A 54,792-nucleotide genomic window follows, 5' to 3' on the forward strand; every position below is an offset into this window, starting at 1 on the left:
TTGGTGAAAATCGAGCTTCTCGAGGATGTGCCCCATCATCGGGTTAATTAAAAGAGGCACGTAAGGGTCGGCTGGCACTTGGGTGCGGGAAAGTCGAGTCAATCGCAAATCCCACCGCACAAAAAAAGCGCAAAGAAACCACAATATAAGAATGATCGATATGAACCAGAATGGATTGCTCAAAAGACGTGGCTTGGACGTGTCGATATTCATTAATTCCCCCACGATGCTGGTGCCGAAATTTACAGAAAATTAACTTCCTTCCGGGCATGCTAGCGCTGTGAGCGCTAGTTTGAGATGCCTCGCTCGGAGTAGACAATCAGATAAATTAGGGAGGCAACGGAGCGACTAACAGCGGGAGTTCTGCAAATTAGTCGGCCGGCAGGTTTTTGTGCCGTACGGGGCGCGCATCACTCATTGCGCCGCGGCGACTTCTACCCGTACGCGCTGCAGCGCGTACAACTGATGCTCTGCAACTGATCGGTGAGCGTCCAGTACGCCCATCTTGAGTTCCCCTCGTTCGCGTAGGAGCCTCGTATCCACTTAACTTAGGTGGATACGTGAACACTATCTCTGGCAATCAAATGGACGGACGCCGCCGTCGGCGGCGGCATGGCGACGAGTTCAAGGCATCGGCCGTGACGGCGTGTATGCAACCTGGCGTCTCGATCGCCGCGGTGGCGATGACCCACGGCATCAACGCCAACTTGCTACGGCGCTGGGTGAACGATGCCGAGATGAAGCCGGTCGCCCGTGCTGGCATTGCGTCGGCCGCGGTGACGACGGATGCGCCGCAGCTGACGCCTTCGTTCGTACCGATGGAAGTCCCGACACCCACGCCTGTGCCTGCACCGACGCCTGCACCCCCGCAAGACATCCACATCGAACTGCGCCGCAACGCGATGACGATCACCGTGACCTGGCCGGCCAGCGCGGCGGGCGAGTGCGCGACGTGGATGCGCGAGATGCTCCGATGATCCGCATCGACGCGATGTGGCTCGCGGCCGAGCCGGTGGACATGCGTGCCGGCGCCGACCGGCTGCTCGCCCGAGTGGTGCAGGTCTTCGGTGCAGCGCAGGCGCATCACGGCTACCTCTTCGCCAACGCCCGCGGCACGCGCGTCAAGCTGCTGGTGCACGACGGCTTCGGCGTCTGGTGCGCGGCGCGTCGGCTCAACGCAGGCAGCTTCACATGGATGGCAACAACCTCGACATCGCCTCTCTCGCTCTCACTGACCCGCGCGCAATTCGATGCGTTGGTCCTCGGCTTGCCGTGGGAGCGGCTGACTGAATTGAGCACCATCACGCGGGCCTGAAGCACTGCAGTAACGGCATCGACGCGGGCGCCGAGCGCGCTGCATCGATGCAATACGTGCTTGCTCGGATGCGGTTGATGCCCTGGTCCTGGCACCATACCGGCATGCTCGGCGCGCACGATCTTCCTCCGCTCAACCTGCAGGCGCTACCGCCGGAAGCGGCGGCCTGGATCGCCCGTTGGCAACATGCCGAACGGCAACTCGCACTGCGCGACCAGGCTCTCGTCGATCGTGACCGCGAGTTGCTTCAGGCGCGCGACCTACTGCAGCGCAAGGACCGTGACATCGCCTGGCGCGACGCCAAGATTGAGAAGATCACCTTCGAGCTGGCACGCCTCAAGCGCTGGAAGTTCGGCGCCAGTTCAGAGGCAATGGATGCCGACCAGCGACGCCTGTTCGAAGAGACGATTGCCGAGGACGAGGCGAGCCTGCGCGCGCAGCTAGAGCAACTGCGTCTGCAAGCAGCGGCCGATGACGCCGGCAAGGCCAAGCCGAAGGAAGCACCTCGTCAGCCGCGCCGTCAGGCTCTGCCCGAGCATCTGCGCCGCGTCGAGCACCGCCACGAGCCCGACAGCACTGACTGCCAAGAGCCCGGCTGCGGCCGCCCGATGACGCGCATCGGCGAGGACATGAGCGAGCGCCTGGACATCGTGCCGGCCGAGTTCTTCGTCCACCGCCACATCTACGGCAAATGGGCCTGCCGCTGCTGCCAGGTCCTCAGGCAGGCGTCCTCCATCCCGGAGCTGATCGAAGGCGGCATGGCCGCGAGCGGCCTCATCGCGCACACGCTCATCAGCCGCTGCGTCGACCATCTTCCGTACTACCGCCAGGAGGCGATCAACGCACGCAGCGGCGTCCATACGCCGCGTTCCACACTGGCTGCCTGGGCTGGCCAGGCCGGCGCTGCGCTGGAGCCGCTCTACGAGGTGCACAAGGCCTTTATCCTCGCCTGCCGCGTGCTGCACGCCGACGAGACGCCCGTCAAGCTGCTCGACCCCGGTGCCGGCAAGACGCGCCGAGCCTACGTCTGGGCCTACGCGCGCAGCTGGCACGACGCCGTGCCGGGCGTGATCTACGAGTTCTGCCTGGGCCGCGGCGCACAGTACCCGAAGACCTTCCTCGCGGGCAATGCACAACAAGGTCGAGGCAGATGGTCTGGAACGCTGCTCACGGACCGCTACGGCGGCTACGACAGCGTGCTCGATCCCCGCATCCATCCCGACCGCATCAGCGCGGCCTGCGTCGCGCACGCACGTCGCAAGTTCGATGAACTGGCGCGCGACGGCACGAGCCCGATCGGCGACGAGGCGATCCGGCGCTATGCGCGGATTTATGCGGTCGAGGCCGAGCTCAAGGACATGAACGATGACGAGCGACAGGCGCAGCGACAGCGACTTGCCAAGCCGCTGTGGGACAACCTGAAGCAATGGCTCGAACTCGAACGCCGGCTGGTTGCGGACGGCGGCGCGGCAGCGGGCGCCATCGACTACACACTCGGCCACTGGAGCACACTGACGCGCTACCTAGACGACGGCGCGGTCGCGATCGACAACAACCACCTCGAACGGCAAATCAAACCGTGGGCAATGGGGCGTCGGGCATGGCTGTTCGCCGGCAGCGAACTCGCCGGTCAGCGCACGGCCATGGTGATGAGCCTGGTGCAGTCGGCCAGGCTCAACGGCCACGATCCGTGGGCCTACCTGCGCGACGTGTTGGCGCGCCTGCCGACGCAACTCAACAGCCGCATTGAGGAACTGCTGCCGCATCGGTGGCAGCCGTCTGCGGTCTGCTGAACAGCAAGACGTGGGGCGACCGAACGTGGGCAGACTGACGATGGAAATGGTGGCGCGGGCGACCATGGAGGTCGATGCACTCGGCCACGACGGCAAGGTGCGCCTGGGCGACGAAGTCTTCGCTGCGCAACCCAACTTGCTCGGGTCGATCCTCGTGCTGGCGCGCATGGGCGTCAACATGCCGGAGGTCGAGATCGGGCTGCAAGTCCTATTCGTTGCGTTCCTGGCGATGAAGCGAAGCCGGCACCGCTGGGACGTGGTGACCATGGACCTGCAAGAGGCCTGCATGGAGCGCATGACCGCGCGGATGCGGTTCAACGACGGGTTGCCTGCCGAACTCGCTGCCAAGCTGGTCACGCAGTTCCACACCGAACACCCCGAGCGCCACCTGCTCGCTTACGTCTACGGCTACCTCGGCGAGCACGACCTGCTGAAGGTTCGCACGCACGCCGAGAAGTCCTTGCTGCTGGCCGTACTCAACCTCGTCGAGTGCATCGCCGCCGTCAACGCAAAGCCGGCAGGGCTATAGCCGCAACTCAGCTGTGCGGCGTCAAGATGGCACGGCTGGACGCTCACACTGATCGGGTGAAAGTACCGGATTTCCGCGCAGCCATTCCGGTGACCTTCCGGTCTTCGGCCCGGCCGTATGAAGTTGCGGACGTTCAGGGTTCAGCTTGCCGCACGCCGCCATCATGTCCGACGATGGCGGCCTTAACCTCCACAAGGAGGATCTCTTTTCATTATCCGAAAAGCAGTGTCCCCGTCCGCTGGCTATTCCGACTGGCTTGAATATGCAGTCGAGCAATTCGACACCCTGGCGACCTAAGCCACGATCGTACGATCCGCTTCGCGCAGGATCGTGACCATTTGCTTTTCTGAGAGTAGAGTTCCGCCAAGACGTTTCGAGAGCGAGTGCAATACGGGCGTGCTGCCCAGAGCGATTGGGGTCCTGCGGTGCAGGGGTAACAGAGCCTCGCCAGGCATGCTTGCATGCCAAGAGAAGGCTCTGCGGGGCCTTCTTCTTTTTCGGCTTGAGCTTCTTCGTAATAGTCCGCTCGAGGCCCTTATTGACGACTGGACGGTTCACGGCGTGATGTTGGTGACGTGTTGAAGCAGAGCGAACGCCATGCGCCATGCACACGGCCGTTGCAGTGAGCCTTTGCTGTGCGTTGGTTGATCCGAACGATTTCTCCGACATGCCGTTTCAAGCCACCTCGTGCTGCAGGACTACCCGCCCAGCCCACTGGCCCGAGCGATGGCGACGATGCCAGTGGGTCACAAGCTGGCATTCGTGCCCTACTTCGTCGTGACCTTTGGGCCTGTTCTTCGTAAGTGGCTAGCTGCTTACCCTATACGAGGCAGAGTCAATGTGTTCGACACGGCATGGTGATCAAGTGCGAAGCGCAGATGGTTCGCTGTGCTCCTACAGGGGCAATTGTGCTTTGTCAGGTGCGACCGACAATCGCAGGAAATGCTTCATGAATGAGGCCGTCAGCTCGAAGATGATTTCGATCTCCGAGGTGATAACGGCGTCGTCGTGCTTGACAAAGGTGTTCTGGTAGCCGGCATAGTAGTCCACCAGCTTCTGGAACATATTGGCCAGTTCCTTGGAGCCTCCCTTCGAGCGGACGAACTGGCCGACCATCGGCACCTGATTCTCCAGCGACTTGCCATTACCAAAAATATCGCGAAGCAGTAACTCCAGCGCCAAGCGCAGATCATCCAAAGTGTTGCGTCGAAAGACGCCATGGTCATGCTTTTGCAGAGCCTCGTCGAACAACTTTCGTACGGCATCGTGACCAGTCAGCCAATGGCGAGTTTCAGTGAGGAGCGTGCGCTCCATATCGGTTTGCTGGTCTTGGTCCGCAAACTCCGCGTACTCAGTCATCAGCTTGACCTTAAGCCGAGTCAGTGCTGCGTTCGACCCGTCGGCATTCAGCCGGTCGCACAGTTCGCGAATGATCTGATACTGCTGCTTGGGGGCAAAGACGATCAGGTTGTCGAGCAGCGCCGTGCGCTTGTTTGGGCAATCGAAGGGATAGCGCGCGTGTTGTATGTCGACGCCAAAGTCAGCGGCGTAGGCGCTTGTGATCTCGACCAGCTTGGACCCCGTTAGGCCGTTCGCCGTCAATTCGGTGGCAGCGTGGGAGATAAAGGCGGTTGGGATGCGTTCGCGCATCCATCAATATTACGATGTGTTCGAGCGCATGGTCATGTCGCCTTGAGGATGGCCGACAGGCTGCTGAGCGCCGGATTGCCCTTAGGCGACAGCGTCGCGGTAGAGCTGGGTCGGATTCAGGAGTGCCTATTCGGTCACGGCCTGCATCCCGCCAAGCGCCTGCACCACTTGGTGCAGCACGATCAGTAGCTCGGCTTGGTCACCATCGGCCAGGATGCCGTTGATGGCTTGGACGATGGTCGGTGCCTCCGTGGTTCGGCGGTGAAGCCCGCATGAAGTCATTCAAGTGCGGCTGCGCAAAACTTTCGCTTTGCAGAGATTTCAGCATGCACCTCGGAGCACCTATCGATTCCCTGAGGCCCCAATAGATCAAGCAGTGCTGGCTCGACCGATTGCAAAGTGACCAGCATCCAAAAGTGAGCGTAAGGGGAACTGGGGTTTGCATCGATCCAGTACACCAGCCAGTCCCGTATCAGGCTGCGCCACGACGCCTCGCTCCCTCCGCCGAGGTTGGCCTTGAAGCGGACCAACAGTACCCCCAGCGCGTCTAGATTCGTAGGCTGACTGAAGCCCTCAAAACTTCGTAGTTCGATCGACTCAATGGAATTCGGGACCAGGTACCTGAGTGGCTCCGGTATGCACCGACCGCCGAGCATGTCCGCGTGAGCGCGCCGATGGCGGCGGTCATGGTTGAAATCGGCCACCTCACATGGACTGTTCCACTTGGCAATGATGTCAAACACGAGATTGCTGTACGCGCACTCGAGTTCGGGATAGCAGCTCAAGGCCCACGCGACTGGACCGCATCCAGTCGCGGCTGACTTCGGAATCTGAAGACCCTTGACGTAGCGCGGAAAGGCATCCGGCTTCCGCGCGCTCTGGCGCGAATGTGCCGCCAGATAGGCCTGTTCCAGGCCACCTGTCGACAAGCCACTCACTTTTCTCAGCATGCCGAAAAAGTAGGCCGTACGCCAAGCGTCCAGCGGCCTGGTCGGCGGTCGCCCTCGACTGCGTTGTGTAGTTTCCATCAGACTCTATACGTCGAGAAATTCCACTTCTTTCGATTTTCATGCCGGGTAGGCAATGCACGTGCGAAGCGAAACAATGTGCTGCATGAACGAAAGTCGTGTTCCACCTTGTGAGGCCTCGGCGCTTGACGAAAGGAGCGTCGCAGTTCAGCCCTTGGGCGGCGGCGACCCATTGCGCACGCTTGACCAGGCCAGGGCCAATTTCGTAAGCGCAGGAATTTCTGTTGCCGAATGGGCCCGTGATCACGGGTTCAGCGAGTCCCTCGTCCGGTCCATCTTGGCCGGCAGGCGAAAGTGTCTTCGTGGGCAGTCACACGCCATTGCAGTGGCCCTCGGGGTCAAGCGAGGCGGATGCACCGCGCCCTGAGACCCCTAGACGAACCAACCCAGGAAGAAAAGGAGTTCACCACAAAAAAGAAAACGCCCCTCACCCTTTCGAATGATTGGCGTCTTCTGCCGCTGAAGAAACTCCAACAGCCTCACAACTGCAGTTTCTTCTGGCAGACCACCCCCTGTCAAGCATCCCACCGGTCTTTTTGAGGGCTGGCGCGGATTTCCTTTGCCTGGAGAAACACCATGGAACCCGATTCACCTGCGCCCGTGCGCAAGGTGGTTTCGCGCTCACCCGTTCGAACCGTGCGCCGGCTGAATCTGCCGAGCATCTTCGATCGACCGGTCGAATGCGAGTCCTCCCTTGAACGCGACTTCGTCCTGCGTGCCGCCCTCTGCCCCGATGTGGCGCGCCTGCAGCACCAACCTTTTCGCCTTGAGTTGCCCTCAGGTCGAAGGTACACGCCCGACTTTCTTGCCACGTATCGCAGCGGCGCGCGCTTGGTCATCGAGGTCAAGCAAGAAGCGCGAACCGAGCGGTTTGCCGAAATCTTCGATCAGGCGCGATCGCTGCTGGCCGCCCGTGGCATCGACTTTCTGTTGCTCACTGAAGTTCAGATACGCCACGAGCGAGCCCATGAGCGCGCGGCCATGGTTCTGCGCTACCGGAAGATGGCAATCGATCCAACGGTGTGCCAGCGCATCCTGGCTCGCCTTGCTGAGCATCCCGAGGGACTGACGCTGCTGGCCCTGCAGGAGCAATGCAACGTGGCACGCACTGACGTGCTGTGCCTGGCCGCAGCCCGGGCCATACGTCTGTCCAGCGTCATCGCTTTGGACGACGACAGCCGCTTCTTTCCCAACATTCCCATGGAGGCCGATCATGAAGTTCGCCTTGAGAGCTGGTTTGATTCTGCGCAGCGGTGAGCGGCACATGGAGTTCGCACGGGAACTGCCCGATGGCGATGTGCAACTGGAAGATGTGTTGACCCGTAGGCCAACGGTGATGAGGCAGTCTGAACTGCTCAAGCGCATCTGGACTGGCCGCCTGGTGCCGGTGACTAGCCTCGCAAAGGGCTCTACCACCCCGGAGCGGCCGGAAGACTGTTGGGCCGACAAGCAGCCGCTGGTCGACCTGTCCCAAATCAAGGCGAGCTGGCAGAGGCAAATCGACTACCGCCTGCGCTACCTGAAAGGGGTGGAAGCTGCACACGTCAGTTTTGGCAACCTTCGGCGTGTAGCAGCCGTCATTCGCACAGTGGCTAAAACAACCGACGACCACAGGGCCCCTTCAGCCTCGACAGTCGCCGCATGGGGGCGCCGATTTCTTCACGCCGAAAGAAACCCGCTGGCACTCGTTGATCGCAACAAGCTGCGGCGAACCCCGCGGCGCCTTTCCGAAGAGGTCGAGAAACTGATTGCGGACGTGCTGCGTACCCGGTACCTCACACGGGAACGCAACTCACTGGTGCATGCGCATGACTGCCTGGTCAAGGAAATGCGAATCGCCGTCCAAAACGGACAGATCCCTGAACAGGCGGCCAAGGTCAGTCTGGCGACGCTCTCTAGGCGCGTCGGTGAGATCGACATTTACCGGCGCATCGCTGCCCGCGAGGGAGACGCGCGGGCGCGCATGGTGACGCGTACGACCATGGACGGAGCGGCTGCAGCCTACCCGCTGCAACGCGCGGAGGTCGATCACACGCCTCTGAACTGGGTCGTGATTTGCGATGACACCGGGTTGCCATTGGGACGTCCTTGGCTAACCGTCGTCATCGATGCATTCTCGGGATATGTCCTAGGTTTCCACCTGAGCTTCTTTGCTCCGGGAGTCAGCAGCGTGGTCGGGGCTCTGCGCAACTCGGTGATCCCCAAGGACGAGCTTTGTGCGCAGATGGGACTATCCAGTCGATGGCTGTCCTATGGCCTCGCAGACGAATGGCTGCTGGACAACGGCCTTGAATTCCACGCATTGGCCTTCTTGCGAGTGATGTGGGCGCTGGGCACGGATGTGACGTACTGCCGGGTCCGCACGCCCTGGCTGAAGCCTCATGTCGAGCGCTTCTTCGCGACCCTGAACTACCTCACACTGGGACGAGGCCGGGTCCACAAGGCCATGGCCAACGTGGTCAACATCGACCCTTACAAAGACGCGACCGTCGGGTTTGGTGATCTGGTCAAGGGCCTGACCATGTTTGTTTCCGAAGAGCATGCGCTGAACATCAACCAGCGCAAGCTTGCACGTCCGCTCGACCTGTTCCAGGAAGGGATCGAGCGTTGTCCGCCAGCCATCTATCCCGGCAGCTGGGATCAGTTGCGTGTGATCTCTGGCTTGTCATGTCACCTGACGGTGGGGCCGGGGGGCCTGGATTTGCACGGGATCCCCTACGGATCGGCCGAGCTGCTTCCATGGCGCAAGGAACTGGGTCAGCGCTTCAAGGCCCTCGTCAAATGGGATCCGGATGACATGGGAGCCTTGTTCGTGCAACACCCAAAGCGCGAGACGGAGTGGATTGAATGCCCGACCCGCTGGGGGGACTATGCGCGAGGTCTCTCCTTCAATCAGCACAAGATGATTCGCAAGTTCGCCCGTGAGCAGTTGAAGACCAACGGTGCCTACGAGCAGCTTTGGGCGGCGCGCATGCGTCTGCACGAGCACTGGGCGGACTGCAGCCGTCCCAGGGATCGCAAGAACTCTCTGCACGCAGCTCGCGCGGCAGGCGTCACCTCCGCTGGGCTTTTTCATCAGCCACGGCTCGATGCGGGGGCAGCCCTTCGCCCCGTTCCGGCAGCGGACGTGATCCAGCTGAATACCGGGAGTGTGGTGGAACCGGAGATTCCCGATTTCGATAGCTTCGTCTTGGGGGCGTGATGGCACACCACGCAAACAACGAGATCCTGCCCCCTGGAGGCCCCGTCAAAAAGGGGAACTCCCGACGCCACGAGATCGAGATGACGGATTTCGATGGTCCGGACGAGGAGGAGCGGCGCATCGAGCAGCGGCGCCTCTTCACCTACTCGCCCCAAGCCATTCGGGCCGCCGTGGCGGTCGACCGCGTCATGGTCAACTACCCGGCCTTCGCCGAAGCGATGGCCGGCGCCGACCGGGTGTTCCAGCTGGGTAGGGAATTGACCGTCCAGCAAGGAATCACCATCACGGGCGAGAGCGGCTCCGGCAAGACAGCGCTGGGCCGCTACTTCATCGGCTCCCAGCCAAAGTCGACGCTGTTCGAGGACGGATTCGGGGCGGTTGCCATCCGATTGCCCGGGCGCCCGACCGTAGGGCATGTCGTCGGCGCGCTGCTGCGCCGGCTGCGCCATCCCTTTCCAAGCATCAGCCCACAAACGCTCGACATCAAGCGGCAGATGTTGATTGACGCTCTGCGCCAGAAAGGGACACGGGTGATCTTCATCGACGAGGCGCATTACCTGCTCATGCAGGCTCGCATGCATGGCCGTGCTCAGATGATGTACGGCAACGTGACGGACGTCATCAGGGAGCTGATGGATGAAACGCCGGTAGCCGTGGTGCTGCTCGGAACCTCCGAGCTGCTGGAACTAGAGGCGGCCGATGCTCATTTGGCCAATCGCGTCAGCGCGCGCTTCGAGCTGCGCGGACTCGAAGTGCCTGTGATCTGGCATGGCTTTGTGCGCAGTTTCGTCAAGCAGGTGCAATCGGTGGACTTGTCCCCACTCGCCGAGAAAGAGGAGGCGCAGCGGCTGCATGTGGCCACCCAGGGCAATCTGCGCTCGTTCAAGCGCCTGGTGACCGAAGCCGCGCTTGTCGCAGTGGATGACCGCGCCCGGGTCGTGAGCCCGCAGCATCTCCAGAAGGCCTTCGAGCGAGCAAACGGCAGGGCGGCCGGCAAGGACAATCCCTATGCTTCCTGAACTGTCCAGCCTTCCTGTGGTGCGCTCCATGAACGACGGAGAGTCCGGACTGGGATTCCTTCTGCGTTGCGCACATGCGAATGGCCTGTCGATGAAACAGCTAATGACGCTGGCGGGCGTGCGGACACCCACATGGCTCCAGCCTGCCGACATCATGCGTCTGGCCTTCTTGGTAGGCATTGCACCCGCTCGACTTGCGCAAACGCTGAGGCAGCGGCGAACGCAACTTGGTCGCCGCGAGTTCGAATTCGCCGGACATCGGTGGACGAGCGCCGCGGCATTTCGAACCCGGGCAGTGCAGATATGTCCGAAATGCCTGCGGGATCAAGGCCATTGTCTGGCCGTCTGGGAACTGGCTGCTTGCCCCGTATGCCCACGGCATCAGTGCGAGCTGATCGACCGCTGCCGGCACTGCGGGACGCTCATCAACTGGACCCGTCCCGCCGTGGATGTGTGCCGATGCGGACTCTATCTGGTGGCGCCTGGTCCGACCGACCGGATTCCTCGCGCCGCTGCCGATTGGTGCCACTGGCTGGAGCACCAGTGTGATGCGCGTTCTGAGCTCGCCATGCTCCTTCCGGACCGGCTGTCGTGGCTTGCTTCCGCCGGACCGGACGGCGCATTCCACATCCTCATGGCCTTTGGCACTCGGCGGGACGTCATGCACAGTCAGTCCACTTCAGACACGGTCCGCATGAGAACTCCCGCGGAGATGATGCAATGCGTGGTGCGTGCTTTTGAACGGATGGCCGGCATTGGCCCGGACTCGGGCCCTTTGCCCAGTGAGCTTGTGGATTTGGTTGATCAGCCTCGCCTGGAACGGCTGGCCTGCTTCGGTGCTTTGGAGTCTGCGCGGCGCGTCGCGCGCCAGCTGCTTCGCCGCATGCGCTGCGAAGCACCGCTGGAGTTGTTGCGCCGGCCATGGCGCACCGCACCGCCTTTCAAAGGCCAGTTGGAGCTGTTCGACGATGGCCGGCCGAGCACCACCTGAGCTAAGGTGTCCGGGGGATCTTGGGCAGTTGACCGGCTTGCCTCGCGCGGAAGCCTTCGAGGCACCGAGTTCCTGGCTGACACGGGCCAGTTTGTCGCAGGGCATCCGGCCAAAGGATCTGCTGGCGTTCATGGGATTCGCGCGCGATGTTCGGCGCCGTGCCGATCCGAACCTCTTGCTCATGTCCGCGGCTGGCCGCAGAGTACTCGACTCTGCGGGCATCCTGGCGACAATGCCGGTCGCCCGAAAGGTCTTCGATACCCTGAAATCAGTGGACCCTAAGGGAGCGGTCTTGTTGCGCGATCCACATGGTCAGCCGTGCTCTCGGTATTGCCCGGAATGCCTTCGCGATCAACGCATGCCGCACTTCGAACTCCACTGGCGCTTTGAGCCATGGAGACATTGCCCGCTGCACCAATGCCTCATGGAAGGGCGTTGCGCGCACTGCCGCCAGCCGGTGCTACTGCCGTTCGATATGGTCAACGGCGGTAAAGCTGGCGTCGCACACTTGCGCGACTGTCAGCATTGCGCACGTCCACTCCACGCGGTGACACCGGTCAGGCTCGAAGGCCTTGGCATGACAGAGCTCGACCAGGTTCGGTTGAGGAACGGGCGGGCGCTGATGGCCGCGCTCTATCACGGTCGGCTGCGTGTCCAGGACGGCACTTGGATGAAGACATCGCGAAGTGAGAAGTACATCAAGGCGATGACTTTTTGGAAGCCAGGTGGCTGGTATTCGCCGGACGATGTGCGGGCCTCAGCGGCCGTCCGCATCTTGTGAGCCACTGACTCGACGGGCTAGGCGGTCCTCGGCCTCGACTTCCTCATATGTGAGGTCGGCGGCGAAGCCTTTAGGTTCGACAGCGGGGAGTCTTGCCAAAGCTCGAAGGTTGTTGAACTGCGCCCAGACCTCGCGCTGCAGCAGGACGCATCTGTCGTGATAGTCGCTGTCGACAACCCTATGCGCCAGCACTCCCGACTCTCGTGCGGCGAACATGGCGATTGCATACTCCAGCCAGCTGTCGTAGCCGCTAGGAAGGGGATCGTCTTGTGCGTACCTAGCCCATAAGGAGGTGGCGGCTTCTGGTGAGGTTGGCCGAAGGGTGTGGGCTTCGGTATGCTCGACGGATGGGGAGTGTTTTGACGTAGTGTTCTTGAGCTCCTGGGCGCACGGTATGTGCGCAGGCTCACACTTTAGCTGTCAGTGGAAGAGGCCGCCATCAGTGCCGGGCAGACCAAGGCCTGAGGTATCGAGCCTTCCTGTCGATTTCCCAATTGCCACGTGCGCGGAGCAGTAGCTTCGGGCAGCCAATGGTTGGAAAATTCAGAACTCAATGAGGAAAACTTCGAGAAATTCAGAACTCAGTGAGACACGGGTTCAGAACTGGGGCGCGCGGTGTACGCTAAGTAGCTGATTGAAAAGAAATTCATGTTCACTTCTCAATGCGGCTCGACACTACCAGCGTATGCCCAGCTTTAGAAACAGCTTCGACAGAACGAACAGCGGGCCGACCCAGAGGTATTGGATGTCTTCGAAGAACGAAGGTTTCTTGCCTTCCAGCTTGTGGCCTACGAACTGGAAGATCCAAGCCACTACAAACATAGCGGCTGAAACCGGCAATACAAGGCCGCCCATCGCATCGACCAGCGCCAGGGCGATGGCGGTCAGCACGGCCATGGTCAGCAGGAAGGCCGGCGCCCGCAGCAGGGCGTAGTACACGAGGCTGGCCGCCACGAACACATACGCCATCCAGGGGTGGATCGCGAACAGCAGCCCGACGATGCTCAGCATGATGGCCGGGATGGCCACGAAATGGATCAGTTCGTTGGTCGGGTTCCGGTGGCTCTCCTCGTAGTGGGCGAGCAGCCGGTCGACCTTGCGGTCGCTCGATTCGAGCGGGGCGGCGGCAGTGTGCGTCATGGCTTGTCTCCGTGGGCGCCGTTCGATGCGGCGGAACTTCAATGGTGCACACGGAAAAGCCCGATGGCAAGAGCGCTTCCGATGTGTATTTGCTATCAAAAAATTAGCTTGAAAGCATTACAGGTACGCGCAAAGCATGACTTTGGGCACTTTCATCGCGCCGTCGCGCCGCTAAGATCAAACGCGTGGCATCCCTTGACACCTCACCCACGCCCTCTCAGCCGGCCGCCGAGGCTGGCACGCCCACCTCCACCCCTCCACCCACCGCGATTCTCGTCGTGGACGACCACGACCTGCTGCGCCTCGGCGTCTGTGCGCTGGTCCAGGCGCAGGCGGCGTCCTCCGGCGCGAACATCGAGGTTTTCGAGGCCGGCAACGTGGCCGACGCGCTGGTGCTCTACGAAACCCACCAGGCGTCCATCGGCCTCGTGCTGCTCGACTTGGCGCTGCCCGACACGCGTGGCCTGAGCGGCCTGGCCGACTTCCGCCAGCGTTTTCCCGACGCGCGCATCGTGGTGCTCTCGGGCACCGGCAACAGCACGCTGGCGCAGGGCGTGCTGGCGCTGGGCGCGGCCGCCTTCCTGCCCAAGTCGGCCGACCTGAAGGAAGTGGTGAGCTTCATCCGCGCCTGCGGCCTGCTCGACCCCTCGGCCCCCGGCGCCGCCGAACCCCCGCCGCCGGCCGTGTCCAGGCCGCTCGCCGGCCATGCCGAATTCGCCCATGCCAGCGCCTGGCAGGAACTCACGCCGCGCCAGATGCAGGTGCTGCAATGGGTGCTCGAAGGCAAGGCGAACAAAGAAATCGCGCAGCTCGCGAACCTGAGCGAAGGCACCGTAAAAAACCATGTCTCTACCATCCTGCTGCTGTTCGGCATGCGTTCGCGCGCCCAGCTGATCAGCACCCTGCACTGAGTTGAGCGCACCGACCGTAGCGCCGAGCGAGCCGTCCGCCGACTACATGCTCGGCCAGCGGGTGCTGCGCGAGAGCATCGCCTCGGTCTACAGCACCTACATCGTCTCGACGCTGACGCACATGGCGTTCGTGCTGGTGTTCGGCGCCATCATCTATTCGCAGCTGAAAGACCCGAGCCTGCTGTTCTGGCTCGCCGCGCTGCTGATCGCCGACGTCTACGTGCTCTTCACGCCACGCTGGACGCCCGAGCGGCCGGCGCGCGAAAGCGCCTACTGGGCGCGCAAGATCTCGCGCATGGTCACGCTGGTGAGCATGGTCACGGCGGTGGTGCCCTGGCTCATCGTGCCGCACGAAAACCTGCCCATGACTTCGCTGCTGATGGCCGTGATCGTCGGCAGCTGCGCGCGCGCTGCGCAGTCGCTCTGGCCGTTGAAGCCGGCGCTGTTCGGCTACACGATGCCGATGTCGCTGGGCATGATCACCGCGCTGGCCTGGCAGGGCGACGGCCTGCACCTGTTCCTGGCGGTGGCCGGCGCGGCCTACCTGCTCCTGACGCTGCACGCGGGCGTCGGCCAGCACAAGCTGCTCACCGAGTCGCTCTTGCTGCGCTTCGAGAACGAGGCGCTCGCCGCGCGGCTGGGCGAGCAGATCGCCGCCACCGAACGCGCCAGCGAAGAGAAGACGCGTTTTCTCGGCGCCGCCAGCCACGACCTGCGCCAGCCGCTGCACGCCATCGCGCTGTTCGGCGCCGCGCTGGAAAACGAACTGCGCGACCGCCCCGAGCGCCGCAATGCCGAGCGCCTGATGCGCGCGGTGAATGCGCTGGGCGCATCGCTCGACACCATGCTCGACGTCTCGCGGCTCGATGCCGGCGTGGTCACGCCGGTGCCGCAGCCGGTGCAGCTCGACGCGCTGTTCCTGCCGCTCAACCACACCTTCGCGGCACGGGCCGAACACAAGCAACTGCAGCTGCGCGTGCTCGCCAGCGGCCTGTGGGTGCACAGCGACCCGCAACTGCTGCACCGCATGCTGTCCAACCTGATGGACAACGCACTGAAATACACAACACGCGGCGGCGTGACCGTGACGGCGCGCGACCGCGGCGAAGCGGTGTGGATCGAGGTGCGCGACAGCGGCATCGGCATCGCGCCCGAACAGTCGAGCCGGATCTTCGAGGAGTTCTATCAGATCAACAATCCGGGCCGAGACCGTTCGCGGGGCCTGGGAATCGGGCTGTCGATCGTGCAGCGGCTGTCGCGGCTGCTCGGCCATCCAGTGCAGATGCATTCGCGGCCGGGGCGGGGCACCTTCTTCCGCGTGGTGGTGCCCGCGGTGAAGGCGCCGGCACGGGCCGCGGCCACATCGGCCTCCGTTGCGGGGACAGCGTCGGCGCGGCGTGGCGGCAACCCCGAGTCCGCGTTGCCCGGGCGCGTGCTGCTGCTCGACGACGAACTGGAAATCCGCGAGGCCATGGTGGGACTGCTGCGCTCACATGCCGTCGATGCGCACGCCGTCGACAGCGAGGAGGCTGCCGCCGAGGCATTGAAGCAGGCCGCCGCCGAAGGCCGTCCGTTCGATCTGCTGCTGTGCGACTACCGGCTGGCCGACGGTGCCGACGGGCTCGACGCGGGTTTGCGCCTGAGCCAGGGCGCAAACCAGGGCACGACGGCCACGCCGCTGCTGCTCATTACCGGCGAAACCTCGCCGGACCGGCTGCAGCGCGTGCGCGAGTCACGCGTGCCGGTGCTGTTCAAGCCGGTGGCTGCTGAATCGTTGCTGCGGGCGATGGCGGAGCTTGTGACAGTTCATTAGTCCGTGGCGATTTCTGAGCCTATTGGTATTAATTGGACGCCAATGTGCTCCGTAGCCAACAGATATCGTGACTTTTGGCACTGGTGAATACCGTGGTGGCGCTTTAACTTAGCGGGGCCCTGGCGCTTCGGACACTCCTCCGATTCTTTGCCAGTGCGCTCACAACACATGGATCCCGGAGGTTTTGAAGTTCAGACTCGCGGCAGTAGCCGCAGCAGTCGCGGCGACGCTTGCCCTCGCGGCTTGCGGTGGCGGCGGCAACGATGGCAACAGCTTTGCGCCCATCGGCGTTCTCCCGCCCCCACCCCCCGCTCCCGCTCCGCCGCCAGCCGAGCCCCCCGCTCCAGCCCCTGCGCCCGCGCCGGCCACCAGCACCTTCCTGTACGAGCAGGTGCCGTATCCGGCGGATGGCGCGGCTTTCCTGAACGACCTCAATACCGAAGGTGCGAAGGGCTTCAGGTTCCTCGGCGCGTTGACGGCGGCCCAATCCGGGGCCGGCGCCAACGTCTACTACAAGACGGGCGACATCACCTATGTCTACGAGACGAAGGCGGCTCCCGCGGACGCGGATGCCTTCCTGGCCCAGGCCAACGAAGCAGGCGGGCGCGGCTATCGCTGGGCCGGCGCGAGCAGCGTGAACAACGTGCCGGTGATGATTTACCGCAAGGACAGCGGTACCGACGCCACCTACACCTACCGCACCGAAGCCGCGGCGGCCAGCAGGTCCGAGTTCATCACCCGTGCCAACGCGCAGGGCGCGGAGGGCTACTTCAATACCGCGCCGGCCTATGGGTTCGGCTCGGCGGTGGTCGCGGTGTTCGAGAAGAGTTCGGTGGGCAATTCCACGTTCGCCTATGAAGTGAAGGACGACGCATCCGACGTCGACGCGACCCTGGCGCAGTTCGAAGAGGCGGGCGCTCGCGGCTTCCGCTTCCGAGGACCGTACAGCTTCGGGAACATCTTCGCCAAGGACCTTTCGCAGTCCAGCACCTTCACCTACCAGGCCCTGGTTCCGAAGGACACGCTGACGGCGGAACTCGAGCAGTCGAACACGCTGGGTGCGACCGGCTTCGCCCTCATCGGTCCGATGATCGTGAATTCGCAGACGCGCAACTACTACTACAAGGCCAGCAATTGCACGGGGCCCGCCCTGTGCATGCCGACATCGCCGTTCGGTCTCTGACCCGGCGAGGGGGAGAAGAGAAGAAGAAAAGAGAAACGGCCCTGGCGCAAGCCGGGGCCGTTTTTTCATTGGGACGCGGGCGGCTCAGCCCAGCAGGGCCTGCGCAAACTCGCGCGCGTCGAAGGTCTCCAGGTCTTCCAGCTTCTCGCCCACGCCGATGAAGTACACCGGGATCGGCCGTTCGCGCGCAATGGCGCACAGCACGCCACCCTTGGCCGTGCCGTCGAGCTTGGTGACGATCAGGCCCGTGAGGCCCAGCGTCTCGTCGAATGCCTTGACCTGCGCGAGCGCGTTCTGGCCGGTGTTGCCGTCGATCACCAGCAGCACCTCGTGCGGCGCCGTGGCGTCGGCCTTGGTGACGACGCGCTTGATCTTCTTGAGCTCGTCCATCAGGTGCAGCTGCGTCGGCAGGCGGCCGGCCGTGTCGACCAGCACCACGTCCTTGCCGCGCGCCTTGCCGGCGTTCACCGCGTCGAAGCTCACGGCAGACGGGTCGCCGCCCTCGTTGCTCACGATCTCGACCGTGTTGCGGTCGGCCCAGACCAGCAACTGCTCGCGTGCCGCAGCCCGGAAGGTGTCGGCGGCGGCCAGCAGCACCGATGCGCCCTCGGTGGCCAGGTGCTTGGTGAGCTTGCCGATGGAAGTGGTCTTGCCCGCGCCGTTGACGCCGGCCACCATGATGACGGTGGGCGTGAACTGGCCGATGACCAGCGGCTTCTCCAGCGGCTTGAGCAGGTCGGCTATCGCCTCGGCCAGCAGCACCTTGACCTGGGCTGCGTCGGTGGCCATCTGGCGCTTGACGCGGCCGCGCAGGTCTTCGAGCAGGTATTCGGTCGCCTTGACGCCGGTGTCTGCCATCAGCAGTGCGGATTCGAGCTCTTCATAGAGCGCGTCGTCGATCTGGGCGTTGACGAAGACGGCCTGGATGCCGGTGCCGGTCTTGCGCAGGCCGGTCTTGAGCTTGTCGAGCCAGCTCTTGCGCTCGGGGACCGCCGGCGCTGAGGCGACTGTTGCGGGTGCGGGTGCCGGGGCTGGCGCGGGAGCTAAGACAGGTGCCGGCGCCGGAGAGGGTGCGGCCACCACCGGGGCTGGCGCCGGCGCTGCGACGACCGGTGGAAGGGCGATCGGTGCTGGTGCCGGAGCAGGCGTTGAAGCAGGGGCCGGCGCAGGCGCAGGCGCGGCAGGCGTTTCCTCCGCGGCAGGCTTCGAGCCGAACCAGCTCGAAGGCGAGAACACCGAGCGCGTGGGCGCAGGCTCAGGGGCAGGCGCTGGCGCGGCCGCCGGAGGGGGGGGCGGCGCGACCGGGGCATCGGCAGGCGGTTTTTTCTTGAAGAAACTGAACATCAGAAGCTTTTTACAATCCGACCCATTCTATGAAACACCTCCCGCCACGCCGTGCTGCGTCTGGTGCGGTGCTGGCGATGGCGCTCGTGGCGCCGTGGGCCATGCCTGCGCAGGCCCAGTCCACTCCGGCCCCCGCCGCTTCATCCGCCGCTACCGCGGCTGCGCCGGGACCCCGGCAATTCACCCTGGCCAACGGCATGACGCTGATCGTCCAGCCCGACCGGCGCTCGCCCACGGCGGTGCAGATGGTCTGGGTCCGGGTAGGCTCCCTCGACGAAGTCGACGGCACATCCGGGGTCGCACATGCGCTCGAACACATGATGTTCAAGGGCACCAAGGACATCAAGCCCGGCGAGTTCTCGCGCCGCGTGGCGGCCCTCGGCGGCCAGGAAAACGCCTTCACCACCCGCGACTACACCGGCTACTACCAGCAGATTCCGGTCGGCAGCCTCGAGCAGGTGATGAAGCTCGAATCCGACCGCTTCGCCAACAACCAATGGCCCGACGACGAGTTCAAGCGCGAGATCGAAGTCGTCAAGGAAGAGCGCCGCCTGCGCACCGAAGACCAGCCGCGCGCCCTGCTCGGCGAGCAGCAGAACGCTGCTGTCTTCATCGCCTCGCCCTACCACCGCCCCGTGGTCGGCTGGATGAGCGACCTCGACGCCATGACCCCGGCCGACGTGCGCGACTTCCACCAGCGCTGGTACATGCCCGCCAACGCCGTGCTGGTGGTGGCCGGCGACGTCGACGTGGCCCAGGTCCGCGCGATGGCCGAGAAGTACTACGGCCGCATTCCGTCGCGCGCCCTGCCTGTGCGCAAGCCGCGCGTGGAGCCGGTGCAGCGCGGCATCCGCCGCCTCGAATTCAAGGCACCCGCCGAGCAGGCCTATGTGTCGCTGGCCTACCGCGTGCCGCAGATCGCGAACATCGACGACCTGAACAGCGACGCCTGGGCGCTGGTGGTGCTGTCCGCGGTGCTCGACGGCTATGCCGGCGCCCGGCTCGACCGCGCGCTCACCCAGGGCCCCGACCGTGTCGCCGATTCGGCCGGCGCCTATGCGGGCTTCATCGGCCGCGGCCCGCAGCTCTTCGTGCTCGAAGGCGTGCCTGCCGCCGGCAAGAGCGCCGAGGCGGTCGAGGCCGCCTTGCGCGCGCAGGTGGCGCGCATCGCCAAGGACGGCGTGGGCGAAGCGGAGCTGGCCCGCGTCAAGACCCAATGGGTGGCGAGCGAAACCTACAAGCGCGACTCGGTGATGGCGCAGGCGCGCGAACTCGGCAGCAACTGGATCCAGGGCCTGCCGCTGGACGCCAGCGAGCGCATCGTCGCCCGGCTGCAATCCGTCACGGCCGCGCAGGTGCAGGCCGTGGCGGCCAAGTACTTCGGCGACGACCAGCTCACGGTCGCCACGCTGCGGCCCCTGCCGCCCGAGGCCAAGCGCGGCCGCGGCTTCGCTGCGCCCGCGGGCGAGCTGCGCTGAAAGGTCCCGATTCCATGACGAAGACCCTCAAGAAAACCGCGCACGCCCTGCTGCTCGCAGGCGTGGTGGCCCTCACGGGCATGACCGGCGCGCATGCCGCGCTGCCCATCCAGCACTGGACGCTCGCCAATGGCGCCAAGATCTATCTGGTGTCGACCAACGCGCTGCCGATCGTCGACATGCAGGTCGACTTCGATGCCGGCAGCCGCCGTGACCCAGCCCCGCAGGCCGGCCTGGCCAGCACCACGGCGGCGATGGTCGAGAAAGGCGTGCGCGCAGGCAAGGGCGGCGAGCCCGCGCTCGACCAGAATGCCCTCGGCGAAGCCTGGGCCGACCTGGGCGCCAGCTTCGACGTCAGCGCCGGCACCGACCGCACCAGCTATTCGCTGCGCACGCTGTCCGACCCGGCGCTGCTGAACAAGGCCGTCACGCTGGCTTCGCGCGAGATCGGCGAGCCGGCCTTCCCCGACGACGTGTGGCAGCGCGAGCGCGAGCGCATCAACGCCGCCATCAAGGAGGCCAACACCAAGCCCGCGACCATTGCGGGCCGCGCGTTCGCGCAGACGGTGTACGGCACGCATCCCTACGGCCAGGAAGTGACCGAGGAAACGCTGGCGCGCATCGACACTGCCGCCATGCGCCAGCGCTACGAGCAGCTGATGGTGCCGTGCCGCGCCAAGCTCAGCATCGTCGGCGCCGTCACGCGCGCCGAGGCCGAGACGCTCGCCAACACGCTGCTGTCGCGCCTGCCCGGACCGGAGGCCTGCACACCGCTGCCGGCCATCGCGCCCGTGGCCGCGCTGACCGCGCCTAGGGAAGAGCACATTCCGTTCGACTCGGCACAGGCCCATGTCTTCATCGGCCAGCCCGGCTATCCGCGCAAGGACCCGGACCACTTCGCGCTCACGCTGGGCAACTACGTGCTCGGCGGCGGCGGTTTCGTGTCGCGCCTGACAGACCAGGTGCGCGAGAAGCGCGGCCTCACCTACAGCATCTACAGCGGTTTCGCGCCGGGGCTCGAGGCGGGCGCGTTCCGCATCGGCTTCCAGACTCGGCCCGACCAGGCCGAGGAAGCGGTGAAGGTGTCGCGCGAAGTGCTCGCGAAGTTCGTGGCCGAAGGCCCGACCGCCAGCGAGCTGAAGGCGGCCAAGGACAACGTGATCGGCGGCTTCCCGCTGCTGCTCGACAGCAACCGCAAGCTGATCGGCAACGTGGCCAACATCGCCTGGCACGACCTGCCGCTGGACTATCTCGACACCTGGACCGCGCGCATGAACGCAGTCACCGCGGCCGACATCAAGGCCGCGTTCCAGCGCAAGCTGCAGCCGGAGCGCATGGTGACGGTGGTGGTGGGCGGCAAGCCCGCCCAGGCCAACGCCAAGGCGCAGCAGTAAGCGACTAGGCCAGGGCGTGCGGCCCCTGGCCGGCGGCTGCGCGAACCGCCGAGCCCAGTCTTTCCAGCAGGCGCGGCGCCGCGCGCGCCTGCTGCCAATAGAGCGGCACCGGCAGCGTCGAACCGGGAACCAGTTCCACCAGCCTGCCTTCCCGAATGGCTTCGGCCACCATGCTGGCCGGATGCATGCCCCAGCCCATGCCAGCACAAGCCGCTTCGACAAAAGCGGTGGGCGAGGGCACCCAGTGCCGCGGCGTCTCGACATTGCGGTGGCAAATGCGCCGCACCCAGCGCGCCTGCAGCCGGTCCTTGCGGTCGAACACCAGGCTCGGCGCGCTCGCCAGCGTGCGCGCACCCACGCCCTTGGCGAAATGGTCGCGCACGAATGCGGGGCTCGCGGCCGCCACGTAGTGCATCGTGCCCAGTGCCTCGCTGTTGCAGCCCGCCACCGGCTTCGCCAGCGCGGTCACTGCCGCCAGCACCGCGCCGCTGCGCAGCCGTTCGGCCGTGTGGTCCTGGTCGTCCACCGTGAGGTCGAGCAGCACCGTCCGTGCCTGCGCCGTGAAGGCTGCCGCGGCATCGATGAACCAGGTCGCCAGGCTGTCGGCGTTGACGGCCACGCGCACCGTCAGCCGCTCGTCGCCGGCTTCGCCGCTGCCCATGCCCAGCGCGGGCAGGGCGTCGCGCAGTTCGTGCTCCAGCATGCCTACGCGCTCGACGTGGCGGCACAGCTGCAGCCCCGCTTCTGTAGCCACGCAGGGCTGGCCGCGCACGAGCAATGCGCCGCCGGTGCGCTCTTCGAGCTGCTTGATGCGTTGCGACACCGCCGACGGCGTGACGTGGAGCGCGCGGGCCGCGCGTTCGAAGCTGCCCTCGCGCACGACGGCTGCAAGGGCGTTCAGGGCGGCATAGTCGAGCATGATGGCGATGAAGTAAAACTGAATTGGTGTTAGAAGGTTTAGTTTGAATTAACCGTGTGCAGGCCGCAAGCTCGGACCATGCAAGCCGTACAAGCCACTCCCGCCTTCGCCAACGGGCTCTTCATGAGCCTGGTCCTCATCGTCGCCATCGGCGCGCAGAACGCCTACGTGCTGCGCCAGGGATTGCGCCGCGAGCACGTGGGCGCGGTGGTGCTGTTCTGCGCTGCCAGCGACGCTTTGCTGATCGGCGCCGGCGTGGCCGGCATGGCGCAGGCGCTGAAGGGCCGCCCGATGCTGGCCACCGTGCTCGCGGCACTCGGCGCCGTCTTTCTCTGCGGCTACGGCCTGAAGGCTCTTTGGCGCTCGCGCCGGCCGGCCGCGCTGCAGGCCAGCGCGCAGGGCGTGTCGCTGTCGCGCGCGGCCGTGGTCGCACAGGCTGCGGGCTTCACGCTGCTCAATCCGCATGTCTACCTCGACACCGTGCTGCTCGTGGGCAGTGCCGGGGCGCAGTACGCGGGGCTGCTGAAGGTCTGGTTCGTGGCGGGCGCGGCCACGGCCAGCGCGCTGTGGTTCACCTCGCTGGGCTTCGGTGCGCGCCTGCTTGCGCCGGTGTTCGCCCGGCCGCGCGCCTGGCAGATGCTCGACGGGCTCATCGGCGGCACCATGCTCCTGCTGGCCGCCATGCTGGCCCATCGCGCCTTCAGCGGGCTCTGAAGCGGGCTCCGGGGCGAGGGGCGCCGGGCGTTAAGCTCGCCGCATGCCCCAGAAGAAAGTCGCCCCAGCCGCCCGTCCCGCCGCAACCAGGCGCCCATCGAAGCCCAGCGAGGTTCGCATCATCGGCGGCGAATGGAAGCGCACCCGCCTTGCCGTGGCCGACAAGCCCGGCCTGCGCCCCACGCCCGACCGGGTGCGCGAAACCCTCTTCAACTGGCTCGCGAGCCTGGCCGGTGCCGGCGGCGGCGAACTGCCGGGCTGGCACTGCGTCGATGCCTTCGCCGGCACCGGCGCGCTGGGCCTGGAAGCCGCCTCGCGCGGCGCCGCGAACGTGTTGCTGTGCGAGCAGGACGCCGCGCTGGTCGCTCAACTGCAGGCCGCCAAGGCCAAGCTGTCGGCCGAGGCCGTGCGCATCGAGCGCGGCAACGGCGTGACCGCGCTCGAGCGCACGCCTGCCGGCAGCCTCGACGCCGTGTTCCTCGATCCGCCCTTCGACAGCACCGCGCTCTACGAGCCGGCCCTGCGCGCCGCCGCGCGCGCGCTGCGTGCGGGAGGCTCGGTGTACCTCGAGGCGCCGCGCCGCTGGAGCGACGAAGAGCTCGCCGCCTTCGGCCTCGTCGGCTTCCGTTACCTGAAGGCCGGCGCCGTGCATGCCCATCTGCTTCGGCCCGCCCCGGAGGGGGCTGCATAATCCGCCGAACAAGCCGCATCGGCAGCATGAGGAAGAACAACCATGGCCAGCAACGTGATCGCGGTTTACCCCGGCACTTTCGACCCCATCACCCTCGGTCACGAGGACGTGGTGCGGCGCGCAACCCAGCTCTTCTCCAAGGTGATCGTCGCCGTCGCGGCGGGCCACCACAAGAAGGCGCTCTTCACGCTGTCCGAGCGCATGGACATGGCCCGCGAGGCGGTGAAGCCCTACAGCGACCAGGTCACGGTCGAGAGCTTCTCCGGCCTGCTGCGCGACTTCGTCGTCGCGCGCGGCGGCAAGGCCATGGTGCGCGGCCTGCGCGCCGTGACCGACTTCGACTACGAGTTCCAGCTCGCGGGCATGAACCGTTCGCTGATGCCCGACGTCGAGACCGTGTTCCTGACCCCCAGCGACAAGTACCAGTTCATCTCCAGCACCTTCGTGCGCGAAATCGCCATGCTCGGCGGCGAGGTCCACAAGTTCGTTTCCCCCAACGTGGAGCAGCAGCTGGCTGCCAAAGTCCGCAGCCTCGGCCGTGAATAAGCCGCGATGAGCGGCACCCCCCCGCCCCGGCTGCATCTTCTGGGCGATGCAGCGCTCTTATGCGAGCTGCCGGCGCCCGCCACGCTGGCGCAGCAGCAGCGCATCTGGGCGCTCGCCGAGCGTGCGCGCCAATGGCCCGGCGTCGGCGAGACGCTGCCGGGCATGAACAACCTCACGCTCACCTTCGACCCGACCGCGATCGATCTCGACACGCTCACGGCCCATGTGCTGGAGGCCTGGCCGAAGCTGCCGGCCGGCGGCGCGCTGGGCCGGCTGGTCGAGATCCCCGTGGCCTATGGTGGCGAGCACGGGCCCGACCTGGCCGACGTCGCGGCCCACACCGGCTTGACTCCGGCCGAGGTGGTGCGGCGCCACAGCTCGGGCGAATACATCGTCTACCTGCTCGGCTTCCTGCCGGGCTTCGCCTTCATGGGCGGGCTGCCACCCGAACTCGCCACGCCTCGCCGGGCCGAGCCGCGCACCGCGGTGCCGGCGCGCTCGGTCGGCATCGGCGGCGAGCAGACCGGCATCTATCCGCTGGCGTCGCCCGGTGGCTGGCAACTGATCGGGCGCACCCCGCTCGAGCTGTTCGACCCCACGGCCGCATCGCCCACGCTGCTGCGCCCCGGCGACCGCGTGCGCTTCGTCGCGGAAAGCGTGCAGACATGATCGTCGTCCAGAAACCCGGCGTGCTTGCGTCGGTGCAAGACCTGGGGCGGCACGGTCACCGCCAGCTCGGCATCTGCCCCGGCGGCGCGCTCGACGTGCTTTCGCTCACGCTGGCCAACCGGCTGGTGGGCAACGCCGACGGCGCCGCGGGCCTCGAACTCACCATGGGCGGCTGCGAACTGCGCTTCGAAGCCGCCACCCGCATCGCGCTGACCGGCGACGACTTCACGGCCACGCTCGACGGCGTGCCGCTGCGGCCTTGCTGGAGCGTGCCGGTGGCGGCCGGCCAGACCCTGAAGCTCTCGGGCGCCAACGCGCCGGGTGCGCAGAAGGCCGGACTGCGCAGCTGGCTCGCGGTGGCGGGCGGCATCGACGTGCCGCAGATCATGGGCTCGCGCAGCACCGACCTGAAGGCCGGCTTCGGCGGCCACCAGGGGCGCCCGCTGCGCAAGGGCGACCGCTTGCCGCTGGGCGCGCCCAGGCTCGACGCCGCGCAGCTCGACCGTCGCCCCTTCGGGCTGCGCGGCCCGGACTGGGGCCCCGCGCAAGCCGACGGAGCCATCGCCTTGCGCGTGCTGCCCGGCCCCGAGTTCGAGCAATTCACCCTGGCCGCGCGCGACCTGCTGTGGGGTGAACCCTGGCGCATCACGCCCCAGAGCAACCGCATGGGCAGCCGCCTTGCGGGCGCCGAGCTCAAGCGCAAGCGCGGCGGCGACATGCTGTCGTCGGGCGTCATTCCCGGCACGGTGCAGGTGCCGCCGTCGGGCCAGCCGATCATCCTGATGGGCGATGCGCAGACCACCGGCGGCTACCCGCGCATCGGCGTGGTGATCCGCGCCGACTTGTGGAAGCTGGCACAGGCGCCGTTGGGCGGCAGGCTGCGGCTGGTGCAGGTCGACCAGCCGCAGGCGCTGGCAGCGTGGGCGCAGCAGCAGCGCTATCTTGCGCAGGTGGCGCAGGGGTTGGCCGCTGCAGGCTGGCCGGGCAGGGCATAGACTTTCCGCAAAGGAAACGCCCCATGCACATCGACCTCAACGCAGACCTCGGCGAAGGCGCCGGCAGCGACGAAGAACTGCTCGCGCTCGTGAGCTCCGCCAACATCGCCTGCGGCTGGCACGCCGGCGACGCCAAGACCATGCGGCAGTGCGTGCGCTGGGCCATGCGCCACGGCGTGGCCATCGGCGCGCATCCGAGCTTTCCGGACCGCGAGAACTTCGGCCGCAGCACCATGCACCTGCCGCCCGACGAGATCGTGGCCAACGTGCTCTACCAGGTCGGCGCGCTGGCGGCCATCGTGAAGGCGGAGGGCGGCAAGCTGTCGCACGTGAAGGCACATGGCCAGCTCTACAACCAGGCGGTGAAGGAGCCCGAGCTTGCCGACGCGCTGTGCGAGGCGGTGCGCCGCTTCGACCCCACGCTCAAGTTCTTCGGCCTCGCGGGCAGCGGCATGATCGACGCGGCCCGCCGTGCCGGCCTGGAGCCCGTAGAAGAGGTGTTCGCCGATCGTGGCTACATGCCCGATGGCAGCCTCGTGCCGCGCAGCCAGCCCGGCGCGCTCATCGACAGCGAAGAGCGCGCGATTGCGCAGACGCTCTCGATGGCGCGGGAGCGCCGCGTGACGGCCATCGACGGCAGCGTCGTGTCCGTCAATGCGCAGACCGTGTGCCTGCATGGCGACGGCGCCCATGCCCTGGCCTTCGCGCGCCGCATCCGCGAACGGCTGCAGGCCGAAGGTATCGCGGTGCGGTCGGCGGCCTGACGCTCAGGGCCCGCTCAGAACCGTTCTCACTCGCCTTCGGCCATCGCCAGCTTGGGCGCCGCCGCCGCAACGGCCACCGCGCGCGTGCGGACGGGCAGGGGAGCCGGCGTCTTCGCCTTGCCGGCCTTGGGCTTGATGACCGGTGCGACGAGCACGGCGCCCTGATGGCGGTCGTCCAGCTTGAACACGCTCACGGCCTGGAGCAGGTTGCCCGCCTGGTCCCGCAGCGAGGCCGCCGCGGCCGAGGCTTCTTCCACCAGCGCCGCGTTCTGCTGCGTGACCTGGTCCATCTGCGAAATGGCCTGGTTGATCTGCTCGATGCCCGAGGTCTGCTCCTGGCTCGCGGCGGTGATCTCTCCCATGATGTCGGTCACGCGGCGCACGCTGCCCACGATGTCGTCCATCGTGCGGCCCGCCTCGCCGACGAGCGCCGTGCCGGCGTCCACCTTGCTGACCGAGTCGCCGATGAGATCCTTGATTTCCCTGGCTGCCGCGGCCGAGCGCTGCGCCAGGTTGCGCACCTCGCCGGCCACCACCGCGAAGCCCCGGCCCTGCTCGCCGGCGCGCGCTGCTTCCACCGCGGCGTTGAGCGCCAGGATGTTGGTCTGGAAGGCAATGCCGTCGATCACGCCGATGATCTCGACGATCTTGCGCGACGACGCATCGATGGAGGCCATGGTCTCGACCACCTTGCCCACCACGTCGCCGCCCTTGAGCGCCACTTCCGAGGCCGACACGGCCAGCTGGTTGGCCTGGCGGGCGTTGTCCGCGTTCTGCTTCACGGTGGAGGTCAGCTCTTCCATGGAGGCCGCGGTCTGCTCCAGCGAACTGGCCTGCTCCTCGGTGCGCGAGGAAAGGTCTTCGTTGCCCTGGGAGATCTGCGCGCTGGCGCTGGCCACGCCTTCCGCGTTGCCGCGCACCAGGCCCACGGTGCGCGCCAGGCTTTCCTGCATGCGCTGCAGGGCGGTGAGCATGCGGCCGGTCTCGTCGGTGGACTGCACCTCGATCGCCTCGCCGAGATCGCCCTGGGCGACGCGATCGGCCACCGCGACGGCACGGTTGAGCGGGCGCGTGATGGAGCGCGTGATCAGCCATGCCGACACGATGCCCAGAAGGACAGCCAGCGCCGACGCCGCGACCATGATGTTGATCGCAGTCTCGGCGGCTTCGTTTGCCGCTGCCGAGGCCTGGTTCATCTGCCCGCTCGTGAACTCGACCATGTCCCGCAAGGCGGCCAGATATGCGGCCTGGGTCTTGTTGCGCTCGCCGAAGAGCATCTGCGTGGCTTCTTCCGGGCGATTGGCCATGGCCAGCTCGGCCACCGCGTTGGTGAAGGAGCGGTAGTCGGCGAGGCGGGTCTTCAGGGCGGCGAGCAGTTCGCGGCTGCGGTCGTTGTCCACCAGCTTGTCGAGTACGGCCATCTGCCGGTCGGTCTCGGCCCTCGACTGTTCCAGCGTCTGCCTGTTGGTGGTCCTGAGGGCCTCGTCTTTCACGAGGATCAGGTTGCGTGTCATGCGCGTCACGTCGGCTGCCTGATAAGACATCTCGCGCGCGGCTTCGATCTTGGGCGAGATGTTGGACGTGATGCGCGTGGTCGTGGCGTCCAGGTAGTGAAGGCGATTGATGCCCACGAAGGCGACGGCTGCCAGCAGGAGCAGCAGCAGTCCGAACACAAGACCCAGGCGCGCACTGATTTTCAGATTTTTCACGGTAGTGGAGGAAGTTGACGACGAAAGGACACCGGTGCGCTGCAAGCGGCCTTGCCTTTTTCTGTACAACGCACGACCTGTTTTCTATCGACGGCGGCGGACGAAGGGATTAGAGTTTTTTTTGCATTTAACACTTCCATAAAGTTCATGAATGCCTGCGGAAGCGCGTTTGTTGGCGTTTGCAGGCGCCCGTTGCGCAAGCCGTTCGGTCGATGATGTCCGCCCTTGTCGTTCTTTCCGGAAATTCGAAATTGAGCTTGTTGAGTTTTGGCAGACGGTCATTCGTGGACCTCAATGAGTTGGCTCTCTTTCTGCAGGTGGCCCGCCTCGGGAGCTTCGCGCTGGCGGGCAAGGCCCTCGGCGTTCCCGCCAGCACGGTGAGCCGCCGGGTGAAGAACATCGAACAGCAGCTGGGAGTGCGGCTCATGCAGCGCTCCACGCGGCGCCTCGTGCTCACGGAGGCGGGGCGGCTGCTGGTGCAACGCTGCGAAGCGCACTTCAGCGCCATCGGCGAGGTCACCCGCGAAGTGCTGGACGGCGTGGGCATGGTGAGCGGCACCTTGCGGATCGCCACGCCATCGGACTTCTTCGACTGGTTTCCCCTCGGCTGGATCGGGGAGTTCCGTGCCATGCATCCCAAGGTGCGGCTGGAGATCTTCGCGCAGGACGCGCTGGCCGACGTGATCGGCGACGGCATCGACATCGCGTTCCGCGCGGGCAAGCTCGAGAACTCCCGCCTGGTCGCGATCCTGCTCACGACGACTTCGGTCTTCCTGGTTGCGAGCGCGGGCTACCTGTCGTTGCGCGGCACGCCACGCAATCCCGAGGACCTGGCCTCGCACGACGGGCTCATGTTGCGCAGTTCACCGAGCCAGAGCCAGCGCGAATGGCGCGTGGTGGGCCCTGCCGGCGAGGTCCGCCTGGAGGTGCAGAGCCGGTTCAGCGCCAACGCCATGGGTCTGCTGCGCGATGCGGCAGTGGAGGGGCTCGGCATCGCGCTGCTGCCGGAGGTGCTGATCCGCAGCGAACTCGATGCGGGACACCTGCAGCGCGTGCTGCCCGAGTACGGGCAGCCTTCGGTCAGCCTGTCGCTGCTGTACCCGAGCCGCCAGCAGATCCGCAAAGCGGCTTCGGCGTTCGTGGAGTTCGCGGTGGCCAAGTTCGGCGGCAAGGCCGCCAGGCGCTGATCAGGCGAAGTGCTTCGCCAGCCAGCCGTTCAATGCGGCGTTGACGAGTTCGGGCTTTTCCATCGTCAGCATGTGGCCGCACGCGGGCACCCACACCACCTCGGCCTGCGGCAGCAGTGCGGCCATCTCGCGGGTGCACTCGGGCGGCGCGAGCTTGTCGTCGTCGCCGCACATCAGCAGCACCGGCGCGCGCACCGAGCCCAGGTGCAGCCGCGCGTCGGGCCGCCGCATCACGGCTCGGTTCTGGCTGATGAGCTGCTGCGCGCCTGCGCCCAGCACGATGTCGAGGTAGCGCCGCACCAGCACATCATCGGCCGCCTGTGCGGGATGAAAGGCGAAGTAGACGTTCGGCTCGATCACGTCGCGTAACTCGCCGCGCTCGAAGTACTCGATGGCGCCTTCGCGCAGCGTGAACATCTCGGGCGTCTCGGGCCGTGCGCTGGTGCCCAGCAGGGCGAGCCCGGCGATGCGGTCGGGCGCCTGGCGGGCCGCTTCCATCGCGACCATGCCGCCCATCGACGCGCCGCACAGCACCAGCGGGCCGTGGTTGTCGCGCAGCACCGCGGCGGCCATGCCCTCGATGGTGCCGTTGTGCCGCTGGGCGTCGCTCACGCGGGTGTGGAAGGCGAGGGGAAGGGCGGGGATCTGGGCTTCCCAGATGCGCTCGTCGCAGGCGAGGCCGGGCAGCAGGACTAGATTTGGCATGGGTGGATTCTGCGCGATCATGGCCACCGGCGTAACGTCATAGGCTTCATGGCCAGCAGCCACGGCAGCCTCCGGTCGACATACTTTGCGGTACATGTCGAAGGACTCCGAAAAATGAATCTGGTCGAACGCGTGCAGTCCATCCTGCTCAAGCCCAAGGCGACCTGGCCGGTGATCGATGCCGAGCCGGCCGACCCCGCATCGCTCTACAGGAACTACGTGATGATCCTCGCGCTGATACCGGCGGTGGCGAGCTTCATCGGCCTTTCGCTCATCGGCATCGGCGCCTTCGGCATCAGCTTCCGCGTGCCGATCGTCTCGGGGCTCGCGCACATGGTCGTGGGCTATGTGCTGTCGCTGGTGATGGTGTTCGTGCTCGCGCTCATCATCGACGCGATGGCGCCGACCTTCGAAGGCACGAGGAGCCGGATCGGCGCGCTCAAGCTGTCGGCCTATGCCAGCACCGCGGCCTTCGTGGGCGGCGTGTTCAGCCTGCTGCCGTCGCTGTCGATCGTCGGCGCGCTCGCGGCGCTCTACGGCATCTACCTGCTCTACACCGGCCTGCCCGTGCTCATGCGCTGCCCGCTCGACAAGGCGGTGCCGTACACGGCCGTGGTGGTGGTGTGCGCCATCGTCGGCGGCGGCATCATCGGCTGGGTGCTGGCGCTGCTCACGCCGTCGCCCATGCGACTGGGCGCGGCCTCGCCCGCCGATGCGGTGGCGGCCTTGCAACAGCTGGTTGCGGCAAACGCCTGAGCCGTCACGCCCAGCGTGGAAAATGGGCGCAATGCCCACGCCCAAACCCGACTCCACCACCGACCTGATCCTCATCCGCCACGGCGAGACCGCCTGGAACCGCGAGTTGCGCTTCCAGGGCCATGCCGACGTCCCGCTCAACGACATCGGCCATGAGCAGGCCCGCCGCCTCGGCCTGCGGCTGGCCAGCGAAACCGCGGTGCAGCACATCCTGAGCAGCGACCTGATGCGCGCGCAGCAGACCGCGGCACCCGGCGCGCAGCAGCTGTCGCTGCCGGTGGTCACCTCGGCGGCCTTGCGCGAGCAGTTCTTCGGCGTGGCGGAGGGCATGCGTTCCGACGAGATCCAGAGCCAGCATCCGCGCGCGTGGGAAGAGTGGCTGGAGTTCCGCGAGGACCACGCCATGCCCGAGGGCGAAACGCCGCGCGAGTTCCACACCCGCATCATCGCGGCGCTGGGCAACATCGCCGCCGCGCACAAGGGCCAGTACCTGATCGTCGTCACCCACGGCGGCGTGCTCGACATGGTGTGGCGCACCGCGCGCGGCCTGAGCCTGAGCGGACCGCGCCGCAGCGAGATCCCCAACGCGGGCTTCAACCGCATCCGCATTGCCGACCCCGCAAGGCCAGAAGAGATCGAGATCGTCGACTGGGCCGACACGCGCCATCTGGCCGACCTGCCGCCGCAGCCGACCTACGACCAGACGCGGCACCTGAAGAACAAGGACTGAGCGTCCCCGCGCCCGCTCAGCCCCGCAAGAGCTGGCCCAGCCCCAGCCGCTCGTAGACGGCGGCCGTCTGCCGGCGAAGGCGCAGGGACTCCGGCTGTCCGTTGAGCTGCTGCTGCAGGATGCCCTGCGCACCCGTCAGCGAAGCCTCCGTGCCGTTGCGCACCAGCGCATCAAGGTAGAGCTGCTCGAACAGGTCGCGCTGCGCATGGCTGCCGCCGATCTCGATCATGCGCGGCAACGCCGTGCCCAGCCCTTCGATAGCGCCCGCGAGATCGCCGCGCGCGTGCGCCATCAGTCCGTGCGCTGCCGGCACGCACACGCGCTGCCAGGCGGCGCGCGTCGAGGGCGGCGCATGCGGCGCGAAGGCCTCGATGTTGCGCAGCAGCACATCGGCCTCGGGCCTGCCGGCACGCGCAAGGCCGTAGAGGTACTGCAGGTCGAGAAAAGGCAGCACATGGTCGGCCTGCCGCTGCAGCAGGTAGCCCGCCACGTCGTCCCATCGCGTGCCGACGTCGATGCCGGCAAGCTCCAGCCGGGCCAGCAGCGAGACCGCGCCGATCTGGTCCTGCGAGTAGTCCTTGACCACGCCCCAGGCGTGCTGGTCGTACACCGCGAGTGCCTCGGCGTCATGGCCCAGGTCGATCAGGAACAGCGCCACGTGCCACCAGTTGTGGGTGACCATGAACGAGTTGAGCCCGGTCCATGTGTCGCTCACGCTCTTCATGAATGCCAGCCCCTCGGCGAGCCGGCCTTCGGTGAGCATCACGTGCGCCAGCGCATGGTGCGCCCACGGCTCCTTGCGGCACATGCCGATGGCGTGGCGCGCGCTGGCTTCGGCCTCGCGCATCAGGTGGCACTGTTCGTAGCCGAACGCGGCCATGCCGTGCACATAGGGCACGTCCGCCGCATGCGGCAGCACGGCCAGCGCCAGCCGCAGCATGCCGGGGCAGTCGCCGGTGTTGAAGCAGTGGTACTGGCCGAGCTTGACCGACACCAGGTCGCGCGGATGCTCGCGTGCCTGCTCGGCGTGCAGCGCGATGGCTCTGCCGATGTCGCCCTGTGCCCAGGCCTCGATGGCCGCGATGTAGCGGCGCTCGCGCGGCGTGGCGCGCGCGGCGCCGGCCAGTGCCTTGTCCAGGAAGGGCCGTGCATTGGCCACGGCCTCGCGCGATTCCGCGAACAGGTGCAGCGTGGCGCAGTAGGCCTGCACGATGGGGCTCGCGTCGGTATCGGCCACCGAGAGCAGGTTGACGGCGCGGGCCTCGGTAGAGATGAAGCCCATGACGAAGTCGTCGACCAGCGGCAGGCTGGCGGCGTCGTCGAGGGTGAGCGGGTTGCCGAGGCTGTCGGCGAGGGATTTTCCGGAGGGCATGGCGGCATGGTGCCATGCCCCCCGAGATGCTTCAACGGCTCAGACGCCGGCCTGCTGGTGCCGGTACTCCTGCGTCTTGCCGCCGTAGCCGTAGGCCGCGCCGCGCGCATCGATCACGTGGATGTACGACACCTCGTGCAGGTCGGGCCGGATCTTCGCCATGGCCGCATGCACCTCGCGCAGGTAGCGCGCCTTCTCGGCCTTGGTGTTGGTCTCGTCGGTGACGCTGATGTCCAGGTGAAAGGCCGACTTGCCGAGCGAGGCGAGCGACTGGCCGCCGATGAACCAGGCGTCGGCGGCGATGTACTGCACCGTGATGGCGATGACCGGCAATTGCTTGCCGAGCACGCTCTGCGTGAGCTCGGCGACCGTGTCGACGGTCTTGCGGGTGAGGGCGGCGTCAGCTTGGCCGGAAAGGTGGACGACGATGTGGGGCATGGTGGGCTCCTTGGTGAATGGTGGGTCGATGTGGTGATTGTGGGAGCCCCTGCGCCAACGGAAAAGCGGGAAGATATGATGGAATCCATCGGTTAAACGGATGGATTGACCATGCAAGGCTTCGACCTCGAGCAGCTCCGCACCCTCGCCGCGGTGATCGACGCGGGCAGCCTCACGGCGGCCGCGCCGCGCGTTTTTCTTTCGCAGTCGTCGGTCAGCGAGCAGATACGCAAGCTGGAAGAAAGGGCGGGCCAATCGCTGTTCACGCGCAGCAAGGCCGGCGTGTCGCCTACGGAGGCCGGCACCCGGTTGCTGGCCTACGCAAGGCGCATCCTGGCGCTGAGCGACGAGGCGTTCCGCGACCTGCACGGCGAGGTGCTGCAGGGCGAACTGCGCCTGGCCGTCACCGACTACTTCCGCCCCGCCGACCTGACGCGGCTGCTGGGACGGCTCGGCGATAGCTACCCGCGCGTGCGGCTGCACGTGAGCATCCTCAAAAGCGACGAGCTGCGTGCCGCCTATGCACGAGGAGATTTCGACGTGGGCCTCGGGATGAACATCACCGGCGTGTCCGCTGAGCAGCCGCGCGCGCCGGTGCTGCGGCGCGAGTCGCTGGCGTGGCTCGGCGCGACGGGCATGCGGCTCGTGCGCGGCGAGCCGGTGCGGCTGCTCGTCCTGCCGGACACCTGCTCGCTGCACCAGTTCACTGTCGCCCTGTTGCGGCGGCGGCGCGTGGCCTATTCGCTCGCGCATGTGGCGTCGGGCGTGGCGGGGCTGCAGTCGGCGCTGGCCGCGGGGCTGGGCGTGGCCTGCCTCAACGAATCCGCGATCAGCGAGGGCGTAGCGCGGCTGGCAACGCCGCACGGGCTGCCGGCACTGCCGAAGGTGGTGTTCCAGTTCCTGCCGGCGCGGCGGGGAGAGACGGCGTTCGTCGGCAAGGCCCGGGAGCTGCTGGCGTCCCACCTCGCGTGAGGCGCTATCGTTCACGCAAAGGAGCAGCAGCCATGACCCCGACCGAACTCGCCGGCGCCTACCGGAACTACATCGCCTGCCTCAATGCACAGGACTGGCCGAGCCTGGAAAAATTCGTTCATGACGACGTGAACCACAACGGCCGGCGGGTCGGGCTGTCTGGCTACCGTGAAATGCTGGAGCAGGACTTCCAGGCGATTCCGGATCTGTTTTTCAACATCCAGCTGCTCGTTGCCGAGCCACCGCGCGTGGCCAGCCGGCTGCAGTTCGACTGCGCGCCGAAGGGCGACTTCCTCGGCCTGCAGGTGAACGGCAGAACCGTCTCGTTTGCCGAGAACGTGTTCTACGAGTTCAAGGACGGAAGGATCGTGGAGGTGTGGTCGATCATCGACAGAGCCGCCATCGAGGAGCAACTTCGCAACGAAGGCGAGGCAAGGGGCTGAGGCCGGACGTGACAACCCACGCCCGACGCGAAGCCGGGTTCAGGGGCAGCCTTCGGCCACCGCGCGGAACACGTCGATCAGTTCCGCCTCGTCCTGCTGCGAGCCGTAGTCGCTGAGCTTCACCACGACGGTGTGGTGCCTGGGGTTGACGTACACGAACTGGCTGTAGACGCCGATCGCGCTGTAGTCGCCATGCTTTTCGTGGCCGGGCGGGTGCCACCACAGCGCCGCGTACATCCAGCCCGGCTCCGCCTCGGCCACCGGCGTGGTGATGCGTGCCATCCATGCGGGCGAGATCAATGTGCGGTTGCCGACCTTGCCGCCCGCGAGCGCGAGCAGGCCGAGCTTGGCGAAGTCTCGCGGCGTCGCGTTCAGGTTGCCGAAGCCTCTCTCGATGCCGCCTGCATGGTCGAGGTTCCAGCTCGCATCGTCCTGCGCGCCGAGCGGGCCCCACAGCCGGCGCTCGAGCACCTTCGCAAGGGGCTCGCCTTCGACCCGCGCCACGATCATCGACAGATACTGCGCGTCGATGCTGCGGTACTCCGACCGGGTTCCCGGTGGGAATGCGAGCGTGCGGTTCTTCATCACATAGCTGCGAAGCTCGGTGGTGATCTGCATGCCGCCTACGCCGGTGAAGGGCTTGAGTTCCGAGTAGTCCTCGCTCACGTCGATGCCGCTCTTCATGTCGAGCAGGTCGCGCACGGTGATGTCGTCGAACCTGCCGCCGGCGGCGAACTCGGGCAGCACCGCCGCCAGCTTCGTGTCTTCGGACAGCTTGCCTTCGGCGATCAGTTGCCCCACGAGAAGGCCCACGACGGACTTGGCGATGGACCACGAAGACTCGCGCGCCGTTTTCTTGCCTGGCTCGCTGTACCACTCGTTCACCAGGGTTCCGCGGCACATGACCAGGAACGCGTTGGTCCGGGTCTCCCGCAGCACGCTCAAGATGTCGGCGTTGTTGCCTTTCCAGGGCACTGTCGCGGCAAGGGGCCGCAACTGCTCGGGAATCGGCTGCGGCTGCGGCGAGGCGGCGATCATGCGGGTGTCGTAGAGCGCCTCTACTTCCGATCTTGGCGTGAACAGGAATCGGACGAGGAACACCGGGTTCTTCATCTCGATCGCGGCCGTGAAGGCGAAGCCGCCGGCGATCACGATCAGGACGGCTACTGCGGCGACGAGCCCAGGCTTGCGGCCCCGAGGCCTGGATGCCGCAGTTGAAATGCCCATGCGAGTGTCCCTTCTTGATGTGATGCACTCAGCATGGGATTTTCTCGCAGCTACGCCGAGTTCACTCGCGCCTGGATCATCTTCCAGCCGTTGCCCGCGGGGTCGCGAAAGCCCGCGTCCACGCTGCCGTAGCGTTCCATGGGCTCCTGCGTGAGCTCCACGCCCCGCTCACGCATCCGCTGGCAGGCCGCTCGGCAGTCGGCCACGTTCAGGACCAGCGGCGGCATCGCGCCCTTGGCCACCATGGCGCGCAACGTCTGGGCGGTCGCCTCGTCGTGTACCGGCGGCCCGGGGGTGAACAGCCCCAGCTCGAACGACGGCTGTTTCGGATGCTTCACCGTGAGCCAGCGATAGGCCCCGTTGCGAACGTCCGCGTGGACGCGGAATCCGAGCTTCTCCACATAGAACGCCAGCGCCTCGTCCTGGTCGTCCACGTACAAACCCACTACACCGATACCTTGGCTCATTGCATCTCCTTGGTTGAAAGCCGGTTTGTACCGGTCGCCGTACGGCGGCGCTTCTCCGAAACTGCTTCGGTGAGATCGGGCCGTTGCGCGGCCTTGAGGACACACGCCGGCACGTGCTCGAGTTGCCGCGCCGCGGCCTGCAGGCGCGGGCGAAGCGTGCTTGGGCTTTCGCCCGTGACGTCGCGGAAGGTGCGCCCGAAGGTGCCCAGGCTTTCCCAGCCGGTGGCGAAGGCGATCTCGGTGATCGGCAGCTCGGTGTCGCGCAACATCGCCGTTGCCCGCTCGATGCGACGCGTCAGCAGGTAGCGGTGCGGCGGCATGCCGAAAGCCAGCTTGAACGAACGCGCGAAATGGGCTTCGGAGACACCGCTCACCGTGGCCAGCCGCTGCACCGGCCAGGCTTCGTGCGAAGCGGCGTCCATGCGGTCTTTCGCGCGCAGCAGGCGGCGCAGGAGCTGTGGGTCCTGCATGGCGGCGCCCTCGGCCGGTGCGGGGGACGGGGCGCGGGAGTCTTTGCGGGAGGGCATGGCAAGAACGCCAAGGATGGGTGGCGTACGGCGAGCTTAGCCGGCTTCGCCGTCCGCCGAACCATGCTGCCCGTCGCCGGCAGTTCAGGCCGCCGGCTGCGGGCGATATACCGTCTCGCCATTGCCTCGCGGCAGCGTGCCCGGCCTGTCCGGCAGAACGGCCAGCGAACCGGCCACCGCGAGCGCCTGGTCGCGGCGGCGCGCATCCTCGGCGCCGTGCGACCTTTCCGCCTTCTCGACGCCCGACAGCAACTGGCGCACGTCCGAGACGCGCTTGCGCTCGAGCGGGTTCGTGGTGTCGGACTCCAGCTTGCCCATGAGGTAGCGCTGGACGCGGGTCGACTCGCTCGCGGACTGCTCGACCGTCGCACCGATGCGCTTGCCGTCCTCGTAGGTGATGTCGGCGGACGCCTTGGCCTGGTCGTCGATCCGCACGTATTCGTAGAACTGCGATTCCTTCGAAGCCGTGAGAAGGAGCGACAACTCCGGCGTCAACGGGCGGTGGAAGCTCGCGCTCAGTTGCGCCTGCTGGTCCTGGTGGATGTTGCGATTGCGCGGATCCTTGCCGGTCACGCTGGTGCTCTGCGAGAGCTTGTACGAGAAGGTGTCGACTTCTTCGGGCCGCATCGGATTCGAGGAAACCGGGGGCTGCGCCATCGACGCATGGAAGTCGGCCAGGCCGCTGAGCAGGCTGTGGTCGCCCGCGTTCAGCGCGATCACGCCCGGCGCCTCGCGGCCCGCGACAGGTGCCGTCACGCCGTAGTTGCTGTTCATCTGCGAGAACGCGTCCTTGAACATCGACACGAGCACCGCGTCGCCCCGGCCCCGGCTGCCCGCCGCATCGGCCTGCTGCAGGTAGCGCGTCATGGCCTGCGCCTGCTGGGTGGCGGTTCCGAGGATGGCCGGATTGGACAGGTCGACGTCGACCTTCACCGTGCCCGACGGCCCGGTGGCGTTCACCGAACGCGACTTCGCGTCGGCATGAAACTCGAGGGTGTTGATGGCGCCCTTGCCATCGGCCTTGATGCTGGCCTTGAAGTCGACCGACGACAGCACCGCCGGGTCGAACTTCATGAGGCCGCCGAGCGCCAGGCGCGGCGGAAAGGCGCTCAGGCCGTCGATGGCCTCCTGGAAGGCGCCCGAGAGCTGGACCAGCGCCTTGCTCTCGGCCTCGGTGAGTTCGCCGCCGGAGACCTTGATCTGCATCGCCATGCCGTCATCCTGGCTGCCCAGGCTCAGCTCGACGGTGGCACCGCTGGCCGTGCGGATCGACAGCTTGATCTGGTTGTCGGCGTCGGTGTGCAGCGCCGGGTCGCTCGTGCCTTGCGCCGCCAGCGTCACCGACTGAGAGAAGTCGCCGGCGTCGGTGCCGAAGCGCTTGAGCATCGCGGCGCCCAGCCCGTTGAACCGGGTTCCGGGAGTGCCATAGACGAGGTTGCCGGCCATCAGCGAGGAGATCGCGTCGTCGGGCTGCCGCTCCCAGGTGGGTGCCGCGACCGTGAGGCCTGACATTGCATAGGTCTGTACGTCGGCCGACGTGGCCGACTGCCCGAGGCTCACCGAAACGGCCGGCGCGGCCGTTGCCGCAGTGTCCACGGGGACCGGCAGGCTGGTGGTGCGCCAAGCGGTCGACGCGCCGGAAGTGACCAGGGGGCTGACAGCGGTCGGGGTGACGATCAATACAGGCTCCTGTCGAAAAAGAAGACGCCCGAGAGCCGGGCACTCTTCCTTATCGGCAGGTTCGCCGGTTCCTGAAGGCCTCAGCCGCCTGCCCGTGGCACCTCGGGCCAGGGGCGCTGCACTTCGCGGATCTGCTCGAAGGCGCGCGAAACGCGAAGCACGCCGAGATCGTCGAAGCGCTGCCCCGCGATCTGCAGGCCGATCGGCAGGCCCGAAGCCGAGTAGCCGCAATTCACCGAAGAAGCCGGCTGCTCCGACATGTTGAACGGCACGGTGAAGCCGATGTGTTCCAGTGGACGCAGCGGATCGTTCGTGGGCGAGGGCGCTTCCGCCGCTGCGGGCATGTTCGGCGACACCGGCGAGATCACGTAGTCGAAGCGCGCGCATGCGCTGGCGGCGGCCACGCGTGTTGCATGGAACTGGCTGAAGCTGCGGAACACATGCTCGCCGCTGAACTCGGCCGCGCTCTCGGCCCATTCGCGGATGTAGGGCAGCACCTTGGCGCGCTGGTCGGCACGCAGCCCCTTCATGTCCACCAGCGAGCGCATGCGCCACAGGTGGTCCATTCCGTCGAGCATCGACTGCGACATGAACGGCTGCATGGGCTCGACGACCGCGCCTGCCTTCTCGAACAAGCGGGCCGCATGCTCCACGGCGGCCTGGATCTCGGGCTCGACTGCGAGCCCGCAGCCCGCGTCGAGCAGCAGCCCGATGCGCAGTCCGCGCAGATGGTCTGGCGACACGTCGAAGGCGGCCCAGTCGATGTCCTGCGCCGGCAGGCTCATGCTGTCGCGTGCATCGGGCCTGGCCAGCGCCTGCATCATCAGCGCGGCGTCGCCCACGGTGCGTGTCATCGGCCCTGCGGCGCGGCCCATGTAGGGCGGGTCGATCGGAATGCGCCCCAGGCTGGGCTTGAGCGTGAAGATGCCGCACCAGCTCGCGGGCAAACGCAGCGAGCCTCCGATGTCGGTGCCCAGGTGCAGCGGGCCGTAGCCCGCGGCGGTCGCGGCGCCGGCGCCCGCGCTGGAGCCGCCCGGCGTGAGCCGCAGGTCCCAGGGGTTGCGCGCCAGCGTGTGAAAGCTGGAGAGGCCCGACGACAACATGCCGTAGTCGGGCATGGTTGTCTTGCTGACGATCACCGCGCCTGCTTCCTTCAGGCGCGCGGCCGGCGGTGCGTCTGCGGTGGCGGGCCTGAGGTCGACGGCGGCCGTGCCGGCCGGCATCGGGTCGCCGCGCGTGGCGATGTTTTCCTTGATGGTCGTCGGCACGCCGTCGAGCGGGCTGCGTGCATCGCCGCGCTGCCAGCGCGCCTCCGATGCGCGCGCCTGCTCGAGCGCGGCCTCGGGCCTGAAAAGCCATGTGGCCTGCAGGCGAGGCTCCCAGCGCTCGATGTGCGCTATGACGGCCTGCGTGACCTCCACCGGCGAGAGCTTGCGGTCGCGGTAGGCCGCGGCAAGCTCCTGCGCGGTCAGGTCGTTCAGCCCCACGACAGCGCCGACAGGTCGTTGACGAAGATCGGGTTTTCCTTCCAGATGCCCTTGACGTTCTTCTTTGCCACGGTCGGGAACTGCGGCTGGTAGAGGAAGCCGTTGGCCGCGTCGGTGGCCAGCATCTTCTGCGCGTCGCCAAGCAGCTTGTTGCGCTCCGCGGTGTTGGCGGTGGTCTTGATCTTGTCGAACAGCGTGTCGAAGGCCTTCGACTGGTAGCCCCAGTAGTAGTCCGACTTTGCGTAGTTGCCGAGGTCGAAGGGCTCGACGTGCGACACGATCGACAGGTCGTAGTCCTTGTTGCCGTAGGTGCCGCTGAGCCACTGCGCCCACTCGACGTTCTGCACCTTCACCACGATGCCGATCTTGGCCAGCTCGGCCACGATCACCTCGCCGCCCTGGCGCGCATAGGGCGGCGGGGGCAGCGTCATCTTGAGTTCGAGCGGCGTCTTCACGCCGGCTTCGGCCAGCAGCTTCTTGGCCTTCTCGATGTCGAAGGGGTTGATGCCGGTGGTGTCGACATAGCCCGCCGCGCCCGGCACGTAGTGGCTGCCGATGGGCACGCCGAAGCCGTCGGCCGCGCCTTCGATCACGGCCTTGCGGTCGATGGCCGCCAGGATGGCGCGGCGCACGCGCACGTCGTCCAGCGGCTTCTTGCGGTTGTTGATCGACAGGATGGTCTTGGCGCGCGAACCGGCCAGGATCACCTGGAACTGCGGGTTCATCTTGAACTGCGGCACCACGCGCGTGCCGATGCGCGGGAACACGTCGATGTCGCCCGACAGCACCGCCGCGGCCTGCGCCGCTGTGTCGGAGATGAAGCGGAAGGTGACCTTGTTGATCTTGGCGGTGGCGGGGCTGCGGAAGCCCTCCCACTTGCTCAGCGTGATCGACGAGCCCTTGGCCCAGTTGTCGAGCTTGTAGGGGCCGGTGCCGACCGGCTTGTTGGCGTTGCCTTCGGCGCTCTTGGGCTCGACGATCACGGCCGTGGCCTGGCCCAGCACGAAAGGCAGGTCGGGGTCGATTTCCTTGTTGATGACCACCACGGTGTAGTCGTCGACCACCTGGGTGCTCAGGTTGGCGAAGGTGCGCTTGTCCTTGTTGGTGCTCTTCTCGCTGCCGGCGCGGTCGAACGAGAACTTGACGGCGGCTGCGTTGAAGGGCTCGCCGTTCTGGTACTTCACGCCGCGCTTGAGCTTGAAGGTGTACGTTTTCAGGTCGGGCGAGACTTCCCAGCTGTCGGCCAGCAGCGGCGTGACGCTGCCGTCGGCGTTGATCTTGGTGAGCGTCTCGAGGATGTTGTACTGCACCACTTCCGCGATGGCGGCGGCGGCACCGCTGGTGGGGTCCAGGCCCGGCGGCTCGAGCGCCATGCCGATCACGATGGCGTCCTTCCTGCCCTGCGCCATGCCGGCGAGCGGGGTGGCCAGCGCAACGGTGGCGCCAGCGGTGGTGAGGAGGGTGCGGCGGTTCAACATACGTGTGATCTCCGGAAAAACAAGCCAGGTTCGAATGACTGCTTCGGCGCGCGCCGTGCCCCGAAGGGAGGCGCGACGCCGCAAAGACACGACACGCAGCACGAAAGATGCCACGTGCGCAGCCGGTCATTCTCTCGCAGCGGGGGCGCCGCCGAGCGGCCCGCGGGGCGGTTTTTCCTCGGGACGTTCCCGTAGGCGGCAGGCCCGCCGGCTCAGGCCCAGGACAGCGCCGCGATGTCGTTCACGAAGATCGGCGCGTCCTTCCACAGCCCGCGCAGGTTGCGCCCGGCGATGGTGATGAACTGCGGCTGGAACAGGAACACGTTGGCCGCGTCTTCCGCCAGCACCCGCTGCGCGTCTCCGAGGTAGCGCAGGCGGTCGGCGGGGCGCGCGGCATTGCGGGCCTTGTCGAACACCTCGTTGAACTTCGCCGACTGGTAGCCCCAGTAGTACTCCGGCTTGGTGTAGTTCACCAGGTCGAAGGGCTCGACGTGCAGGATCAAAGAGAGGTCGTAGTTCTTGTTGCCGTAGGTGCCGCTGATCCACTGCGCCCACTCCACGTTCTGGATCTTCGCGACGATGCCGATCTTGGCGAGCTGCGCGGCGATCAGCTCGCCGCCCTGGCGCGCATAGGGCGGGGGCGGCAGCACCAGTTCGAGTTCGAGCGGCGTCTTCACGCCGGCCTCGGCCAGCAGCTTCTTGGCCTTCTCGATGTTGTAGGGGTTGACGCCGGTGGTGTCGACATAGCCGGGCAAGCCCGGCACGTAGTGGCTGCCGATGGGAATGCCGCGCCCGTCCACGGCTGCTTCGATCACGGCCTTGCGGTCGATGGCCGCGGCAATGGCGCGGCGCACGCGCACGTCGTCCAGCGGCTTGCGCTTGTTGTTGATGGCCAGGATGGTCTTGCCGAGCGAGGCGTTGAACACGATCTGGAAGCGCTTGTCGTTCTGGAACTGCGACAGGCTGCGCGACACCGAGGCGTGGGGGAACAGGTCGATGTCGTTCGACAGCAGCGCGGCGGTCTGCGCGGCCGGCTCGGAGATGAAGCGGAAGCTGGCTTTGCGGATCTGCACCGTGTCGGCGCTGCGCCAGCCGTCCCACTTGGCCAGCACGATGCTCGAGCCCTTGGCCCAGTTGTCGAGCCTGTAGGGGCCGGTGCCGACAGGCTTGGTGGCGTTGGTTTCCACGCTCTTCGGCTCGACCAGGATGGCGGAGGCCTGGCCCAGCAGGAACAGCAGGTCGGGCTCGATCTCCTTGGCGATCAGCACCACCGTGTGCTCGTCGACCACCTGCGTCGTGATGTTGGTGAAGGTGCGCTTGTCCTTGTTGGTGCTGTTGGCCGCGGCCGCGCGGTCGAACGAGAACTTCACGCTCTGCGCATTGAAGGGTTCGCCGTTCTGGAACTTCACGCCGCGCTTGAGCTTGAAGGTGTAGGTCTTCAGGTCTGGCGAAATTTCCCAGCTGTCGGCCAGCAGCGGCGTGACACTGCCGTCGGAGTTGATCTTGGTGAGCGTTTCGAACACCGTGTAGAGCACCACCTCGGCAATCTCGGCGCCGGCCTTGGCCGTGGGGTCCAGGCCCGTGGGCTCGAGCGTGAGGCCGATCACCAGCGCATCTTTTTTTCTTTGCGCCAGCGCCAGGGTCGGCAGGGCCAGCGGTGTCAGGGCTGCGGCGCCGGTGGCGAGCAGGGTGCGTCGTTTGAGCATGAAGCGGTGTCCTCGGAACAGGGGGCAAGCATCATCAACGAGGTGGTGGCCTTTGCGCAACCAGATGCATATGACCCACTCATCCTAAGAACCGCCGGCGACACGCCGGTGGCAGCCCCGTTCAGGCCTGCAGCAGCGTGCCGCCGGTGGGCGTGCGCGGCACGGCTTCGAGCAGCGTGCGCGTGTAGGGGTGCTGCGCATGCTGGAAAAGCTCGGCGGGCGGGCCCTGCTCCACGATCTTGCCTTTCCACACCACGCAGACTTCGTCGCACAGGTGGTTGACCACCGCGAGGTCGTGGCTGATGAGCAGGTAGCTGATGCCGAACTGCTGCTGCAGGTCCTGCATGAGGTTGAGCACCTGGGCTTGAACGGACACGTCGAGCGCGCTCACCGGCTCGTCGGCCACGATGAGCTTGGGGCGTGTGATCAGCGCCCGCGCGATGGCAATGCGCTGGCGTTGCCCGCCCGAGAACTCGTGCGGGTACTTGTCCATGTCGGTAGTGCGCAGGCCGACGGCGGCGAGTGCTTCCGAGGCGCGCTCGCGCTGCTCGGCGCGGCTGGTCTCTGCCAACGCTTCCAGCGGCTCGGCGACGATGCGCGCCACGGTCTGGCGTGGATCGAGCGAGCCGTACGGGTCCTGGAACACCATCTGGAAATCGCGCCGCGAAGTGCGCAACTCGGCCCTGGGCAGCGTGTGCAGGTCGCGGCCTTCCAGGCGCACGCTGCCGGAGGTCGGCGTGTCCAGCGCCATCACCAGCCGCGCAATGGTCGACTTGCCAGAGCCCGATTCGCCGACGATGCCCACGCTCTTGCCGGCCTGCACCTCGAAGCTCACGCCGTTGAGCGCCTTCACCGTCGGCGGCGGGCCGAAGAGCTTTTCACGCGGCAGTGCGTAGTGGCGCACGAGGTCGGTGACCTGCAGCAGCGGTGGAACAGCGGTCTTCTGGCTCATGGTGCGGCGGCGACTTCGGTCGCGATCTCTTCGAGCCGGATGCAGCGCACCGCATGGTCGTGCGGCAGCATCGTCGCGGGTGGCCGCGTGGTGTGGCAGGCGTCGACGGTGTAGCTGCAGCGGCCCGCGAACGGGCAGCCCTTCGGCAGGTCGACCAGCTCGGGCACGCTGCCCTTGATGGTGGCAAGGCGCAGCCCGCGCGGCGCGCCGATGGCGGGACGCGCGGCGAACAGGCCCTGCGTGTAGGGATGGGCGCGGCGCGCGAACACGGCCTCGGTCGGGCCGCTCTCGACCACGCTGCCGCCGTACATCACGAGCATCTTCGACACCGTCTGCGCGATCACGCCGAGGTCGTGCGAGATCAATATCAGCGCCATGCCGCGCTCTGCCACGAGGCTCTGGATCAGCTCGAGGATCTGCTTCTGGATGGTCACGTCGAGCGCCGTGGTGGGCTCGTCGGCAATCAGCAGGTCGGGGCCGCAGGCCAGAGCCATCGCGATGCCGATGCGCTGGCGTTGGCCGCCGGAGAACTGGTGCGGGTACGCGTCGAGGCGCGAAGCCGCGTCCGGTATGCCCACGCGCTCGAGCAGCGCGAGCACTTCCTTGCGTGCATCGGCCTTCGAGAGACCTCGGTGCAGCCGCAGCGGCTCGCCGACCTGGCGTGCGATGGTGTGCACCGGGTTCAGTGCCGTCATCGGCTCCTGGAAGATCATGCCGATGCGGTTGCCGCGGATCTGGCACATGTCTTTCTCGGCGCGGCCCACCAGCTCGGTGCCGTCGAAGCGGATGCTGCCCGTGACCTTGGCGGTCGATGGCAGCAGGCCCATGAGCGACATCACGGTGATCGACTTGCCGCAGCCCGACTCGCCGACGATGCCCAGCGTTTCGCCGCGCTCCAGCGTGAAGTCGACGCCACGCACGGCCTCGGCGGGGCCGCGCTGCGTCTGCAGTTCGATGTGCAGGTCCTTGACTTGAAGCAGTGGCATCTTGCTTACCTCGCCCGTGCCAGCCGTGGATCGAGCAGGTCGCGCAGGCCGTCGCCCAGCAGGTTCAGGCCGAGCACCGCGAACGCGATGGCCATGCCGGGGAACACTGCGAGCAGGGGTGACTGGAACATCATCGTCTGCGCCTCGCTGAGCATGCGGCCCCACGACGGCTGCGGCGGTTGCGTGCCCAGGCCGAGGTAGGAGAGCGCAGCCTCCGCGAGGATGGCGATGGCGAAGCGGATCGTGATCTGAACGATCAACACCGCCGAGATGTTCGGCAGCACGTGCTGCATGGTGATGGCGAAGGAGCCCTTGCCGCAGGCGCGCGCGGCGGCCACGTACTCGCGCGACCAGATGGCGTTGGCCGATGCGCGGGTGATGCGCGCGAAGGTCGGGATGTTGTAGATGCCGATCGCGATGATCGCGTTGACGATGCCCGCGCCGAACACGGCGGTCAGCATGATGGCCGACAGGATCGCCGGGAAGGCGAGCGAGAAATCGGTGAGCCGCATGATGGCTTCTTCGACCCAGCCGCGCCTGGCGGCCGCGAGCAGGCCCAGCGCGGTGCCCACCACCAGGCCGATGCCCACCGCGATCACGCCCACCAGGATGGATGCGCGCGCGCCCACCAGCAGCAGCGAGGCCACGTCGCGGCCGTAGGTGTCGGTGCCCAGCCAGTGCGAGCCCATCGGCGGCTTGAGCTTGTTGGCCATGTCCATGTCGTAGGGCGACCAGGGCGTCCACACCAGCGAGACGGCGGCTGCCAGCAGCAGCAGCAGGGTCAGGACGCCGCCGAGCACGAAGCTGCGGTGATGCAGCGCGCGGCGCCAGAAGCCCGGCACCTTGAGCGCGGCGGCGCTGGGGGCGGTGATGCTGCTCATATGTCGCTGGCCTTGATGCGCGGGTCGATGACGGCATAGAGCACGTCGACCACGAAATTCACGATGACCACCATGGCCGCGAGCAGCATCACGCAGTTGCGCACCACGATCAGGTCGCGGTTGCTGATGGCCTGGAAGATCAGCCGGCCGAGGCCGGGAAGATAGAACACGTTCTCCACCACGATGGTGCCGGCCAGCAGCTCGGAGAACTGCATGCCCATCACCGTGATCACGGGGATCATCGCGTTGCGAAGTACGTGCGTCCAAAGCACCATGCGCTGCGACACGCCCTTGGCGCGCGCGGTGCGCACGAAGTCTTCGCGCATCACCTCGAGCACGGCCGAGCGCGTGATGCGCGCGAGGATCGCGGCTTGCACGACCGCGAGCGAAAGTGCAGGCAGCAGCAGCGACTTGATGCCCGAGAAGAAGCCGTCACCCCAGCCCTCGAAACCACCGGCGGAGAACCACTGCAGCTTCACAGAGAACACGAGGATCAGAAGAATCGCGAACCAGAAATTGGGAATGGCGATGCCGACCTGGGCCATGCCCATCAGGCCGACGTCGCCGAGCTTGTTGTGGCGCGCCGCGGCGGTCACGCCCACCAGCAGCGCTATCACCGTGGTGAAGAACATCGCCAACAGGGCCAGCGGCATGGTGAGCGCGAGGCGCTCCAGGATCAGGTCGAGCACCGGCGAGCTGTAGGCGTAGCTGTCGCCGAGGTTGCCGGTGAGCAGGCCGCCGATCCAGTGCCAGTAGCGCGTCCATGCGGGCAGGTCGAGGCCGAGCTTGGTGGCCAGCGCCGCCACGGCATCAGGCGAGGCGTCGGGGCCCATGAGCATCTGCGCGGCGTTGCCGGGCAGTATCTCCAGGACGAGGAAAACGATGACCGAGGCGCCGATCAGCGTGCCGATCAGCGTGGCAAGGTTGAATAGAAACAGACTCATGGGGCGGGGCGCAGCATAACTGACTCCTGCAACAAATGTGCCGTGAATGTGGCCTTTGTCATTCAGGGGCAGCCTGCCCGCGCGGCCCCGCGATAATCGGCGGATGGCCCTCATGATCACCGACGAATGCATCAACTGCGATGTCTGCGAGCCCGAGTGCCCGAACGACGCGATCTACATGGGCGAGGCGTTCTACGAGATCGACCCGCACAAGTGCACCGAGTGCGTCGGCCACTTCGACGAGCCGCAATGCGTGCAGATCTGCCCGGTGGCGTGCATTCCCGTCAATCCCGAGCACGTGGAAAGCCGCGAGACGCTGCTTCAGAAATACGAGCGTCTCACGGCGATCAAGGTGACGACGGCCGCGTCAAGCGGCGTCTGAGCTGGCGGATTTCCGCTTCTTTTTCTTCTTTGGCGCGTCGCTGGCCGTTTTCTGATCGGTCACCGCGCCCTTGAAGCTCGCGCTGGGCTTGCGCGGTTCGCCCGCCAATGTACGGGCACGGTCCCGCTCTTTTTGCTCGGCCAGTGCGAGCCGCCGTTCGGCGAGGGCCGCGCTGCGGGCCTCCCGCGCGGCCCGCTGGTCGCGGTCGTAGGCCGCCTTTTCCAGCGACAGCCGGCTGCGCTCCATCTGGTCGGCCTGGGTTCTTGCGTTGCGAGTGCCTGTGTCGGCGGCACGGCGGTCTTGCGCGCTGCGGCTGTCGTTCACCCGCACCGCCTTGCCGCCTTCGCAGGGCTGGTCGGCATAAGCGTTGCCGCAGCGCCATGCCGTGGTTCCGTCTTGCGCAAATGCGCCTGTGGAATGAATGCAGGCTGCTATAGAAAGCATAGCGACGCCGATCCTTGCGGTGCCTGCTTTCGTTTTTCTTCTGCTCTTCTCTCTCATTTTTTATTTCTCTCCCTCCTGCGCTCCGATGGCCGGCTAGGTGGCGGCAGGCGTGCCCCCGTCGCCGGGCTCCCTCCGCGGCGGTTTGGGCCGCGGTGGCTTGCTCGTGTGAATCAGCAGCGTCGCCTTCTCCATCTCGCCAGCCACCAGCGCGGGCGTGGCGTGCAGCGTGCGGACGATGGCGTCTTCGATCGCTTCGCGTTGCTCCTTGAGCGGCTTCTTGAGCACCCAGTTGACCACCTCCGACTTCACGCCGGGGTGTCCGATGCCCAGGCGCAGCCGCCAGTAGTCGCCGGTGCCGAGCTGCGCGTGAATGTCGCGCAGGCCGTTGTGGCCGGCATGGCTGCCGCCGAACTTGAGCTTGGCCTGGCCGGGCACCACGTCGAGCTCGTCGTGCACCACCAGGATTTCCTCGGGCGCGATCTTGAAGAAGCGCGCAAGGGCGGCCACCGACTTGCCCGACAGATTCATGAAGGTCTGCGGCTCCAGCAGCCAGATGCTCTGGCCGCCGATGTTGGCGCGCGCCGCAAGGCCGTGGTAGCCGCGTTCGGGCACGAGGTTGAGTTTCCAGTCGCGCGCCAGGGCGTCGATCCACCAGAAGCCCGCGTTATGCCGCGTGGCTTCGTACTCAGGGCCCGGGTTTCCGAGGCCGACGAACAACTTGATCATGGCTTGGATTATCCCGCTGCGAAAAAGCAGAAGGCCCGCACGAGGCGGGCCTTCTGCAGCAACGGATGCGAAAGAAGATTACTTCTTGGCAGTCTTTGCGGCGGGGGTCTTGGCGGCCGGAGCCTTGCCACCCTTGGCGGCCGGTGCGGCTGCGGCTGCTGCATCGGCAGCGCCTTCGGCGGGAGCGTCGACTTCTTCAGCCGCCGGCGACACGGCCGAAGCCAGCACCGGGTTGACCTTGCCGTGGCTGACCCACTTCACGCCCTTGGGCAGCTTGATGTCCTTCAGCGTGACGGTGCCGTTCTTCTTCAGGCCCGACAGGTCGACTTCGATGAACTCGGGCAGATCGCTCGGCAGGCAGTTCAGTTCGAGTTCGGTCGTCACGTGATTGACCAGGTTCAGGTCGATCTTGACGGCTTCGGATTCTTCTTCACCCTTGAAGTGCACAGGCACCTTCATGGTCATGCGGGTCTTGGCGTCGACGCGCTGGAAGTCGATGTGCTGCACCAGCTGGCGGAACGGGTGGTACTGCACGTCGCGCAGCAGGACCTTGCTGGTCGTGCCGCCGAGTTCCATCTCGAGCACGCTCGCGTGGAAAGCTTCCTTCTTCAGGGCGTGCCACAGCGCGTTGTGATCGATCTCGATCAGTTGCGGCTGGGTGTCGCCACCGTAGACGATGCCGGGGGTTCTGCCCGTGATGCGGAGACGGCGGCTCGCACCCGTGCCCTGCTTTGCGCGCTCAAAAGCGACGAATTTCATAACTAGCTCCTGTGAGAGTCCACCGCGACCAGTGCGACTCCGGTTCAAAAAGGCCTCCCGCGAAGGAGGCCAGCTTCATGCCCCGGTCAGAACAGGTTGTCCTGATCCGAGAACAAACTCATCACCGACTCGCCCTTGGCAATGCGCTGGATCGTCTCGGCGATCAGCGGTGCCACGGAGAGCTGGCGGATCTTCCCGCAGGCATTGGCGCCATCGGAAAGGGGAATGGTGTTGGTCACGACCACTTCGTCGAGGGCCGAGCCCTGCGTGATGCGCTCGATGGCCGGGCCCGAGAAGATCGGGTGCGTGCAGTAGGCGTAGACGCTCTTGGCGCCGCGCTCTTTCAGCACCTCGGCTGCTTTGACCAGCGTGCCGGCGGTGTCGATCATGTCGTCCATGATCACGCAGTTGCGGCCGTCGATCTCGCCGATCACGTTCATGACTTCGCTGACGTTGGCCTTCGGGCGGCGCTTGTCGATGATGGCGAGGTCGCAGTTCAGTTGCTTGGCCAGCGCGCGGGCACGGACCACGCCGCCGACGTCGGGCGAAACCACGATCAGGTCTTCGTAGTTCTTGGCGCGCAGGTCGCCGAGCAGCACCGGCGAGGCGTATATGTTGTCGACCGGAATGTCGAAGAAGCCCTGGATCTGGTCGGCGTGCAGGTCCATCGTGAGCACGCGCTCGACGCCGACGGTTTCCAGCAGGTTGGCCACGACCTTGGCCGAAATCGGCACGCGGCTCGAGCGCGGGCGGCGGTCCTGGCGGGCATAGCCGAAGTAGGGAATGACGGCGCTGATCCGCTCGGCCGAAGCGCGCTTGAGCGCGTCGACCATGATCAGCAGTTCCATCAGGTTCTCGTTGGTCGGGGCGCAGGTCGACTGGACCACGAATACGTCGCGGGCGCGGACGTTCTGGTTGATCTCGACGGTGACTTCACCGTCCGAGAAGCGGCCCACGCGGGCGGCGCCCAGCGAAGTACCGAGGTTGTGCGCGATTTCCGCGGCAAGGCCAGGATTGGCGTTGCCGGTGAAAACCATGAAATCAGGGTGATTAGCCTGCATGAGCGCGTCCCGGCAGTGCAAATTGGCTTAGGAAGCCGCCAAAAGGTTTGTGATGCGTGGCGGCCGGTAGGCCGCCGATTATTGCAGCGGGTGGGCTGCAAATGAAGACTGCGGCCATTTGGCCGCAGTCGTTGAAGATTTGGCAGGGGAGAAAGGATTCGAACCTTTGCATGCTGGAATCAAAATCCAGTGCCTTAACCAGCTTGGCGACTCCCCTACACAGGTCGATGGTTTTCACCACCAACCGATATATGTCGCATCGAACCGAATGAACGGCTCGATCATCTCTTCAGGTTGCCCATCCCCAGAGTGGATGGACTTCCAGGTTGCTGCATTGACGAACCTGCCAGCCCTTGGGGGCTTCCAGCAGTTCCGCTTCCTGCGGCGCTTGCGGCATTTTCGCGAACACCGAACTTCCGGAGCCGGTCATCCGTGCCTTCAACCCTTGGGCTCCGAGCCATTCGATGGCGTCGGTGACCGCGGGGCAAAGTCGCTGGGCAACCGGCTGCAGGTCGTTGTGGCCGAAGTCGAAAACCGAAGGGCTCAGAACAGAGCTTTTCAGGTTTGTCGCTTCGAGCGATTCGCTCTCTGCAGCAAAGCCTGTGATTATAGCAACAGGAGTTGAACGTTCAAGATCTGTTGCTGAAAAAATTAATCGGGTATCGAGTCCCTCGGGAGGTTTGGCCACCGCGAAACGCGCGGTAGGGAGTGTAACCGGTGTCAATTGCTCTCCGACGCCCTCGACCCACGCATTGCGGCCGCCAAGAAAGAATGGCACGTCCGCGCCCAGCTTCAGCCCGATGTGGGAAAGCCGCGAGAGCGGCAGGTTCAAGCCCCACAGGCGATTCAGCGCCAGCAGACAGGTGGCCGCGTCCGAAGAGCCGCCGCCCATGCCCGCCTGGGCCGGCACATGCTTGGCCACGCCGATGTGAGCGCCTTGGCCGGGTGCGGCAAATACCTGCAGGGCACGCGCCGCGCGCAGGATCAGATCGTCGGCAGGCAATTCGGTGGTCAGGTCTTCGCGGCTCAGTTGGCCGTCGCGGCGTAGTTCGACATGCAGCGTGTCGCACCAGTCGATCAGCATGAAGACCGATTGCAGCAGGTGGTAGCCGTCGTCGCGCCGGCCGGTGATGTGAAGGAAGAGGTTGAGCTTGGCCGGCGCGGAAAGGTCGTAGATCGCCTTCATGACCGTTCGAACACGATGCGCAGGTCGGCCCGGGGGCTCGGCGTTTCGCGGACCGCCGCCAGGCGGCCATTGGCGAGCTGCCCCAGGTCCGGCTTCCAGCCGGGCACGGGATCGTTGCGGCCCGCCAGCCAGCCGAACAGAGCACCCACTGGAATGGCTGCCCCGGTGGCTGCTTCGATGAGCGCATCGACGGAGTCGAAGCGCCGCGTGTTGCTGCCGTCTTTCAGCAGTGCCTCGCCTGGTGACCAGTGCAGTTGCGCAAGCGTGCTGCCGATGGGGGTCGTGAGCGTGAGATCACCCGAGTCGGGCGAGCCGCGCAGCTCGAACAGCGCGGCAAAGGTCTGTACAGGCTCGCTCTCGATGCGAAGCGACATCCGCCCGCTCCAGCTGTCCGAGGCCTTGGGTGCCGAAGCGCCGCCACCCGAAAGCTGTGCACAGCCTGCCACGACGAGCAATGCAGCGCCGCCAGCGGCCAGCAGCACGCGTCGCCCATGGTCGATCCGTTGCGGCGCAAGCGCCCTTGCCAGCGTCATGTTCAAGGCTTCACGCGCAGGCGCTTGAGTGTTTCCTGCAGGGTTTCGTTCTCGGAGTCGCTCAGCAAGGATTCCTTCCAGATCGTGACCGCGCGGTCCTTCTGGCCGGTGCTCCACAGCACTTCGCCGAAGTGCGCGCCGATCTCGGGGTCGGGCCGTGTCTTGTACGCGGCTTCGAGGATGCGGATCGCCTCGGTCGTGTTGCCGAGGCGGAATTCGACCCAGCCGAGGCTGTCGGCGATGAACGGATCGTCCGGCGCCAGCTGCACTGCCTTCTGGATCAGCGTGCGTGCCTCGTCGAGTCGGATCTTGCGATCGGCAAGCGAATAGCCCAGCGCGTTGTACGCATTCTGGTTGTCCGGCTTGAGCTCGATGAGCCGGCGCAGCAGGCGCTCCATGTCGTCGAGGCGGTTGAGGCGCTCGGCAACCATGGCCTGGTCGTAGACGAGGTCGGCGTCGTCCGGCGAGGCCGCGGAAGCCTGGGCCAGCATGTCGTAGGCCGCCTGGTATTGCTTGGCGTCGCGCAGCAATTGCACTTCGGCGAGGAACTTCTGCTTCTTGTCGTCGGCCGTGCGCTCGGGCAGCGAGCGAATGAGCTCGCGCGCCTGCGGCAGCTTGCCCTGTTGTGCGAGCAGGGCCGCACGGCGGGTTTGCGCGGCGACGATTTCTTCCGTACCGGTCACGCGCGACAGCCAGCGCTCGGCGGCCGCGTAATCCTTGCGGCGCTCGGCCAGCTGCGACAGCGCGAAGTACGCCTGCGACACACTGCGGCGGCGGTCTCCCGCTTCGCCTGCATCCTTGCTCTGGCTGCCCGAGAGTTCGATGAAGCGCTTGAGCGAGGCCTCGGCGGCTGCGTCCTGCTTGGCCTGCATCTGCAGGCTGCCGAGCAGCAGCCAGGGTTCGGCCAGTTCGGGCCGGGCCGCGGTGAGTGCCTGGAGCTGCGCGGTGGCGTCGGGGAAGCGGCGGTTTTCTACCAGCACGCGCGCGTAGGCCACGCGCAGGTCGGGCGCAGCCTTGGGGTTGTTGTTCAGGTAGCGGGTGACGATGGGCTCGGCCAGCGGCTGGCCGGGGTCGATCATCTCGAGTGCCAGCGCGGCCGGGGCGTCGGACGAGGGATCGAGTTCCTGGCCCCTGCGCGCGGCTTCCAGCGCGCCGGAAGCATCGCCCGCGTTCAGGCGCAGCCGGCCCACGGTGGTCCAGGCCAGCGCGCCGGTGGTCGGGTTCTTGAGTTCGTCGGACAAGGCCTGTTCGACCACCGAGGCGGCCAGCTTCTTGTCGGGCGCGCGTGAATAGTTGCGCGTGATCACGGCCATGAGCAACGGCCGTTCGACCTGCGAGGTGGCCGCCACTTCGGCGCGCAGCAGCTCGGTCGTTTCGCTGATGCGGTTGAGCGCGATCAGAATCTGCAGTTCGATGCGCCGTGCGTCGCGCGAGGTGGGCAGCGTTTCCTGCCAGGCACGGGCCGCGGCCAGCGCCGCATCGCCGGAACGCGACTGCAGGGCGATCTCGACCGCGCGCTGGAACAGCTTGCCGTCGCGCAGCCGGCGTGCGGCGTCGAGCACCAATGCGTAGCCGGAGCCGGGGTCGCCGGAGCGGGTCGTCAGCTCGCCCATCAAAATTTCATAGAACAGGTCCGCGGTAAGTGCCGACGGCTGCGCCGCAGGCTCGGCGGCAGCGGCTGCCTTGGCGACGACGGTCTGCTGGGGCCTGGCCGCTGGCTTCCGTGGCGCGGATCGTTCGATGATGGGTGCGGGGCTGTCGGGGGCTGCTGGATCGTTGGTTTGCGCGTGGACGGCACAGGCCAGCAAGACAAGAGACGCGGCCGCCGCAAGGCGGTGTCGGCGGGGCGGAAGGTTCATCCAACCATAATAATCCAGCCTTTTGAACGTGCGCCGCGTGGGGCTTCGTCGCCGTCGGCATTTGCCGGAGATTTACTTTTCATGCCTGAATTACCCGAAGTCGAAGTCACCCGGCGCGGCATTGCCGATCGCATTGCCGGGGCGCGCATCGACGCGGTACGCATCGGAAAACCCCTGCGCTGGGCGCTTATGGTGCTGCCCGAGGCGCTGGTGGGGCGCCGTGTGCTCCAGGTGCGCCGGCGCGGCAAGTACCTGCTGATCGATCTCGACCGCGGCATCCTGCTGTTGCACCTGGGCATGTCGGGGAGCCTGCGTTTCGACGCGGT

56 protein-coding genes, 1 tRNA gene and 1 pseudogene (2 of these 58 cut by a window edge) are annotated in these 54,792 nt (G+C 66.3%); 28 read left to right on the forward strand and 30 right to left on the reverse strand.

The window, feature by feature from the left end; translation table 11 throughout:
- Positions 1-213, reverse strand: the start of a protein-coding gene (locus tag ACQY8B_RS01640; protein WP_422085109.1) for a hypothetical protein. The gene continues 852 nt to the left of window position 1, outside the view; the window shows 213 of its 1,065 coding nt (coding positions 1-213); its start codon is at positions 211-213; its stop codon lies off the left edge, out of view.
- A gap of 437 nt (positions 214-650) precedes the next feature.
- Between ACQY8B_RS01640 and ACQY8B_RS01645 the strand changes: the two genes are divergently transcribed.
- From ACQY8B_RS01645 to ACQY8B_RS01660, 4 genes are read left to right on the forward strand one after another with little or no spacing between them, the layout of a single operon-like run.
- The gene (locus ACQY8B_RS01645; RefSeq protein WP_422085110.1) at positions 651-977 is read left to right on the forward strand and encodes a transposase; all 327 of its coding nucleotides are present in this window, start codon (positions 651-653) and stop codon (positions 975-977) included.
- Positions 974-1,315 carry an IS66 family insertion sequence element accessory protein TnpB gene (gene tnpB, locus ACQY8B_RS01650; RefSeq protein ID WP_422085111.1) on the forward strand — a complete coding sequence of 114 codons (342 nt, stop codon included), beginning with the start codon at positions 974-976 and terminating at the stop codon, positions 1,313-1,315. Before ACQY8B_RS01645 ends, tnpB begins: the two co-directional genes overlap by 4 nt.
- A 47-nt stretch (positions 1,316-1,362) precedes the next feature.
- Entirely contained in the window at positions 1,363-3,108 is a 1,746-nt protein-coding gene (gene tnpC / locus ACQY8B_RS01655; RefSeq protein ID WP_422085112.1) for an IS66 family transposase, read from the forward strand.
- 25 nt (positions 3,109-3,133) lie between these two features.
- Entirely contained in the window at positions 3,134-3,637 is a 504-nt protein-coding gene (locus tag ACQY8B_RS01660) for a hypothetical protein (RefSeq protein ID WP_422085113.1), read from the forward strand.
- A gap of 894 nt (positions 3,638-4,531) precedes the next feature.
- Here the strand turns inward: ACQY8B_RS01660 and ACQY8B_RS01665 are convergent.
- The 3 genes and pseudogenes from ACQY8B_RS01665 to ACQY8B_RS01675 form a co-directional block, all read right to left on the reverse strand.
- Positions 4,532-5,287, reverse strand: a complete 756-nt coding sequence (locus tag ACQY8B_RS01665) for a hypothetical protein (protein ID WP_422085114.1) — start codon at positions 5,285-5,287, stop codon at positions 4,532-4,534.
- 32 nt (positions 5,288-5,319) lie between these two features.
- Positions 5,320-5,569 (reverse strand): annotated as a pseudogene (locus tag ACQY8B_RS01670) (DNA-binding protein).
- Positions 5,566-6,237 carry a hypothetical protein gene (locus ACQY8B_RS01675; protein WP_422085115.1) on the reverse strand — a complete coding sequence of 224 codons (672 nt, stop codon included), beginning with the start codon at positions 6,235-6,237 and terminating at the stop codon, positions 5,566-5,568. The pseudogene ACQY8B_RS01670 and the gene ACQY8B_RS01675 overlap by 4 nt, the downstream one beginning before the upstream one ends.
- Before the next feature lie 163 nt (positions 6,238-6,400).
- Here ACQY8B_RS01675 and ACQY8B_RS01680 point away from each other — a divergent pair, with 163 nt between their 5' ends.
- The 6 genes from ACQY8B_RS01680 (at position 6,401) to ACQY8B_RS01705 (ending at position 12,308) form a co-directional block, all read left to right on the forward strand.
- Entirely contained in the window at positions 6,401-6,682 is a 282-nt protein-coding gene (locus tag ACQY8B_RS01680; RefSeq protein WP_422085116.1) for a DNA-binding protein, read from the forward strand.
- Between the two features lie 209 nt (positions 6,683-6,891).
- Complete coding sequence (locus tag ACQY8B_RS01685; RefSeq protein WP_422085117.1) at positions 6,892-7,572, forward strand: Tn7 transposase TnsA N-terminal domain-containing protein; 681 nt, start codon at positions 6,892-6,894, stop codon at positions 7,570-7,572.
- Entirely contained in the window at positions 7,529-9,517 is a 1,989-nt protein-coding gene (locus tag ACQY8B_RS01690; protein ID WP_422085118.1) for a transposase, read from the forward strand. The genes ACQY8B_RS01685 and ACQY8B_RS01690 overlap by 44 nt, the downstream gene beginning before the upstream one ends.
- An 80-nt stretch (positions 9,518-9,597) precedes the next feature.
- Positions 9,598-10,536: a TniB family NTP-binding protein gene (locus ACQY8B_RS01695; RefSeq protein WP_422085119.1), complete on the forward strand. Its 939-nt coding sequence runs from the start codon at positions 9,598-9,600 to the stop codon at positions 10,534-10,536.
- Positions 10,526-11,527: a TniQ family protein gene (locus ACQY8B_RS01700; RefSeq protein WP_422085120.1), complete on the forward strand. Its 1,002-nt coding sequence runs from the start codon at positions 10,526-10,528 to the stop codon at positions 11,525-11,527. The genes ACQY8B_RS01695 and ACQY8B_RS01700 overlap by 11 nt, the downstream gene beginning before the upstream one ends.
- A gap of 28 nt (positions 11,528-11,555) precedes the next feature.
- Entirely contained in the window at positions 11,556-12,308 is a 753-nt protein-coding gene (locus tag ACQY8B_RS01705; RefSeq protein ID WP_422085121.1) for a TniQ family protein, read from the forward strand.
- 675 nt (positions 12,309-12,983) lie between these two features.
- Here the strand turns inward: ACQY8B_RS01705 and ACQY8B_RS01710 are convergent.
- Positions 12,984-13,448, reverse strand: coding sequence for a DUF962 domain-containing protein (locus tag ACQY8B_RS01710; RefSeq protein ID WP_422085122.1), 465 nt, complete (start codon positions 13,446-13,448; stop codon positions 12,984-12,986).
- A gap of 185 nt (positions 13,449-13,633) precedes the next feature.
- Here ACQY8B_RS01710 and ACQY8B_RS01715 point away from each other — a divergent pair, with 185 nt between their 5' ends.
- The 3 genes from ACQY8B_RS01715 to ACQY8B_RS01725 all read left to right on the forward strand — a co-directional run bounded on the left by ACQY8B_RS01715 (position 13,634) and on the right by ACQY8B_RS01725 (position 17,355).
- Complete coding sequence (locus ACQY8B_RS01715) at positions 13,634-14,359, forward strand: response regulator transcription factor (protein WP_422085123.1); 726 nt, start codon at positions 13,634-13,636, stop codon at positions 14,357-14,359.
- A gap of 46 nt (positions 14,360-14,405) precedes the next feature.
- A complete protein-coding gene (locus ACQY8B_RS01720) occupies positions 14,406-16,172 on the forward strand; it encodes a hybrid sensor histidine kinase/response regulator (RefSeq protein WP_422089129.1) in 1,767 nt (588 codons plus the stop codon).
- A gap of 184 nt (positions 16,173-16,356) precedes the next feature.
- Positions 16,357-17,355 (forward strand): hypothetical protein, encoded by a 999-nt coding sequence (locus tag ACQY8B_RS01725; protein ID WP_422085124.1) that lies wholly within the window; start codon positions 16,357-16,359, stop codon positions 17,353-17,355.
- An 84-nt stretch (positions 17,356-17,439) separates the two neighbouring features.
- On the opposite strand, the gene ftsY is transcribed toward ACQY8B_RS01725, so the two are convergent.
- Entirely contained in the window at positions 17,440-18,699 is a 1,260-nt protein-coding gene (gene ftsY, locus ACQY8B_RS01730; protein WP_422085125.1) for a signal recognition particle-docking protein FtsY, read from the reverse strand.
- Between the two features lie 29 nt (positions 18,700-18,728).
- Here ftsY and ACQY8B_RS01735 point away from each other — a divergent pair, with 29 nt between their 5' ends.
- A complete protein-coding gene (locus ACQY8B_RS01735; RefSeq protein WP_422085126.1) occupies positions 18,729-20,177 on the forward strand; it encodes a M16 family metallopeptidase in 1,449 nt (482 codons plus the stop codon).
- A gap of 14 nt (positions 20,178-20,191) precedes the next feature.
- Positions 20,192-21,571, forward strand: a complete 1,380-nt coding sequence (locus ACQY8B_RS01740; protein WP_422085127.1) for a M16 family metallopeptidase — start codon at positions 20,192-20,194, stop codon at positions 21,569-21,571.
- A 4-nt stretch (positions 21,572-21,575) separates the two neighbouring features.
- Here the strand turns inward: ACQY8B_RS01740 and ACQY8B_RS01745 are convergent, their stop codons facing one another.
- Positions 21,576-22,490 carry a LysR family transcriptional regulator ArgP gene (locus tag ACQY8B_RS01745; RefSeq protein WP_422085128.1) on the reverse strand — a complete coding sequence of 305 codons (915 nt, stop codon included), beginning with the start codon at positions 22,488-22,490 and terminating at the stop codon, positions 21,576-21,578.
- Positions 22,491-22,568: 78 nt separating this feature from the next.
- Between ACQY8B_RS01745 and ACQY8B_RS01750 the strand changes: the two genes are divergently transcribed.
- The 6 genes from ACQY8B_RS01750 to pxpA are packed head-to-tail and all read left to right on the forward strand — an operon-like array spanning position 22,569 to position 26,869.
- Positions 22,569-23,204: a LysE/ArgO family amino acid transporter gene (locus ACQY8B_RS01750; protein WP_422085129.1), complete on the forward strand. Its 636-nt coding sequence runs from the start codon at positions 22,569-22,571 to the stop codon at positions 23,202-23,204.
- Positions 23,205-23,247: 43 nt separating this feature from the next.
- Complete coding sequence (locus ACQY8B_RS01755; protein ID WP_422085130.1) at positions 23,248-23,895, forward strand: RsmD family RNA methyltransferase; 648 nt, start codon at positions 23,248-23,250, stop codon at positions 23,893-23,895.
- Between the two features lie 42 nt (positions 23,896-23,937).
- The gene (coaD, locus tag ACQY8B_RS01760) at positions 23,938-24,441 is read left to right on the forward strand and encodes a pantetheine-phosphate adenylyltransferase (protein WP_081269908.1); all 504 of its coding nucleotides are present in this window, start codon (positions 23,938-23,940) and stop codon (positions 24,439-24,441) included.
- 6 nt (positions 24,442-24,447) lie between these two features.
- Entirely contained in the window at positions 24,448-25,110 is a 663-nt protein-coding gene (gene pxpB, locus ACQY8B_RS01765; protein WP_422085131.1) for a 5-oxoprolinase subunit PxpB, read from the forward strand.
- Entirely contained in the window at positions 25,107-26,105 is a 999-nt protein-coding gene (locus ACQY8B_RS01770) for a biotin-dependent carboxyltransferase family protein (protein WP_422085132.1), read from the forward strand. The genes pxpB and ACQY8B_RS01770 overlap by 4 nt, the downstream gene beginning before the upstream one ends.
- A 23-nt stretch (positions 26,106-26,128) precedes the next feature.
- The gene (gene pxpA, locus ACQY8B_RS01775; protein ID WP_422085133.1) at positions 26,129-26,869 is read left to right on the forward strand and encodes a 5-oxoprolinase subunit PxpA; all 741 of its coding nucleotides are present in this window, start codon (positions 26,129-26,131) and stop codon (positions 26,867-26,869) included.
- A 26-nt stretch (positions 26,870-26,895) separates the two neighbouring features.
- Here the strand turns inward: pxpA and ACQY8B_RS01780 are convergent, their stop codons facing one another.
- A complete protein-coding gene (locus tag ACQY8B_RS01780; RefSeq protein ID WP_422085134.1) occupies positions 26,896-28,578 on the reverse strand; it encodes a methyl-accepting chemotaxis protein in 1,683 nt (560 codons plus the stop codon).
- Between the two features lie 299 nt (positions 28,579-28,877).
- On the opposite strand from ACQY8B_RS01780, the gene ACQY8B_RS01785 reads away from it, so the two are divergent.
- Entirely contained in the window at positions 28,878-29,765 is an 888-nt protein-coding gene (locus tag ACQY8B_RS01785) for a LysR family transcriptional regulator (RefSeq protein ID WP_422085135.1), read from the forward strand.
- Here the strand turns inward: ACQY8B_RS01785 and ACQY8B_RS01790 are convergent, their stop codons facing one another.
- Positions 29,766-30,470, reverse strand: coding sequence for an alpha/beta fold hydrolase (locus tag ACQY8B_RS01790; RefSeq protein WP_422085136.1), 705 nt, complete (start codon positions 30,468-30,470; stop codon positions 29,766-29,768).
- A 114-nt stretch (positions 30,471-30,584) separates the two neighbouring features.
- Here ACQY8B_RS01790 and ACQY8B_RS01795 point away from each other — a divergent pair, with 114 nt between their 5' ends.
- Both ACQY8B_RS01795 and ACQY8B_RS01800 read left to right on the forward strand, forming a co-directional pair.
- Positions 30,585-31,226 (forward strand): Yip1 family protein, encoded by a 642-nt coding sequence (locus ACQY8B_RS01795; protein WP_422085137.1) that lies wholly within the window; start codon positions 30,585-30,587, stop codon positions 31,224-31,226.
- 31 nt (positions 31,227-31,257) lie between these two features.
- Positions 31,258-31,956, forward strand: a complete 699-nt coding sequence (locus tag ACQY8B_RS01800) for a histidine phosphatase family protein (protein WP_422085138.1) — start codon at positions 31,258-31,260, stop codon at positions 31,954-31,956.
- A 16-nt stretch (positions 31,957-31,972) separates the two neighbouring features.
- Here ACQY8B_RS01800 and ACQY8B_RS01805 read toward each other — a convergent pair whose 3' ends face one another.
- Both ACQY8B_RS01805 and ACQY8B_RS01810 read right to left on the reverse strand, forming a co-directional pair.
- Positions 31,973-33,328, reverse strand: a complete 1,356-nt coding sequence (locus ACQY8B_RS01805) for a tetratricopeptide repeat protein (RefSeq protein ID WP_422085139.1) — start codon at positions 33,326-33,328, stop codon at positions 31,973-31,975.
- Between the two features lie 39 nt (positions 33,329-33,367).
- The gene (locus ACQY8B_RS01810; protein ID WP_422085140.1) at positions 33,368-33,766 is read right to left on the reverse strand and encodes a tautomerase family protein; all 399 of its coding nucleotides are present in this window, start codon (positions 33,764-33,766) and stop codon (positions 33,368-33,370) included.
- A gap of 111 nt (positions 33,767-33,877) precedes the next feature.
- On the opposite strand from ACQY8B_RS01810, the gene ACQY8B_RS01815 reads away from it, so the two are divergent.
- Both ACQY8B_RS01815 and ACQY8B_RS01820 read left to right on the forward strand, forming a co-directional pair.
- On the forward strand, positions 33,878-34,738 hold the full coding sequence (locus tag ACQY8B_RS01815; RefSeq protein WP_422085141.1) for a LysR family transcriptional regulator: 861 nt from the start codon (positions 33,878-33,880) through the stop codon (positions 34,736-34,738).
- 32 nt (positions 34,739-34,770) lie between these two features.
- Positions 34,771-35,181 carry an ester cyclase gene (locus tag ACQY8B_RS01820; RefSeq protein ID WP_422085142.1) on the forward strand — a complete coding sequence of 137 codons (411 nt, stop codon included), beginning with the start codon at positions 34,771-34,773 and terminating at the stop codon, positions 35,179-35,181.
- 39 nt (positions 35,182-35,220) lie between these two features.
- Here ACQY8B_RS01820 and ACQY8B_RS01825 read toward each other — a convergent pair whose 3' ends face one another.
- The 11 genes from ACQY8B_RS01825 to ACQY8B_RS01875 form a co-directional block, all read right to left on the reverse strand.
- Positions 35,221-36,408 carry a serine hydrolase domain-containing protein gene (locus ACQY8B_RS01825; RefSeq protein ID WP_422085143.1) on the reverse strand — a complete coding sequence of 396 codons (1,188 nt, stop codon included), beginning with the start codon at positions 36,406-36,408 and terminating at the stop codon, positions 35,221-35,223.
- A 50-nt stretch (positions 36,409-36,458) separates the two neighbouring features.
- A complete protein-coding gene (locus tag ACQY8B_RS01830) occupies positions 36,459-36,875 on the reverse strand; it encodes a VOC family protein (protein ID WP_422085144.1) in 417 nt (138 codons plus the stop codon).
- On the reverse strand, positions 36,872-37,402 hold the full coding sequence (locus tag ACQY8B_RS01835; RefSeq protein WP_422085145.1) for a helix-turn-helix domain-containing protein: 531 nt from the start codon (positions 37,400-37,402) through the stop codon (positions 36,872-36,874). The genes ACQY8B_RS01830 and ACQY8B_RS01835 overlap by 4 nt, the downstream gene beginning before the upstream one ends.
- A gap of 84 nt (positions 37,403-37,486) precedes the next feature.
- Positions 37,487-39,082, reverse strand: coding sequence for a hypothetical protein (locus tag ACQY8B_RS01840; protein ID WP_422085146.1), 1,596 nt, complete (start codon positions 39,080-39,082; stop codon positions 37,487-37,489).
- Between the two features lie 80 nt (positions 39,083-39,162).
- Positions 39,163-40,569 carry an amidase gene (locus ACQY8B_RS01845; RefSeq protein WP_422085147.1) on the reverse strand — a complete coding sequence of 469 codons (1,407 nt, stop codon included), beginning with the start codon at positions 40,567-40,569 and terminating at the stop codon, positions 39,163-39,165.
- Positions 40,560-42,047, reverse strand: a complete 1,488-nt coding sequence (locus ACQY8B_RS01850; protein WP_422085148.1) for an ABC transporter substrate-binding protein — start codon at positions 42,045-42,047, stop codon at positions 40,560-40,562. The genes ACQY8B_RS01845 and ACQY8B_RS01850 overlap by 10 nt, the downstream gene beginning before the upstream one ends.
- 212 nt (positions 42,048-42,259) lie before the next feature.
- On the reverse strand, positions 42,260-43,753 hold the full coding sequence (locus tag ACQY8B_RS01855; RefSeq protein WP_422085149.1) for an ABC transporter substrate-binding protein: 1,494 nt from the start codon (positions 43,751-43,753) through the stop codon (positions 42,260-42,262).
- A 121-nt stretch (positions 43,754-43,874) separates the two neighbouring features.
- The gene (locus ACQY8B_RS01860; protein WP_422085150.1) at positions 43,875-44,705 is read right to left on the reverse strand and encodes an ATP-binding cassette domain-containing protein; all 831 of its coding nucleotides are present in this window, start codon (positions 44,703-44,705) and stop codon (positions 43,875-43,877) included.
- On the reverse strand, positions 44,702-45,691 hold the full coding sequence (locus ACQY8B_RS01865; RefSeq protein ID WP_422085151.1) for an ABC transporter ATP-binding protein: 990 nt from the start codon (positions 45,689-45,691) through the stop codon (positions 44,702-44,704). The genes ACQY8B_RS01860 and ACQY8B_RS01865 overlap by 4 nt, the downstream gene beginning before the upstream one ends.
- Positions 45,692-45,696: 5 nt before the next feature.
- Positions 45,697-46,572 (reverse strand): ABC transporter permease, encoded by an 876-nt coding sequence (locus tag ACQY8B_RS01870; protein WP_422085152.1) that lies wholly within the window; start codon positions 46,570-46,572, stop codon positions 45,697-45,699.
- Positions 46,569-47,516, reverse strand: a complete 948-nt coding sequence (locus ACQY8B_RS01875; RefSeq protein ID WP_428744996.1) for an ABC transporter permease — start codon at positions 47,514-47,516, stop codon at positions 46,569-46,571. Before ACQY8B_RS01875 ends, ACQY8B_RS01870 begins: the two co-directional genes overlap by 4 nt.
- A gap of 103 nt (positions 47,517-47,619) precedes the next feature.
- Between ACQY8B_RS01875 and ACQY8B_RS01880 the strand changes: the two genes are divergently transcribed.
- A complete protein-coding gene (locus ACQY8B_RS01880) occupies positions 47,620-47,898 on the forward strand; it encodes a YfhL family 4Fe-4S dicluster ferredoxin (protein WP_237675933.1) in 279 nt (92 codons plus the stop codon).
- Here ACQY8B_RS01880 and ACQY8B_RS01885 read toward each other — a convergent pair.
- The 8 genes from ACQY8B_RS01885 to ACQY8B_RS01920 form a co-directional block, all read right to left on the reverse strand.
- Positions 47,884-48,399: a hypothetical protein gene (locus ACQY8B_RS01885; protein WP_422085154.1), complete on the reverse strand. Its 516-nt coding sequence runs from the start codon at positions 48,397-48,399 to the stop codon at positions 47,884-47,886. The genes ACQY8B_RS01880 and ACQY8B_RS01885 overlap by 15 nt on opposite strands.
- A gap of 36 nt (positions 48,400-48,435) precedes the next feature.
- Positions 48,436-49,068: an aminoacyl-tRNA hydrolase gene (gene pth, locus ACQY8B_RS01890; RefSeq protein WP_106936916.1), complete on the reverse strand. Its 633-nt coding sequence runs from the start codon at positions 49,066-49,068 to the stop codon at positions 48,436-48,438.
- Positions 49,069-49,146: 78 nt separating this feature from the next.
- Positions 49,147-49,827: a 50S ribosomal protein L25/general stress protein Ctc gene (locus ACQY8B_RS01895; RefSeq protein ID WP_422085155.1), complete on the reverse strand. Its 681-nt coding sequence runs from the start codon at positions 49,825-49,827 to the stop codon at positions 49,147-49,149.
- A gap of 86 nt (positions 49,828-49,913) precedes the next feature.
- Positions 49,914-50,888, reverse strand: a complete 975-nt coding sequence (locus ACQY8B_RS01900) for a ribose-phosphate pyrophosphokinase (protein ID WP_081269883.1) — start codon at positions 50,886-50,888, stop codon at positions 49,914-49,916.
- Between the two features lie 140 nt (positions 50,889-51,028).
- Positions 51,029-51,105 (reverse strand) — tRNA-Gln (locus ACQY8B_RS01905).
- A gap of 72 nt (positions 51,106-51,177) precedes the next feature.
- Entirely contained in the window at positions 51,178-52,074 is an 897-nt protein-coding gene (gene ispE, locus ACQY8B_RS01910; RefSeq protein WP_422085156.1) for a 4-(cytidine 5'-diphospho)-2-C-methyl-D-erythritol kinase, read from the reverse strand.
- The gene (locus ACQY8B_RS01915; protein ID WP_422085157.1) at positions 52,071-52,607 is read right to left on the reverse strand and encodes a lipoprotein insertase outer membrane protein LolB; all 537 of its coding nucleotides are present in this window, start codon (positions 52,605-52,607) and stop codon (positions 52,071-52,073) included. Before ACQY8B_RS01915 ends, ispE begins: the two co-directional genes overlap by 4 nt.
- Positions 52,608-52,609: 2 nt before the next feature.
- Positions 52,610-54,466 (reverse strand): tetratricopeptide repeat protein, encoded by a 1,857-nt coding sequence (locus ACQY8B_RS01920; protein WP_422085158.1) that lies wholly within the window; start codon positions 54,464-54,466, stop codon positions 52,610-52,612.
- A gap of 81 nt (positions 54,467-54,547) precedes the next feature.
- Here ACQY8B_RS01920 and mutM point away from each other — a divergent pair, with 81 nt between their 5' ends.
- A protein-coding gene (mutM, locus tag ACQY8B_RS01925) for a bifunctional DNA-formamidopyrimidine glycosylase/DNA-(apurinic or apyrimidinic site) lyase (RefSeq protein WP_237675927.1) crosses the window boundary here: on the forward strand, positions 54,548-54,792 show its 5' end (the start). 568 nt of this gene lie beyond the right edge of the window; only the first 245 of its 813 coding nucleotides appear in the window; the start codon lies at positions 54,548-54,550; its stop codon lies off the right edge, out of view.

Source organism: Variovorax sp. (assembly GCF_965279555.1).
Taxonomy (GTDB): Bacteria; Pseudomonadota; Gammaproteobacteria; order Burkholderiales; family Burkholderiaceae_C; genus Variovorax.

Excerpts from the sequence above, each read along its gene's own strand:
- ACQY8B_RS01645 (WP_422085110.1), top strand. The coding sequence starts at position 651 with ATGCAACCTGGCGTCTCGATCGCCGCGGTGGCGATGACCCACGGCATC.
- tnpB (WP_422085111.1), top strand. The coding sequence starts at position 974 with ATGATCCGCATCGACGCGATGTGGCTCGCGGCCGAGCCGGTGGACATG.
- tnpC (WP_422085112.1), top strand. The coding sequence starts at position 1,363 with ATGCAATACGTGCTTGCTCGGATGCGGTTGATGCCCTGGTCCTGGCAC.
- ACQY8B_RS01665 (WP_422085114.1), bottom strand. The coding sequence starts at position 5,287 with ATGCGCGAACGCATCCCAACCGCCTTTATCTCCCACGCTGCCACCGAA.
- ACQY8B_RS01675 (WP_422085115.1), bottom strand. The coding sequence starts at position 6,237 with ATGCTGAGAAAAGTGAGTGGCTTGTCGACAGGTGGCCTGGAACAGGCC.
- ACQY8B_RS01680 (WP_422085116.1), top strand. The coding sequence starts at position 6,401 with ATGAACGAAAGTCGTGTTCCACCTTGTGAGGCCTCGGCGCTTGACGAA.
- ACQY8B_RS01685 (WP_422085117.1), top strand. The coding sequence starts at position 6,892 with ATGGAACCCGATTCACCTGCGCCCGTGCGCAAGGTGGTTTCGCGCTCA.
- ACQY8B_RS01690 (WP_422085118.1), top strand. The coding sequence starts at position 7,529 with ATGAAGTTCGCCTTGAGAGCTGGTTTGATTCTGCGCAGCGGTGAGCGG.
- ACQY8B_RS01695 (WP_422085119.1), top strand. The coding sequence starts at position 9,598 with ATGACGGATTTCGATGGTCCGGACGAGGAGGAGCGGCGCATCGAGCAG.
- ACQY8B_RS01700 (WP_422085120.1), top strand. The coding sequence starts at position 10,526 with ATGCTTCCTGAACTGTCCAGCCTTCCTGTGGTGCGCTCCATGAACGAC.
- ACQY8B_RS01710 (WP_422085122.1), bottom strand. The coding sequence starts at position 13,448 with ATGACGCACACTGCCGCCGCCCCGCTCGAATCGAGCGACCGCAAGGTC.
- ACQY8B_RS01720 (WP_422089129.1), top strand. The coding sequence starts at position 14,406 with ATGCTCGGCCAGCGGGTGCTGCGCGAGAGCATCGCCTCGGTCTACAGC.
- ftsY (WP_422085125.1), bottom strand. The coding sequence starts at position 18,699 with ATGTTCAGTTTCTTCAAGAAAAAACCGCCTGCCGATGCCCCGGTCGCG.
- ACQY8B_RS01735 (WP_422085126.1), top strand. The coding sequence starts at position 18,729 with ATGAAACACCTCCCGCCACGCCGTGCTGCGTCTGGTGCGGTGCTGGCG.
- ACQY8B_RS01740 (WP_422085127.1), top strand. The coding sequence starts at position 20,192 with ATGACGAAGACCCTCAAGAAAACCGCGCACGCCCTGCTGCTCGCAGGC.
- ACQY8B_RS01745 (WP_422085128.1), bottom strand. The coding sequence starts at position 22,490 with ATGCTCGACTATGCCGCCCTGAACGCCCTTGCAGCCGTCGTGCGCGAG.
- ACQY8B_RS01750 (WP_422085129.1), top strand. The coding sequence starts at position 22,569 with ATGCAAGCCGTACAAGCCACTCCCGCCTTCGCCAACGGGCTCTTCATG.
- ACQY8B_RS01755 (WP_422085130.1), top strand. The coding sequence starts at position 23,248 with ATGCCCCAGAAGAAAGTCGCCCCAGCCGCCCGTCCCGCCGCAACCAGG.
- coaD (WP_081269908.1), top strand. The coding sequence starts at position 23,938 with ATGGCCAGCAACGTGATCGCGGTTTACCCCGGCACTTTCGACCCCATC.
- pxpB (WP_422085131.1), top strand. The coding sequence starts at position 24,448 with ATGAGCGGCACCCCCCCGCCCCGGCTGCATCTTCTGGGCGATGCAGCG.
- ACQY8B_RS01770 (WP_422085132.1), top strand. The coding sequence starts at position 25,107 with ATGATCGTCGTCCAGAAACCCGGCGTGCTTGCGTCGGTGCAAGACCTG.
- pxpA (WP_422085133.1), top strand. The coding sequence starts at position 26,129 with ATGCACATCGACCTCAACGCAGACCTCGGCGAAGGCGCCGGCAGCGAC.
- ACQY8B_RS01790 (WP_422085136.1), bottom strand. The coding sequence starts at position 30,470 with ATGCCAAATCTAGTCCTGCTGCCCGGCCTCGCCTGCGACGAGCGCATC.
- ACQY8B_RS01795 (WP_422085137.1), top strand. The coding sequence starts at position 30,585 with ATGAATCTGGTCGAACGCGTGCAGTCCATCCTGCTCAAGCCCAAGGCG.
- ACQY8B_RS01800 (WP_422085138.1), top strand. The coding sequence starts at position 31,258 with ATGCCCACGCCCAAACCCGACTCCACCACCGACCTGATCCTCATCCGC.
- ACQY8B_RS01805 (WP_422085139.1), bottom strand. The coding sequence starts at position 33,328 with ATGCCCTCCGGAAAATCCCTCGCCGACAGCCTCGGCAACCCGCTCACC.
- ACQY8B_RS01810 (WP_422085140.1), bottom strand. The coding sequence starts at position 33,766 with ATGCCCCACATCGTCGTCCACCTTTCCGGCCAAGCTGACGCCGCCCTC.
- ACQY8B_RS01815 (WP_422085141.1), top strand. The coding sequence starts at position 33,878 with ATGCAAGGCTTCGACCTCGAGCAGCTCCGCACCCTCGCCGCGGTGATC.
- ACQY8B_RS01820 (WP_422085142.1), top strand. The coding sequence starts at position 34,771 with ATGACCCCGACCGAACTCGCCGGCGCCTACCGGAACTACATCGCCTGC.
- ACQY8B_RS01825 (WP_422085143.1), bottom strand. The coding sequence starts at position 36,408 with ATGGGCATTTCAACTGCGGCATCCAGGCCTCGGGGCCGCAAGCCTGGG.
- ACQY8B_RS01830 (WP_422085144.1), bottom strand. The coding sequence starts at position 36,875 with ATGAGCCAAGGTATCGGTGTAGTGGGTTTGTACGTGGACGACCAGGAC.
- ACQY8B_RS01835 (WP_422085145.1), bottom strand. The coding sequence starts at position 37,402 with ATGCCCTCCCGCAAAGACTCCCGCGCCCCGTCCCCCGCACCGGCCGAG.
- ACQY8B_RS01850 (WP_422085148.1), bottom strand. The coding sequence starts at position 42,047 with ATGTTGAACCGCCGCACCCTCCTCACCACCGCTGGCGCCACCGTTGCG.
- ACQY8B_RS01855 (WP_422085149.1), bottom strand. The coding sequence starts at position 43,753 with ATGCTCAAACGACGCACCCTGCTCGCCACCGGCGCCGCAGCCCTGACA.
- ACQY8B_RS01860 (WP_422085150.1), bottom strand. The coding sequence starts at position 44,705 with ATGAGCCAGAAGACCGCTGTTCCACCGCTGCTGCAGGTCACCGACCTC.
- ACQY8B_RS01865 (WP_422085151.1), bottom strand. The coding sequence starts at position 45,691 with ATGCCACTGCTTCAAGTCAAGGACCTGCACATCGAACTGCAGACGCAG.
- ACQY8B_RS01870 (WP_422085152.1), bottom strand. The coding sequence starts at position 46,572 with ATGAGCAGCATCACCGCCCCCAGCGCCGCCGCGCTCAAGGTGCCGGGC.
- ACQY8B_RS01875 (WP_428744996.1), bottom strand. The coding sequence starts at position 47,516 with ATGAGTCTGTTTCTATTCAACCTTGCCACGCTGATCGGCACGCTGATC.
- ACQY8B_RS01880 (WP_237675933.1), top strand. The coding sequence starts at position 47,620 with ATGGCCCTCATGATCACCGACGAATGCATCAACTGCGATGTCTGCGAG.
- ACQY8B_RS01885 (WP_422085154.1), bottom strand. The coding sequence starts at position 48,399 with ATGAGAGAGAAGAGCAGAAGAAAAACGAAAGCAGGCACCGCAAGGATC.
- pth (WP_106936916.1), bottom strand. The coding sequence starts at position 49,068 with ATGATCAAGTTGTTCGTCGGCCTCGGAAACCCGGGCCCTGAGTACGAA.
- ACQY8B_RS01895 (WP_422085155.1), bottom strand. The coding sequence starts at position 49,827 with ATGAAATTCGTCGCTTTTGAGCGCGCAAAGCAGGGCACGGGTGCGAGC.
- ACQY8B_RS01900 (WP_081269883.1), bottom strand. The coding sequence starts at position 50,888 with ATGCAGGCTAATCACCCTGATTTCATGGTTTTCACCGGCAACGCCAAT.
- ispE (WP_422085156.1), bottom strand. The coding sequence starts at position 52,074 with ATGAAGGCGATCTACGACCTTTCCGCGCCGGCCAAGCTCAACCTCTTC.
- ACQY8B_RS01915 (WP_422085157.1), bottom strand. The coding sequence starts at position 52,607 with ATGACGCTGGCAAGGGCGCTTGCGCCGCAACGGATCGACCATGGGCGA.
- ACQY8B_RS01920 (WP_422085158.1), bottom strand. The coding sequence starts at position 54,466 with ATGAACCTTCCGCCCCGCCGACACCGCCTTGCGGCGGCCGCGTCTCTT.